Origin of the sequence: Myxococcus sp. CA051A (assembly GCF_013336705.1) — a bacterium.
Classification (GTDB): Bacteria; Myxococcota; Myxococcia; order Myxococcales; family Myxococcaceae; genus Myxococcus; species Myxococcus llanfairpwllgwyngyllgogerychwyrndrobwllllantysiliogogogochensis.
On the sequence record NZ_JABUMS010000005.1, the window covers coordinates 57,672 to 115,342 of the forward strand.

Genomic DNA, 57,671 nt, shown 5'->3' on the forward strand with positions numbered 1-57,671 from the left:
GAGCGACACCACGGTGTTGCTGGCCCGGGCGCTGGAGACGCAGCAGGTGGCGTTTCTTCCGGGGCAGGCTTTCGGCGTGAGCGGCGGGCGGTCGGCGTCACATGGGCTGCGATTGAACTTCTCGAATTGTGATCCAGCGCGCATCGAGGAGGCCGTGCGTCGGCTGGGCACGGTGCTCCGGGCGGCTTGAGTCTGGCTTTGGACGCGAAGGGAAGGGGGCGCGTGCTTCGGAGGCCCCCTCCCTTCAGTCGCCTACGGCAGCGTGACCTGCCTCGGGTTGTGGACGTCGGCCGAGGTCCCGTCGCCAAGCTGACCCATGAGGTTGTCGCCCCAGGTCCAGACGGTGCCGTCATCGCGGACGGCCAGGGAGTGGCGGTTGCCCGCGGCGATGTGGATGAGGTTGGAGATGCCGGCCACCTGGAGCGCGGTGAGTTGGTCTCCGGAGCTGGCGTCTCCGCGCTGGCCGTGGCTGTTGCTACCCGTGGCCAGGAGCGTTCCGTCCTCGCGCAGGGCCAGGGAATGCTCGCCGCCGCCGGCCAGGGCTCGGATGTGGGTCAGCCCGCTCATCCGATCCGCTATCCGTCCACCTGTGTCCCGTCCGGTGCCGAGCTGTCCCTGCTTGTTCCATCCCCAGGCCCAGGCGGTGCCATCCGTCAGCACGGCGAGCGAGTGGTCCATGCCCGCGGCCACATCGAAGACGTTGGTCAACGCATACACCGGGAAGGGCACGTGGCGGTGGGTGTTCGTTCCATCGCCGAGCTGGCCGACGACGTTGAGGCCCCAGGCCCAAAGGGTGCCGTCATCGCGCAGGGCGAGTGAGTGGTACCCACCCGCGGCGATTCGGGTGACGTGGGTGAGGCCGGGCACCTGAACAGGCACGCTTCGGTCGGTGGTTGTTCCGTCGCCAAGCTGGCCGAAGAGGTTGCTGCCCCAGACCCAGACGGTGCCGTCTTCGCGCAGGGCGAGCGAATGTTTCATGCCCACGGCGATTCGGGTGACGTGGGTGAGGTTGGGTACCTGGATGGCTTTGCGGCTGATGACCGTTGTCTCATCGCCGAGTGTGCCGGAAGCATTGGTGCCCCATGCCCAGAGGGTGCCGTCGCCACGCAGGGCCAGTGAGTGCGTGTCGCCCACGGCGATGGCGACGATGTCGGTGAGTCCGGACACCTGCACCGGGGAGGGGCGCCGGAGGAAGGTCCCATCGCCAATCTGGCCGTTGTCGTTGTCACCCCATGCCCAGACGGTGCCATCCGCGCGCAGGGCCAGTGAGTGGTGGTCGTCCGAGGCGACGTGAAGCACACCTGTCAGCCCGGGGACCTGGGTGGGTGTATGGCGTCGAGGAGGCGCGCCCACGCCGAGGCGCCCGTCTCCGTTGTGGCCCCAGGCCCGCGGGGTGCCGTCAAGAAGGAGCGCGAGAGAGTGCTCCTTGCTGGCGGAGACGGAAACGGCGCCGGTCAACTCCGGCACCTGGACGGGCGTGTGGCGGTCCACTGCCGTTCCGTCTCCCAGTTGACCGTAATAGTTTTCCCCCCACGCCCAGACCGTCCCGTCGTCACGCGTGGCCAGGGAGTGGCTGGTTCCCACTTCGAGGGTCGTCACACCTCTCAACCCGGTGACTTCCACGGGCTCGTTCCGGGAGATCTCCGTCCCATCTCCCAGGGCGCCTTTGTAATTGAAGCCCCATGCCCAGACGCTGCCGTTGGTGAGCAGGGCCATGGACCGGCCCAGGCCGCCGGAGAGGGCAACGACCGGCCCCAACCCCGCGATTCGCACGGGCGTGGAGCGGTCCGTGGTTGTTCCATCGCCGAGCTGGCCCAAGGCGTTGAAGCCCCACGCCCAGGCGGTACCGTCCGCGCGCACCGCCAGGGATTGCGAGGCTTTGCCGACGGCGACGCGGGTGACTCGATTCAGCCCCGATACCGGCACGGGCGACCTTCGGGTCGTGGTCGTTCCGTCGCCAAGCTGGCCGAAAGAGTTGCTACCCCATGTCCGGAGGGTGCCGTCCTCGCGGAGCGCGATGGAGTGATAGCTCCCCGCGGCGATGCTGATGACCCGGGTCAGCCCGAGCAGCTGTGTGGGCGTGGAACGGTCCGTGGTCGTTCCATCGCCGAGCTGGCCGCGGACGTTGTAGCCCCAGGCCCAGACAGTGCCGTCCTCGCGCAGGGCCAGCGAGTGGGACTCTCCCGCGGCCACGGCGGTGATGTTCGTCAATCCGGCCACCTGGACAGGGGTGTCGCGGTCGAGGGCGGTCCCATCGCCAAGCTGGCCGAAAGCGTTGCTACCCCATGCCCAGACGGTGCCATCCGCGCGCAAGGTCAGCGAGTGGCGAGCGCCCCCGGAGACCATGGGGCCCGTGCAGGGGTGGGCTGACAGCAGGAACGTCTGGGTGGTGGAGAGGTCGTCATCATCCGTCACGGTGGCGGTGACGGAGATGCGAGTCCCCGCGGGCAGACAGGGGGGCGCGGTCCACTTCACCTCGCTGATGTTGACTGTGTCAGTCTGAGTCCCGAGCGAGCCCGTGCTGGCCGTCCACGTATAGGTGAGCTGGGGCGTCTTGTCGTCCCGCGTGATGACTCGGAGGGAGACCACCTCTCCAGGCCTGGTGTTGACGGCGGACTGGGTGGTTTCGATAAGCGTGGGCGGCTCGAGAGGAGGGCCAGCATCGGGTGGGCCCGCGTCTGGGGCGCAGCTCGCGGGGGTTGTCGTACAATCGTCGGTGGGCTCCGGGTTGGAGGAGCAGCCGGCGCCGAGGGTCAGCAACGCCGAGGCCAGCAGGAGTGGGAGGGCGAAACGACTGTGTCGCTGCATGGGCATTTCAATCCTTGCGAAGATTCGAGGGACTGAAGGGCTGCGGACGGTGTTCGGCACGCGGGCGCTGGCAATCGCAGCCTACTTCATGCCGGGTTCACATGAAGTGAACGAGGGGCCGACTCCGGGCCACCTGTGCACCCAGCGTGCCCCGCCTGCTCCCACGAAGAGGAGTCACTCGAGAATGCAGGGGTGTGCACGCCCATGTATGCCCAATGACGCACGTGTATAGGGGGCTGCACAGCTGGCCCTCCGCACCACACGCGGGTCCTTGGCGGGGTCGTGATGTCTGTGATGCCTTCTGTCGCGATCAGGTCGGGCTCGCGAGCCGGCGCGAACCGCTGAGGCGGTACGCCGGCTCGGGGGGTCGCAGCGAGCCGCCTACGGGTGGGGCTGGGACGTCGGAGCAGGGGCGGCGGGCTTGTTCTCCGCGCCTTCGATCTTCAACTGCTCGAGGGCGTCTTCCTTCACCTCGATCTTCGCCTGGGCCTTCAGTCCGTCGATGAAGCCCTCCATCGCCTTGGAGCGGCGCTCGCCCGTCAGGCGCGCCTCGATGCGCGGCTTCGCCTGCTCGAAGGTCTGGTTCATCCCGACCTGCCGGCTCTGGAACTTCACCAGGTGGAATCCTTTGTCGGTCTCCACGACCTGGCCAATCTCAGACGACGACTTCAGACCGAACGCCGCATCCGCCAGCGCGGCGCCCCAGGCCTGGGTCAGCTCCTCCCGGCTGCGGAAGCCCAGGTCGCCCCCGGCGGCCTTGGTGGCGGAATCCTGGGACTGCTGTGTGGCCGCCATTTCGAAGGCGCTCTTGATGGGGCCGGCTTCCTTTGTCTTCAGGTCCGCGAGCAGCTTCACCACGGTGGTGCGCGCCTGCGTGCGCTTCGCGGCGTCAGCCGGCGGCGCCTCCAGGAAGATGTGGCTCACCCGGACGCGCTCGGGCTTCACGAACTCGGAGGTGTGCTCGTCGAAGTACTTGCGCAGCTCCGGCTCGGAAATCGTCCCGGCGGCGGCCTCCTGCTGCTTTCGCAGCAGCTTCTGCACCATCACCTTCTCCAGCGTCGCCTTGATCTCCGGGTCCTTTTCCAGCCCCTGCTTGCGAGCTTCCTGCACCAGCAGCTCGAAGCGGATGAGGTTGTCCAGGAACTCCTTCTTCTTCTCCAGTGTGGCGTAGCGGCTGCGCACGAACAGTGGCTGCTCGTCCAGCTTCGCCTTCACCTCCTGGGTCGACAGGGAGCGGCCATTGACGACCGCGACCGCGGGGCCCGTGTCCTTGGCGCTCTGTTCCGCTGGGGGGGCGCTGCCACCGCCACAGGCGGAGAGGGCGAGGACGGCGACGATGGCGGACAGGACTCGGGTTCGGACGGAGGGCGTGTGCATGGGCGGACTCGGCCAGCGTATATCCAACAGGGCGGGAGGTGCGAACCCCGTTGTTCCGAGTGAGCATCCAAGCGCGCCCATGCCCTGAAGGCCCCGTGTGCCAGCCAGGCGCGGCTCTCCCTGGTGTGATGACGGCCACCCCGGTGGAACGTCCTGCCCGCAGTCACGGCTCCTTGGGTTGTTGTGGCGAGCAGGCGCGAGCAAATGCCCGCTCGGGGGTCCACTGGCAGGGGCTCAGGAACCCACCCAGACTGACCACCAGACTCACGATGCCCAGGGCAATCCAGAGGAGGAGGACGCGTTGGGTCGCGAGGCGTGACAACGGCAGGGGGATGAACATCCGGGGTCCTCTCCTCTCGCGAACAGGGTGTGTCCGGTAGGAGAGCAGGGTGGAGGGAGTCACCCGGGCAGGTCCATCCCAGGAATCTGGGGTCTTCGAGGGGGAGGCCGGTCAGTGCGTGGGGCCGGGGAGAACTCAAGGAGACACGGAACGTGCGGGCGGCCCTGGGCGTCTTGTGGGGGCTCGGGCGAGACTCCTCGCCCATCCCCTCCGTCTGGAGAATTGAATGGGACTCGCCGAACGCAAGGCCGCGAAGCAGTTCGAGGAGACGCACTACCCGAAGATAAAGAAGGACCTCGAGGCCGCCGCGCGCTTCGAGGTGCCCATCGAGGTCGACTGGGCCAGTCTCACGGCGGAGGGTTATGCGGACCTCTACGCGGAGGCGTGGCCCCAGGTTTACTTCAGGCCGCTCATCGGTGCGTTGGCGGCCCTGGGCCAGGACGACCTGGGCCGGGAGTTCCTGCGAGGCGCGCTCAAGCGCATCGTCATCCGCAATTCGTCGAGCAACTCCTCGTCGTCCAGCATCGCCACGTTTCAGGACGGGGTGCTCACGTTGGACCACGAGCCCGTCACGAATGTGGACCAGGTGGAGGACCGCAAGGAGTCCATCCGGAGGACAATAGAGGCCGCCCCGGAGCTGCCGAACCCGTACACGGGTGACTCCCTGCGTGCCTTTCTGGATGCGGATGCCAAGGGGCTGGACGCCGTGCTCCAGGTGTTGCTGCGCATCAGCGGGCGGCAGCGTTCGGGGATTCCCCTGCTGCTGCCCCGCGCGACGTTGTCCCTGCGCAGTGGCCGCGCCGTCACTGGCATCGTCCGAGAGATGCTGGAGGACCGTCGCGAGGGCCGCGCCATCCTGCTCCTCATCCCCCGCGAGAGCGGCTACCCCCAAGAGGACGCGGTCATCATCCCCGTGGGCACCATCGAGACCGTCACGGTCCACGATGTCGCGTCGTTCGGTGAGCTGAAGCGCGATGCCGTGCCTGTTCCTTCACTGCTCGAGCTTCGTCGTCAGCTCGGCGCGCTGGAATCACGCTTTCGAGCCGTCACGGAGTCACCGCTGACGCTGGCGCTGGCCCCGGGAGTCAATCCCGCGAGCGCCGAGGAGCTGCGCGCGCTCGGCTTCCTCGTGGCGCGTGTACATGAGGTGCTGGAGTCCCTCCAGAAGGACGATATCGGCCGCACCGCGCTGAGGGAGAAGGTGAAGCGCATCCAGTTGCGTACGGACCTTCACGCCGCCGTCACCGTCTCGAGTGGGACGCTGGAACTGGTGGCGGGCCTGCGTCCCGTGAGCTGGCAGACGCGCGAAGAGCTGGAGCAGACGCTCCAGGCCGCGCTGTAGCGCCCACGTCACGAGCGATGCTTCCGCCTCCCCATCGCGGACCCCGCTGTAGGGCCCCGCGCATGGGTGAGGCAATTGCCGCGGAGTGAGAGTCCCCTGGGGCGGTAACGCGGAGTTTCCGTCCTGGGCATGCCGTTAATTGGACGGCGTTGCGAGCTGACCGGCCCGAGGAGGTCACGACACGCGCCCTCGCACCGTCACGCCTGGGCAATCCTGCGCGTATCGAGGAGGAAATGCGCAAGCCTGACACGGTGCTGCGGGCGATTGAGTCATCTGGCCCAACGTCTCGCCATGGGCGGTGCTCTGTCACCTCACTAGCGCATGTAATGCTTGTTTATCTGAATTTGTTTCTTTGCCATGATTTCAGGGTCCTCATCCCATCTCTGTCGATGACATCCCGCGTCGGCGGTTCGAAGAGACTGTGGCCTGGGTTTGATCGGCTTCCCAGAGCAGGCAGCCTCGGGCTCTTCACCTGACGTACGACCCGAAAGCTCTCCTGGATGGAGGCTGACAGCCGGCAGTCGTTGCTGCTGCCAATGAGTGCAGTGGCAACTAAAAAGTGCCCTTGAATCCAGTATTCAACATGGCGCATGGTGAGCGCCTCGAAGTGCAGATCACCCGGTTTGACGCGCAGAGGGGGAGTAATCCTCAAATGAAGATTGGGAGCGGAAGCGCCGCGCTGGTCGCGTGGGTGCTCTGGTGTGGCTGCACGAAGCCCGCGCCGGAGACCCCGGCTGGGGTGGCGTCCTCGGATGGCGGCCGGGTGGTAGGTCGCTATGACGGTGGGGTCATCACGGAGGCGGAGCTCATCGAGGAGTCCGCCAGGCTGCCATCACCCTTGAGAGAGCAGTTCGAACGACCCGCCGGCCAGCGCGAGTTCGTGCGGTCAATGATTGACAAACGCCTGTTGGCCCAGGAGGGCCTGGCTCGAGGACTCCACCAGCAGGCGGATATCCAGAAACAGGTCCGGGCACTGGAGGAGCGGCTGGTCATCCAGGAGTTGCTTGCCGCCGAGGAGAAGGCGTCAGGGCGGCCTGGCGAGGCCGATCTGCGCGAGTACTACGAGCAGCATCGGGCGGATTTCACTCAGCCGGAGCGCTTGCGACTCTCGCGGGTGCACGTCTCCGTTCAAACAGGGGCGACGGCGGCGCAGCGGGCGCAGGCGAAGCAGCGGGCGGAGCGGCTGGCGCAGCGGCTCAAGGCAGGAGAGGCCCTGGCGCAGGTGGCGGCGGAGGGGGATGGGTCGGAGCGCGGGCAGGGGGGAGAGCTTGGCTGGGTGGCGCGTGGAGACCTTCCGGACCGCGAACTGGAAGCGGCGGCCTTTGGGTTGAAGAAGGCCGGAGACACGAGTGGAGTCGTGGCTGAGGCACGCGGGTATTCGGTGCTGCGGTTGCTGGAGCGCAAGGATTCGAGGGTCCCCGCGTTCGAAGAGGTGCGGGCGGAAGTGGAAGGCCGCGCGCTACCGCAGTGGAAGAGGAAGGTCCTCGAAAGTTTGCTGGCCCGGCTGCGTGAAACGGGCTCGGTGGGAATCGACGTACCGGGAACGCCCTGAGGGCGGAGTCGGGAGGGGTCGTGCAACTCAGTGGCTTGAATGGCGCGTGCGCCGTGGCTGGAGTCGTGTGCTCGAGGGGCGGCGCTGTTCCAGGGGAGGCGCTTGGACAACGCCCGGGCGCGCGGCTCATTCCCGTGCTGCTCCTCGTGGTGGCACTGCCACTCGTCGCATGTCGCGATGAAGGCGTGGTGGCCGAGGTTGGGAAGCGGAAGGTGCTGAAAGAGGACGTCACGGCCTTCATCGCGGCGCGCAGCTCGCGGGAGCGGCCGACATCCATTGAGGCACTGGACGTGTTGGTGGGGCGGAGCCTGCTCGCGGAGGAAGCCCGTCGCGCGGGGCTGGACCAGCATCCGGCGGTCCAGTCACGGCTGAGGGCAGCCGAGCGCGAGCTGTTGGCCCAAGCGCTCCTGGACCAGCGACTGGCGGAGGCGACCTCGGGCGCGAAGTTGCGCGAGCGCTACGATGCGTCTCGCGAGGCTCTGGGTCGGCGCGAGGTCCATGTCCGGCAGATCCTGATCCGTCTCTCCCCTGGCGCCGATGATCAGACGCGGGCCCAGGCGCAGTCACGCATGAACGCGCTGTTCGCGCGGCTGATGGGTGGCGAGCCGTTCGAGAAGGTCGCGCGCGAGGGCTCGGAGGAGCCGATCAGCGCGGCGCGTGGTGGTGACCTGGGGCCGGTGCTGGAAGGGCAGGTCGACGACGTGTTCTTCACGGAATCCGCGCGGCTCACCAAGGGGGAGCGCTCGCGTCCGTTCGCGACGCCCTACGGCTTGCATCTGGTGGAGGCGGTGGATGGGGTGAAGACCGTGGTGCCGACCTTCGAGGAGGCGCGCGGGAAGTTGGAGGCAGAGGCTCGTCGCGAGGCACAGGCGGGGGTGATGAAGGTGCTGCGTGAGCAGATCCCCGTGAAGACCTACCCGGAGCGGCTCGAGACGGGGGCATCCGTTGGTGGTGGGGCAGGACAGCAGGACCCGGGGTCGCATCCATGAGTCGTCAGAGGAGTGTGCTCCCTTGAGTCGCTGTCCCGAATGGCGTCGCTCCCTCAGGGGGTTGGTCGTGGATGCAACTGGATGTCGAGGGGTTGAGGGATGCGGAGGGGAGTCATGAGAATCTGGCTGAGACAGCTCCTCGCGCTCATGGTGGTCGCGACCCTCGCGGGTTGTCGGACGAAGTCGGAACCGCAAGAGCAGGCATCGAAGGCTCCGGGTGCGTCGCTGGGCGCGTCACGCGCGCGGCTCCCCGTGGAGGACCTCGCGCCTGCCTGCAATGGCGTGTTGCCCGAGACGGTCAATACGGCCTGGCGGCTGGGAGGGCTTTCGGTGGCTGGAGGCGCCACGCTCACCGAGACCTTCGCAGCCTCGAATGACGCGGACGCGCTCCTCGTCATCCAGAACGGCGATGGGCGGGGGGCGGGCGAGGCTCAGTCCGCGACCGTATCGCTCAATGGTGTGGCGGCGGGAGGACTCTCCACCGGCCAGAGGTTGAGCGTCTCCCGCGTCACGCTCTCCGCGACCAATCAGCTTTCTGTCGAGGCGCAGGGGACTGGGCGGGTTCGTGTCTCCGTCGCGGAACTCGGCACGCTTCCCTGCGTGATGGCCGATACGGGCTATCTCCAGCCGGGGCACTCGCCGGCTCCCGCGGCGTTCGACTTCGAGCCCAAGGGAGAGGGCACCCTTGGCGTGCTGCTGGTGGACATGATGGGAGCGACCCCCGATGCCCAGGTCCTCCTGAACGGGGTCGATGTCCTGTTGGGAGTCGCTTCGGCGCAGCGCCGTGCCTATGCCACGGCCATTCCGCTGAATGCCACCAACCACCTGGAAGTCCTGGTGCAGGGGGGAGCGGATTCAAACGTGCGTGTCGCGATCTTCGACGCGGACACACTGCCCACCAGCCTTTCCATCACCGAGCCGGAGGCCGGCTCCTACTTCACCAGCTCCCCGATTGTTGTCGCGGGCAAGTACGGGCGGGACGGGAAGTCGCTGACGATCAACGGCGTCCCGGCCTGGCTCGTGGGGTCCGACGGCTTCAACTCGCAAGTGCCGCTCGTGGATGGAGTGAACTCTGTCACTGCGGTCATGGCGGACTCTTGCGGCAACGTCTCCCGGATGTGTCGAGCCGTCGTGCTGGATCTCAATGCTCCGGTCATCACGGTCAGTGGAGTGTCCGAAGGTGATGTGACCCAAGGTCCGGTCACCGTGGGATGGGGTGCCGTGAGTCCCTACGTGGTCACCACCGTGGCGACGCTCAACGGCACCCCCATCCAGAACAACACGACGGTGTCGGCGGAAGGTGAGTACGACCTGCTCGTTACCGCCGAGGATCCCGAAGGCCGGGTGGCGATGAAGCGGGTTCGCTTCACCCTCTTGCTGAGAGCGCCGCTCATCGAGGTGACGGGCGTCTCCGAAGGGGAGTTCGCGCCGGGCTGGGTGACGCCGTCCATCCAGGTCACCAGCCCCTATCTCGAGGTGCTCAACATCACAGTGAATGGCGTGGGACACGAGAACAACACGCCCGTCACCCAGGAGGGGACACACACGCTCTACATCGTGGCCAAGGACCGCGCTGGCAACTATGGCCTCGCCTCGGTGACCTTCACCATCGACTGGACCTATCCGGTGGTGACGTTGTCGGGCGTCGTCGATGGCGCCTTCGTCAACGCGCCTGTCGTGGTGAGCTACACGGCCACGGACAGCCACATGGCTCCGGATGGAGTCGAAGCCCTTCTGGACGGTCAGCCCTATCTCGGCGGAGACACCATCTCCGCCGAGGGGATTCACACCGTGAAGGTCGTCGCGCGAGACAAGGCGAACAACCGCACCACTTCGAGTGTGTCCTTTACCCTGGACTCCACGCCGCCGCTTCTCACGGTCTCAGGAGTTCCGGAAGAGAGCCCGGTGGCCCAGGTTGTCACGCCCACTTTCAGCGCGACCGACACGAATCCAGGGGGCTTGAGTGCGACGCTGAACGGCGTGCCGTTCGTTTCAGGCACGGAGGTCGCCGACGATGGCTCCTACCTGCTGGAAGTCCAGGCGGAGGACCGTGCTGGAAACACGACGAGCACGGTCAAGCACTTCGTCATCGATCGTACGCCGCCTCTTGTCTCCGTGACGGGTGTCCAGGAGGGGGAGTTGCGCAGGACTCCGACGACGATCTCCTGGACGGTGGAGGATGCGCATCCCGGGACGGTCAGCGCCACGTTGGGCGGGGCACCGTTCACGAGCGGGAGCACGGTCTCCGCCGAAGGGGCGCATCTTCTCGTCATCACGGCCACGGACAGCGTCGGAAATGTCCGTGAAGAGCGGCGACACTTCACCATTGATGTGACGGCCGCGGACGTGACCATTCGCAAGCCCATGGCCGGCCTCGTGACACGTGAGGCCCAGGTGGAGGTGGAGGTCGAGGTGGTGGATGCCAACCCGGTCGACCATGTGGAGGTGGGTGGGGAGCTGTTGAGCAAGGGCGCCGACGGTCGGTGGCGGCGAGGGGTCTCCGTCCTCGAAGGTTCAAACCTGCTTGTCGTCACGGTCGTGGACGCGGCGGGGAACACCTCCACGCGAAGTGTGTCGGTCGTGCGGGATTCCACGAGCCCGGTGCTGACCGTGGTGGAGCCCGAAGACGGGGCCCGCATCCCAGGTCTCACCGTGACAGTGCGGGGCGTCGTCACGGATGCGACAACCGTGGCTCTCACGCTGAATGGGACTCCGGCGGTTTTGGGCGCCGATGGCGCGTTCAGCATCGAGCGAACGCTGGTTCCGGGGGCGACTTCGCTGGAACTCCGCGCGAAAGATGCGGCTGGCAACGAAACCGTACGGACATTGAATGTCCGGGCGAACGCGACGCAACCGACGCTGACACTCAGTGAGCCGCAGGACGGCCTCGTGACGGAGGCCAGCTCTGTGATGGTGCGTGGCACCGCCTTGTCGGCGGACAGCTCGGACTCCGTCACGGTGACAGTCGATGGTGTTCTCGTGGACGTCGATGCCTCGGGGCATTTCTCGCGAGCCATCACCCTGGCCGTGGGGGAGACCCACGCCATTGCAGTGGTGGCCCGCGACGGCTACGGCCTGACGAGGGAAGTCTCGCGAACCATCCGTCGGACGCAGGACGTCGACGGGGGCATGCCAGACGGTGGCGCGGAGCAGGACGGAGGTACTCCGTCCCAGGATGCGGGCACCCCCACTCCGGACGCTGGGGCTCCTTCACAAGACGCGGGTACGCCCCCGCGGGACGCGGGCTCATCGGATGGGAGTGACGCGGGGACCGGATCGACTCCGGATGCTGGAGCAAACGAGGGGCCAGCCCCGGTGCTGGTGGTGGAGGCGCCGCTGGAAGGTGGTGTGTATGGCGGCGCCCACTTCGTCGTCAGCGGACGCATCGAGGGTGGAACGCTTCCGTTGAGAGTCACTGTGCATGGCGTGAACATGGCGGTGAACGGTCGTGAGTTCACGGGCGCGCTGTCGCTCGCGGAAGGGGAATACTCTCTCCAGTTCCGGGTGACGGATGCGCGAGGACGGACGCACGCTCAGACGCGGGCCGTGGTGGTCGACCACAGCCCACCGCAACTCACGCTCACACCGCCGACTCCGCCGCAGAGCTGGGATCGCATTTCACAATCGCCCTACCTGTTGACGGGGACCGTGGGAGATCTCCACCTGTCGGAAGTGCAGGTGGATGGAGTTCCAGCGCGGGTGGTCGCGGGCACGTTCAGTGCTTACGTGACTCTGCCTCCCCAGGAGCCCACTCAGGTAGTCGTCATGGCCCGCGACGTGGCGGGCAATCGCACCCAACGGACCGTCACGCTCACGCTGCGTGGCAGTGCCCCCCAGGTCACCATCCTCGAGCCCTTGGATGGCTTCGAAGCCACGAAGCCCGAGGTGACGGTCCGTGTACGCGTCATCAGCGCCGCCCCATTGCGGAGTCTTCGGATTGGCACGGAGTCGATCGAGGTATCTCCGGCGCGAGAGGAGTACACCGCGAAGGCCCACTTGAGTCTGGGTGGAAACGTCATTCGCGTCATCGCGGAGGACGCGCAGGTCTCCGAGGGGGATCCGGGAGGCATGGTGGGCGCGGACAGTGTCACCGTGCGTTACCGCGATGCGAATCAGGAGCCTCTCGCCGTAACGGGTGTCTCGCCACGGGCCGGTGAGCAAGGCGTGGAGCCGGACTCTCTGGTGAGTGTGTCCTTCAACAAGCCGATCCGGAGCACTGCGCTGGCGGACCGCTTCACGGTCAAGGTGACCGGCGAGGGAGCGGCGCTGCCTGGTGGCTACTCGGTGGCTCCTGGTGGGCAGACAGTGTCCTTCATCGCGAGGGATCCGCTGCCGGAGGGGGCTCGTCTGACGGTGCTGGTGAAGGACCTCGAGGCGGTGACAGCTCCGGGAATGGGCGGTGGGGAGTTCTCCAGTGAGTTCACGGTGCGCCGGCCCCTGACACGGGTACGCGGGTACGTGGTGGACTCGGACTACAGGCCGTTGCCGGGAGTGAAGGTGTCGGTGGATGGCTCGGCGCTTTCAACCGTGAGTGGGCCGGATGGGAACTGGACGCTCTTCACGCCGCGCGGCGGCGAAATGGTGCTTCGCTATGAGGGGGGCCTGACGTCCGAGGGACAGGCGTTCCCCACGGTGCGCCGTCGCCTGTTCGTCAACGCGGAAGGTGACACGTTGGATGCGCCGCTGGCGCTCACGGCCGTGGATACGGCATCCGCCCAGGGGGTGGATGCGCTGCGCCGCATGGAGTTGGACTTCGCCGGGCGTCACCCGGGCTTGCGCGTCGATGTGCAGGCGGATGGCCTCTTCTTCGAGGATGGGACGACGCACGGGCTCGTCACCGCGACGGAGATTCAACCCTATGCGCTGCCTCTGCCCATGGAAGGGCGCGCGGGGCTCGGCGCGCTGTGGCAGGTGGGCCCGGCGGGCCTGCGACTCCAGAAGTCGGTCTCCGTGACATTCCCCAATCGCTCAAATCTGCCCGCGGGTCGGTTGGTGATGGTCCTTGGGCATGACCCTCAGCGCCACCAACTCAAGCGCGTGGGCTTCGCACGGGTGAGTTCGGATGAGACCGTGCTGTCGCCCGTGAGTCCCCTGGGGCTCACGTCGCTGGAGTTCCTGGGCTACGTGCCGCTGGATGAGACCCAACATGCGGCGGTTGCCACGGCATTGGGGCTGGGAACCAGTGACGGAGGGGCGGGGGCGCCGACGGATGGGGGAAGCGGGCTTCAGGGTTTGCGCCAGCGCGTTCGCCCGTCGCCTTCATCGGAGCCGCTGTGGAGGAAGTTCCTGTCGAACTTCGCGGTGACGGAGGCGCACGCCCAGTTGGGTGGCGGGCTGACGCAGGCCGCATACAATGCCTTCGACACTCTCGCGCGGCAAGCCGTGCCGGGAGCCGTGACGGGCTCTGTGCGTGCGCCGCTGGAGCGACAGCTCGAACTGGATGTGAGCAAGCCGATCATCCCCAAGCAGGGCATGCCCGCGGTGGAACGGATCGTCACGTTGCCCTATACGCTGGCGCTCGATTTCCGGTCCCGCTTCGTGTCGGCGGATCCGTACGACGTGGCGAATCCCGAGACGGTTCTCGTGAAGCTGATGGCGGAGGGGCCTCACGGCCCTCTGCCGGAGCCAGCTCCTGGGGCCTGGCAGTCGCAGGGGGTGGGTGAGGCCGCGGTGGTGCAGGACCTGGCCCTCCCCGAAGGCAGGACGGAGCTGACCCTGTCCGCGCTGTCGAAGTCCACGCATCGCTTCCTGAAGCTCGAGGCGGAGCTGGTTCCGGAGCCAGGAGACGGTGGTCCTACTCGGGCGAAGCTGCGGATTCGCACGGTGCAGGACACCTTCAGCGAGCTGGGAGACGAAGCCGTCCACAGCCCGATTCGCTTCAAGAACCTTCGGGTGACAGTGACCGGCCCTGGAGGGGGCTCGGTCGGGATGACAGGAGCGTCGGGCGGGTATGGCATCCCCGTGACGGGGCTGACGGGCGGGGAGATGGGAATTGCCTGCACCGAGGTGCCCACGGGCCCCAGGCTCGTGGAGCGGGTGGGGGAGGATGGCGTGGTCCACTACACGCCCACGCTCAACCAGTTCCCCATCTGCTCCCAGACCTTCCAGGTGAGCCCCGGGAGCACCACGCGCGCGGACATCCAGGTGGATGTACGGATGCTCCATGGCGCGCTGACCTTCGTGAATCGGCGAGGTGAGCCACTCGCGCTGAACTGTGAAGAGGACGTTCACAGCGAGAAGGCGCAGACTCCGGGGGAGTTCGCGGATATCGCGCTGCGAGACGTGAAGTCGACGGAGGTGCACTTCTTCCGGGAGGACGACCTGGAGCACCCCATCGCCACGTTCGCGGCGGGGACGCCCAATGGCACCGTGTGCTCTCAGGGGACGTATCAACTGGGAGATCCGCACGGGTATTACACGCGAGTGCGGACGGGCCCCGCGGCACGAATCCGTCAGGTGGCGCGCGAGCGGTGTCGAGAGTTGGAGCGGGAGCGGGGGGCGTCCGACGGTGGCGGCCTGAGTGACGCGGACCAGGGTTATTACGATGGGAACTGCCGCGACAACCGGACGAATCACCTTCGGCTGAGCCCGGGGGATCGCCTGGTGGTCTTCGCGGTGAATCACGCAACGGGCTACTCGGGGATGACGCGCGTCACGGTGCCTGCCGTGAATCGAGCTGAGCGCACCTCGACGGGCGCATGCCAGGCGGACGACGACGCGGGTGGGCCGCTCCAGGTGACGGAGCTCGGCGAGACGATGACGCTGTCGCGGTGCACCCAGGCGGAGCTGGGGATTCCCGCGGACCTCCAGCTGTTTCCTCCGGAGCTCGACATCCGCGTCTCCCGGCGCATGACGCCAGAGGGCGTTCAGGTCGCGGCGCGGCCCAGTCTCGTCCGCCATGGAGGGGCAGGGACGACCAAGGACGATTTCCTCCAACTCGACACACACTGGCGCGTCCGACAGCTGCCAGAAGTGGCGCTCGACGGAGGCGTTGGCGGTGACGCCGGGACCCCCTCTCAGGGGGATGGGGGCGCGGACGAGGCGTCGTGTCTGGCCGTGGGCTTTCTGCCGGATGGTGGCATTTGCGAGCCGGGGAGGCTGAAGGACCTGGGAGTGCCAGGAGAGGAGCTGGAGCAGTTTTGCTCCGAGCTGCCGGCGTCTTCGCCCCAGCGTCTGCTCGGTCGGTGTGACACGGGGACGCCTCGTGTGGTGGATGTCCCTCCTGGCGTGCCGTCGCTGGCCGGTCGGGTGGTGAGGGTGACGGGGACGGCCGAGGAGCAGCCGGTGGTGGTGACGTTCCCTGTGCGTCCGGGTCGCCACACGGCGTCCGTCCAGACTCCGCTGACGTATGTGGACGGGCAGGGGGCGCTGGCGACCCTGGGCGCTCTGCCCATGGCGAACTACTACCTGCACGTCGTCGGGCATCCGATGCTCGAGCGGGACCGGAACGATGACGGCTTCCTCCAGTTCGACGAGGTGAATGCACCACCGCCGAATTTCTGTGAGCCGGGGGAGTGCACGAACAGGGACGGTGAGCCGGAGGCGCCCGGCGATACCGGAGCGAATCCGGAGTCACTGCCCAAGTGGGCGCTGGGCCTGAAGAACGTCTACCGGCACCGCGAGGTGAATGGCTCGGCGCTGGAGCGGTACGACCGTGCGCGTGAGCATGAGTTCCGCGTGTTGGAACTAGGCGCCGCCACGGTCATCGCCGAGGGTGGCGAGCATGTGAGGCCAGATGGGGGCGTGGGTGGGGTCGACGCGGGGCGCGTGCTCACGGGAACGCGGCCGGAGGCCACGGATGACGATGTGGCCTACCAGTTCCTCCTCAACGGCTTGCAAGAACCGGAGGCAGGGAGAGCGGACACGCTGAGTGGCCAGTACCGCCTGCGCCTGGGGACGGATGACTTCGGCATCGAATGCCCGGTGGAATTCAACCCCGAGCAGAAGACGCTCAGCGGTACCTGCGACGGGGAATACCTCCCGGAGGTGCTGTCGGCGGCGGACATCCTGTACTTCGAGCTGTACCTCAGCGGCAACGCGGACAACGTGCTGTATCGCTTCAACTTCCATGGCATCTCGCCGCGGACGGACTTCGTCACGGCGGGTAGCGAGGACACGCAGGCACGCTCACTGGCGCGGTCGACGCCCGCGACTCCATCACCCGTGGGGGCGACGGAACGCCCCATCTCCGTCAAGGCCATGGCTCAGTTCGCCATTGAGCCGGATGTGCTGACGGAAGGAACGATTCGTCTCTGCGAAGGGACGGAGTGCAACAAGGACACCCTGCTCAAGGCAGCTGAGCTGAGGTACGTCCGTGATGAGACGACTGGGAATGGGCAGTACCAGGTGGTGCGATATCTCGATGAGGCAGACGCGGATATTGCCCAGCCTCTCATCATCCAGCCGAAGCCCGGTGCGAATGGCGCGGGACGCTTCGCGCTGCCGCTCGCGAATCACCTGGGACGCATGGAGAATATGGGCGCCCAAGGGCGCGAAGTGTTCCTGACCATCGAGCCGAAGGCGGGCCCTTCGGGGCCGGTCAGGCCGGTGAAGCAAGTGCTGGGCGAGCCCGTGGGTCGCTATGCCTTCGTGAACGCCAGGGCCGCGGGGCAGACCGTGGTTCAGGGCGTCAACCTCGCGGGAGGTCATCTCAGCGTCACGCATGAGGACTTCTCGGTGCCGCAGCTCACGGAGACCGTGTCGTTCTCCCGGACCTTCAACAACCAGAACAACGAGGTGTCGGCGCTGGGCGTGGGGTGGTCGCACAGCTACGAGGGCTTCGTCATGGAGGAAGAACTCGGTCGCTACGTCGTCGTGCTGAATGGCCAGTCGTATGACTTCCCATCCTGTACGACGGTGGACCCGGCGTTCTCCTCGGCGAGCAACTGCAAGACCGACAAGTCCCATGGCGGAAGCCTGACGGTCGACCTGGAGGGGGCGGAGTTCAGGACCGAGACGGGAATGGTGTATCGATTCAAGACCGAGTCGGCCCTGGCCACGGGGATTCCCGACCAGCGGCGATGGGTCCTGACGGAGTTCTCCGATGGGCAGGGGAAGGACTCTCCCAAGCAGGGCTGGACGACGCTGTCTTACGTGCCCGGCTCGGATCTCGTGGCTCGTGTCTCTCGTGCTCCAGGCCATGTCACGCTGGCCTTCGAGTACAAGGACGTCGATGGGAGGGAGTACGCGGAGAAGCTGCGGTTGCTCGCGCGTTCTCGGAGCCTGAAGCTGTTGTCCGCGGTGGGGCTCTACCCGAACTCGAGCATTCCCGCGGGCGCGGGGCAGTCAGTCAACCCGGCATCAGCGGTCCACCGGGTCGAGTTCGAGCATGACTCCTGGGGCAATCTGCTGAAGGCCGTGCGGCGGACGGGCCAGCCTCGTCAGGCCTGGGCGTATGAGTACGCACCAGTCCCCACTACGGCCACCGGGTACACTCGCTGGCGGCTGGTCAATGAGTTGCGCGCGTCCCACTACCGCGTCACCCAGGACACGGTGCCGCCTGGGACAGGAGACCTGGAGTATTTCGACCAGTGGGTTGCCAACTACGAGAGCAAGGGCACGTCAAAGACCTACGAGCACGTCCACCCGGGTGAAATCATCGACTCGGCGGTCAGCACGGGGAGCGGTCCAAGGCCTTACCAGTACGCCTATCCTGGGACGGGACAGCGTCGGGTGAAGCGTCCCGATGGTGTGGACGTGGTGTTCGCGCTGACGGAGTACGGCAGTTCCAAGAGCGTGAAGGTTGGCACTCTTCCCGAGCAGAAGACGCAGTGGCGAGAGGACGGGCAGATCTCGCCGTCGCTCGTGACGCTGTCGAATCAGTCTGAACTCAAATACGACATCGACGCCTCGCATCGATTGCTGTCGCTGGAGCTCCAGAAGGCGCCGCCCATTGCCGAAGGGTTCCGTGGCACGACGGGGGTAGGGACTGGATCAACGCTGGTTCGACAGACGTTCACCCATGCCGTGAACAAGCAGTTCGGTATTCCCGATCAACGCATTACGCCCGCGCAGACGGGAACTCAGTCCGTCATCACCCGAGTCACGGCTGCAGGTGAGATTGAAGGCGTCTCCGTCTTGAACAGTGACGGTACGACTGCACTGAACTCAGGGGTGCGCTCCTTCCGGTCGGATGGTTCGGGTGTCCTGACCTCGGAGACGGATGCGCTCAATCAGCAGATTACCTACGGTGAGCCGAATGACTTGGGGCTCCCGCAGGTCATCACGCTGACCCATCCGCAAGCGGGCGCGCTGGGCCTGGCGACCCTGACCCGGCAGGTGACGTATGACGGTTTTGGCCGGGTGGTGGGGCTGAAGGAGAACGAAACAGGGGCCGAGGAGGCGTGGCAGTACGACAGCCTGGGACGGGTGACGCGGCATTTCATCAAGGCGCAGCCGTCACAGGAATGGACATACACGTATACGCAGGCGAACCGGCGTGTGACGGTTCAGGAGCGGCTCAATGGCTCTGAACCTCTCAGGACCGTGGATACATGGGAGGTGGTTGGAGGCGACGAGGCGAGCCGCGGCGTCTATGTAGAGGACCGCACGCCCTATGGGCCCCCCGGACAGGAGAAGGTGGCGGTCCGGAAGCGCCACATCCAGAACGGTCGGGTGGTGGCGACGACCGACGGAGTGGGAGTGGAGCGCTCCTACGAGTACGACGCGTCCGGGCGACTGACGGGAGTTCACATCGTGGGTGCTGGCACGACCGCTGGGCCTTCGGATGCCTACGAGTCGCGCTACCAGGACTTCGACTCCAACGGGAATGCACGCGCGGTATTGGACCAGAACGGGCTGCTGACGCGGGTGGGTTACGACTTCCTTGGTCGCGCCATGTACTGGGACTACACCGGTGCCGAGACGGTGAGCGGCGAGCGCTCCTCGGAAGAGTGGGGTCGTAACTTCGGTGGTGACGTGCTGTACCGGGCATTTGGGAACAGTGCCTCGAGCCACATCCTCGACATGGTCCCAGATGCACTGGGGCGTGTTCGCGCCACGAAGACCAACCTCTCGGGAAGCGCAATCACGAGCGTCGACTCTTCGGCGGAGTATGACGGCCTTGGGCGGGTGGTACGGCAGCGGGACCTCGTCATGGGGGCGGATGAGTGGTTCGAATACCAAGACGCGCTGGGGCGCCTGACGCGTTACTCCCGGACGATTGAGTCTGGGGAGGGGCCACTTGAACTCGTGGAAGAGCGTCGGTACGAGGATGCGACGCACGCCACGACGGGGCTCCGGAAGGTCTCGGTGACTCGCACCATCGAGATGGCGGAGGGGCCGCCGCGCACCGAGCAGACCGAGGAGTTCCGTGACGTCACGGGCAGGCTGATGGAAGAGGTCCGCACGGTCTCTGGCCTGCGGGCTTCGTGGAAGTACACGTACAACGCTCGAGGGCAGGTGCAGTCCATCATTGCCCCGACAGAAGGTACTGGAACGGAGACCACGACCTTTCAGTACGACTCGGCGGGAAATCTGTACCGCATGAGCGCGCCGGGGGATGCGAACAACCCGGCCGCCGTTACGGAGACTTTCGTGGACGCCGAAGGGCGTGTTGTCCGTCAGAAGGGACCGCACCCCGATGCGGACTGGCAGTACACGTATGATGCGTTCGGGCAACTCAAGACCAAGGAGTTGGTCGCCACGACGGCGAACCCCGTGGGAGCGCTGTGGACGTTTGGCTATGGGCTGACGAACAAGCCTGGGGCTGATGGAACGGTGCCGAACATCGCCGTCGAGGAGACGGACCCGCTCGGATACAAGACGTATCGCTTCTTCAATGCTCGCTATCAGCTCCTCAAGGAGGTCCGGGAGGACAAGCGGGCTGTTGCAGGTGGTGGAACGAGCACGAACGGGAACACTGTCACCACGACCTACGCGTATGTGGGTGACTGGCTCCAGAAACAAATCACGACGGAAAAGACCGATGGTGCGGCCGGTTCGCCGTCTGTGCTGACCGTGGAGCACAAGAAATTCGACGACCGTGGGCGCTCACTGGAGAGCCGTGAACATTGGCAGCGAGGCACTGACTCATACGAGTACGTGACGAAGTCTCCGTGGGCGGGGCGTACCGTCTCTGTCACTCAGACGGGGACCGTCAGCACCTCGCCGACAGTGTTGCTGCCCTCTCGACAGTTTGATTCAGCCACCAACAGCCTTGGGCAGACAGTGTCCCGCTCTCAGGGAGGCCTGACGGACTCATGGGAATATGATGCTGTAGGTCTGATGATGAAGACGCAGCCGGCAGGGCAGCCTGCGACGTCTTATTCATATGACCAGGGACTGCTCGTTGATATTGCCTATGGGACGGGGGGGCTGACCGAACATACCCGGATGGCATATCGACTGGATGGTCGCCTCAAGAGCGTGACTGATCCCGCCAATCGCGTGCGTTCGCTTTCTTATGGCCCGCGCGGTCTGGTGACTCGAGAGGTCTTCGGCAGGGAAGGCGAGTTCGCGGAGACGAAGTACGCCTATGACGCCGGTGGTTTCGTGTCGCGCGTCTGGAAGGACCCCGACAGTACCGCGGACTACTGGCAGTATCAGTACGGCCCACTGGGTGAGTTGGTGAGTGTGACGCCGCCAGGGCTCAGCGCGTTCTCATATGGCTATGATGGGTTGCGGCGACTGACGAGCATCAATCGTCCTCCTGGCGGGGTGCCGTCGGAGTCGTTCGAGTATGACTACCAGGGGCGGTCCACGAGGCGGGTGCGCGGCACCTCGGATTGGACGACGTCGTGGGTGAATGGCGTCGAGCGGGCGACCAGTCCGAGCAATGCAGAAGGGGCGGGCGGTGGAGATCGCGATCTTGTCGAAACACTGAAGGACGGCCGTGGTCGACCGGTCTGGAAGACGTTCAACCCGGGGCCGTCTTCCGCACCTCAGCAAGACATCACGCGCTTGACGTTTGCCTATGACGCGTTTGACGAACTCGTTCAGGCAAATGAAGTGCGGAGCAGCGGGAGTGTTCTGAATAGCTTTCGTTATGACTCGCGTGGGAGACTTGACCAGGTTCGACGTGGGAAAGACTCTGCCTTGGATAAAGAGGACATGGTCGAGTACACGTATGTCCTGGGGGCGGATCTGCTCAAGCGGCGCGTGTCTGGGCTGGCGGCAGATGGCCCTCGTCTTGAGCAGGAGTTTGGGTACGACCTGCTGGGGCGCATCAACTCGGTGCTGACGCGGGATGGAGGCCCGCTGGTTCCAAGTCGCACTGTGGAGTGGGAGCCCGGCGGTGGACAGCTAACTCGGGTTGCAGATGCGGCGCTTGTGGAGCGGTGGTGCTACGATGGCCGTGGGTGGCTGGAATCTGTTCGAACTACCACAGCGATTGCGGATGCTGACTGCAATCAGTCCCCGGCTGATCCAAAGATAGGCTTCCGCTACACGTACGACTCACGAGGGAATAGACTTCGAGAGGACGTTCAGTATCAAGACTCGCAGGAAGCTGCCGTCAATGAGTTCACTGACTATGGTTATGACAAGGCGGATCGACTCACTGGTGTGAGGTATCCAGGAGGAGTTGCCGAACTCTACAGTCTCGCTGCGGATGGTACGCGGCTTGGTCTGCGCCATGTTTTGAACCACTCTGGGTCTTTGGGTGTTGATGGCTATGACCTGGTTTCTCACGCTGAGAAAAGACTTGTTTACTCGTTCGACGGTGCCGGTGGGCTGAAGTCCATCGACGACATGGCGCTTCCGACAGAGGCAAGACGCCATGCGACATATTTCACGGATGGCTCTGGGCGAGTTCGACGAGTTGAGCTGTCCGCCGTTAGCCGGACAGATTACAATTGGGATGCTGGCGACAGGTTGGTTCAAGTCCGGACTCAAGAACTCGGAACGCAGGAGACAGGGACGAACACTACGATTCGACATGGCTACGGATTTGATGGGCTGCGGCGGTCCAAAGATGCCGCGAATGGAGATGCGCGCTATGTGTGGGTTGGGGACGGCTTGGTCGAGGAAGAATCCGTCGGTGGGCCGCGCTTGCATCAGGAGTCTCTCGCAGGGCGAACAATCTCCATAGCCGGAGAACGAGTTTTTCATGATGGACTAGGGAGTGTAACGGGGCGGATCAAGGCAGATGGAACAGATGTATATGTCAGGTTCGATGCGTGGGGGGGGTATCGAGATGGAACGACTCCTGAGCAGTCACAGCCAAGTGTTGGGTATACTGGCCATTCATGGGACCGCGAGACGCGGCTCACATATGCTCAGCAGCGTTGGTATGATTCGTCAGTGGGGAGATTTGTTTCAGAGGACCCCGTCAAGGCTGCGCAGTCGCTCAGTAATCCCATGGGAATGCAGCCGTGGTCGTATGCCGACGGAAATCCAATTAGGTGGACAGATCCTGATGGCAGACGTGCCGGAACAGTAGAGGAAATGCTGGAGATTCGCAGGTGGGAAGAGTCGCTTAGGGTTGTGGAGAAGAGATATAGCGGCCGTTCGCCAATTTTCCAGTTGCTGCAGAAGTTGCCGCCACGCCGTGGTGAGGCCTTGGCAATCGAAGTGCTTCGCGACAACATTGCGGGTCGAAACCAGGCAATTGAGCGAGCGGCGGATGGAGAGAGTGTTCTGTCTGGCTCGTACCTGTTTGGTCAAACAGAGATAGCGGTGTCAAATGGCGTTTCGCTTTCGCTGCCGACCCATCCGCAGTATCTGACGGCCAAAGAGTCATACGCCAGTCGAAAGGGAGCTGATGGGGCTGCTCTCTCGTTCAGTCCCCTCTCGACGGTCTATTATGGTGCTGCAGCGGTATTGGGTGGGACTGAAGAGCAGATTAGTGGTGCTATTCAAGCAGGGGGGCATGCTTGGGAGATTGCTGTTGGTACTCATTCGGCGCTTGGGCATCGACTGGGTGTTGACGGAGTGAGGGCCGATCTGCGCGGAAGCCGGCCGGAGGTGATGCGTGGTTCTGCCCTTGGTTCTCCTGGGTTGGTAGTAAAGGGTATGAGGCCGCCTGCGCCGCAACTGAATGATCGGCCAAGGCTTGAGATAATTAGTACTGGTATCGGAGTTTTGCGAGGACCAAGAGGGGTTCAGCCTGATTGGCCAGGCAAGACGAGTAAATTCGATATCTTGTTTCCTGGAAATAATAAACACATGATGCTGACTGAGTTGCTTGCTGGAGGCGTAGTCTCAATGGCCGTTGAGGCAGGAGATAAATCCCCAATGCGTGGCTCTGTGATGTGGGCCAGAATGTTGGACCACTATGGGGAAAATATCAGGGCCGTTAGCGGAAAGTGGACATTCGGAACCAACTTGGCTCAGTTTAACGAAAGGACAGGTTGTGGGTGGCCGCCGGAAGTGGCGGCACGGCATACCTGGACGGGATGGAAGGCGTCCGAGCTCGGATATCACAACGTCAAGTTTGTTGTTCTGGAGGGGACTCCGGGGAAGTATGTGAATGTTGAGGTTTTGTATTCACCGATGCCGGAGAGTGCCTATGCGCCTCCGATTGCGTTTAGTTGGAGTGGGTGTGAATAAAGAGATTGTCGATGAGATGCGTAGAATGGCTGCTGTCGGTGTGCGGGTTGGGGGGCTTGTTCGATTTGTCTGCGCGTCGGTTGCTCCTGCGGAATGTGGCCGGGTTTATGTTGTTGGGTGTTTTGTGGATGCGTTCGGGTTGAGAATAGCTGAGGCGATGGTGATAGGCGGGTGGTCGTACTTTGAGGGAGGTCATTGGACTGAGGAGGAGATTGAGGCCAGGGTAGGACCGCTTATTGAAAAGAATCGGCCATTTTGGGGTGGAGAGAAGTAGTTATTGCGTTGGTTTTTTGGTATCGGTCGTGTCGTGTCGTGTCGTGTTGTTGGTGTCTGCTTTTGCTTGTGGTCTTGGTTGGGGCGTTTGCGGCGTTTTGAGGATTTCAGGATGGTGCCGCTCTTGGTTCTGGTGCGTCTCTCGGATGGAGCGGATCTGGCCTAGGGTGTGGCGGCGTTGGGGCGGAAGGGTCGGTTCGCTCTGTTGTCTGTGTTTGGTTGGGGTTGTGGGTGGTGTCGTTTGGAACGTCCCTTTTGGGACGTAGGTGGGAGGGGCAGTGATTCGGTTCGGGTGGAACGGTGTTCGCGCTGTGCTTGCGATTGTGTGCTTGGGCTTCGCCTTGGTGGCCAGCGCACAATCACCCGTGGTGACGGGGGCCTATCCCATTGCCCCGTTGCGCCCTGGTGCGACCAGCGTCGAGATTGGCTTCGACATCGAACATCAGGTGTCGCAGGTCCTTGTCTCCGTCGAAGGAACCTCCGCGACTCACGGTGCCTTCGTCACCCTGTCGAACCTGCGAATCGACCGTGACTTCGCTGGCGCCTTGCCGTTTCACGTCCTCGTCCCGCTGAAGGCTCCGTTTCCTGAGGACGGTGCGCTGAAGGTCACCGCGACTCCCGTAGGCCCTGATTCGATTCCGGGCGCCGCGTTCACCACCACCTATGACGCCAAGGCCAGCCCCCCGGGCTTCGGGACGACGCCCGTGACGGTGCGCACCGACTTGACCGCAGGCGGGATTGTGCTCGAGGTCACCTACACGGGACAGGTGGCCTCCGCCGAACTGTCCATGATGGGGGCCTCCGCGCTCGTGCTTCGCACTGCGTTCGGCGATCTGAGTGAAGCGGAGGCCCAGGCCTTCGTTACCTCCCGCCGCCTCATGGGTCGTCCTCGCGCCAGCGCACCGGGCCGCATCCAGTTCTTTGTTCCCACCGTCGACGGCAAGGTTCCCCCTGACGGCGTCGTCATCGCCGACGTGGCCCTGCAGGACCCCTTTGGCCGCACTGTCCATACCTCTGCTGTCGAGTTCACCAACTCCGCTTCGTTCGACCCGCTTGTCTCCATCTCCGTGCAGCCCGACTCACTCATGATGGATCAGGTCGGCCGCCGCGAGCAGCTCAAGGTCTTCGGCAACTTCGCCGTCGCCGGAGATGTTGACCTGTCCGGCGGTCGGCATGGTGTCCTCTATTCGTCGAGCAATCCCGCCATTGTCGCGGTTACGCAGACGGGTGAGGTCATCGCGCTGGGGCAGGGTGAGGCCACCATCAAGGTCACCTATGCGGAGCGCACGGAGGAAGTGCCCGTCATTGTCACTGACCCCTCGCGCATCGTCGAGACACGCATCGCTCCGAGCACGGTGACCCTGGAGCACGTTGGCGCGACCCTCCAGCTCAAGCTCGAAGGGCTCCTGGATGACCCTGTCTCCGGTCGAGTCGTCGACCTGTCTCCCTCCACCCTGAACACGGTCTGGAGTTCGAGCAAGTCAGCCACTGTCTCTGTCTCCGCCGACGGCAAGCTGACCTCTCGCGGTGTCGGCTCGGTCACCATCACCGCGACTCACACTACCGCGGAGAATGTTGTGTGGATCGAGGAGGCTCGGGTCGAGGCTCTCGATGGGGCTCCTCAGGTCCACCTCGCCGGTCCCACCTCCATCGCCGCCGGTGCGAATTTCGAGGTCCGTGCCACTGCCTCCGATGACGTCTCGGTCAAGCACGTCACCTTCCTGCTCAACGGCGTCCCCACCGCCGACGATGACTCCGCCCCCTACACCCTGAGCATTCAGGCACCGCCCGTCGCAGGCTCCATTCTGCGCCTGGCGGCCATCGCCGTGGACTCGAGCGGCAAGTCCTCCTCCCAGTCCACGCTCGACGTCAAGGTCATCCCGGCTGATGGTCCCAGCGCGATGAAGGTCGTCTATGAGCTGCCTGCCTCAGGCGCGAGCCTCATCGAGGGCATTCCGCACACCCTCCGCGTCACCAGTGGCGACTGGACTTCGGGATCCCTCTCGTCTCTCGATTTCCAGGCCGTGCGCTTCACCGTTGACGGCGCTCCGGTGGGTGTTGCCCAGACGCCTCGGGTGGAACTGCGTCCCGTCCCCAATACCAAGCCACAGCAGATCGCCGCCGTTCCACTTTGGGAGGTCCATTACATCCCCCCTCCCGGCAGCCAGGGCACCTCGGCCGCCATCCAGGCCGTCGCAGTGGACCGTCATGGTGCCACGGCCGCAGGAGCCTCGCTCCTGGTTCGAATCGTCGGGAACGCACCGCCGCTCGTCACTCGCCGCAGCCCCCAGGGTGACACCGTCGAGGTGACCGAGAAGGTCCCCTTGTCCGTCGAAGGCGCGGTCGGCGACGACGCGCTCTTCTTCGGCGTCCAGGTGGCGTTGCTCGTGGATGGCAATGCCGTCGCCACCACTCGGTTGGATCAGGGAGGGCAGGGTGGTACGGCTCGGGGGGCCCAGGACTTCAAGCTCACCTGGACGCCGCCTCCCGGCAGCGCGGGCAAGCGCTCTCGCGTCGAAATCCAAGCCATCGACCATGCGGGACTGGAGCGACGCGTGGGCTTTGAGGCCGTCATCAAGGCCGACGGCCCTCCCTCCGTATCCATCCTGACCCCTGTCGAGAACGCCTCCTTCATGGGGGGCACGGCCATCGTGCTCACCGCCGCGGCCACGGACGACAGCGGAGACCCGCCGCAGGTGACCTGGAAGGTCAACGGTCAGGCCGTGGGCCAGTCCTCCACGCCACCGTACCGGACGCTCTACACCACCCCGGTGATCACCGAGACCTCCCCGCCTTCCGCCAGCAGTCTGGCGGTGACTGCCGTCGCACGGGACGCCCAGGGGCATGTTCAGGAGAGTGGCGCCATCCGGGTATCGCTCATCAAGGATGCATCCCCGCCCACCGTCTCCATCCTGACCCCGAGCCACCACTCGCAGGTACCCAACTCCCAGGGACTGCTCGTCACCGTCGCGGGCGTCGACAACGTCGACGTCGTGAAAGTGGAGGTCTTCCTCGATGACGAACAGACCGCCTTCTTCACGGACGTGTCGCCGGGAAAAAGCGCGGGCGTCGCTGGCTCGTTCATCAGCCATGTCGTCGTCCCTCCTGAGAAGTTCTTCCAGGGACAGCTCGCCAAGGAACAGCTCACGTTGACCGCCCGCGTGGTCGATGCGGCGAACAATCGCAAGGAGACGAGCCACACCGTCTTTCTCAAGGCGGACCGTGCACCAACCCTGGAGTTTGTCAGTCCGAGCACCGGCACCACCGTCACGGCGGCCACCCGCATCCCCATCGTCCTTCACGCAGAGGACGACGTGGCGGTCTCCCGCGTCGACCTGTTCGAGATGCGGGGCGGAACTGCCCACGCCATTGGTTCGGCGACGCTGCCACCCTACCGGTTCGACTTGTTGCTGCCGACGACTCCTGGCCCCTTCATCTTGAAGGCCAAGGCGTTCGACAGCGCCGGAGTGGAGAACACCAGGGATGTCACCCTCACCCTGAATGTCGCCGCGGATGACGAGCCTCCGATGGTGGCCTTCCGCAGCCCCTCCGAGGGCAGCAGGGTCTTCGCCGGTGCCAGTCGCAGTGTGGACATCGTGGTGGTCGCGACCGACAACGTCCGAGTCCAACACGCGCTGCTCTACCTGGGCGACCCCACTGTGCCCAAGGGAACCACGGCTCCGGAGTCGCTGGTGGGCTCGGGGCCCGTGTCCGGCACTCAGGAAGGGCTGTACCAGGTCTTCAAGTGGAAGCTGGATGTGCCCGCTGCATTCGCGGACAAGATGCTGAACCTGCGCGCCGTGGCGGTGGACGATGGAAACCGGACGGCGGAGCGCACCCTCGTGCTCCAGGCGGTGAAGAACACCGCGCCCATCGTCTCCCTGATGACGCCCGCTCCGCGTTCTCCGGTGAAGGAGGGCCAGGACGTCACCGTCACCTTCACCGTCGCCGACGACGAGGGTGTTGCGAGCGTCGCGCCTCGCTCGGGCGGTGTCACCCGGGAGCCGTTCATCGGTCCCATCGATGCCACGGTCCAGCAGAAGCTCGTGGTGCGGGCACCCATCGTCAACGCATCCACGCCCGCCTCGGAGCGGTCCGTAGGTGTCGCCGTCAGGGACGTGAGCCCCGTGCCCCAGGTGGGGCATGCGGACGTATCGCTCGACATCCTCGACGACGTCGAGCACCCCACGGCCTTGTTGATGGCGCCGATTCCGACGGCCTCCAACAAGGTCATCCAGGTCCCGTCCAACGGCAGCCTCGGCATGCGGGTCGAGGTCTCCGATGACGTCCGCGTTTCTCGCGTGGCGGTGTTCCTGGACTGTCCGGAGCCTTCGCCTGGAGATCCGGAGCCCGCTTGTCCGGAGTTGCTGCCGCAGGACCCGGGGCAGTCCTTCCTGCTCGTCACGCAAGAGGACTTCGAAGAGGTGCGCGCGCCGAACCCGCAAGGGCCAGGCGACATCCTGGTCAGCCGCCGCTACGTGGGCACGTACTCCGGAACCGTTTCCTTCCGGCCCGCCACTGATGACCGCTTCAAGCCCTCGCCTGTGAGGCACGTCCTCTTCGCGCGCGCGTATGACCCGGCCGGTAACTTCACCAGTACCTCGAAGGTCGAGTTCGAGATCGTCCCTGTCGAGGACAAGCTCCCTCCGGTGGTTCGCGTCTCGCTGGATGGTGTCCCCAATGCACAGTCCTGTGTCTCGGGGGCGAAGGTGAAGCTCGGTGTCCATGCCTCTGATGACAGCGCGGTTCAGTCCGTGTCCGTGCGCTTCGACGGGGGCGCCCCCATCGCGGAGCTCGCGCAGACGCCCTCGACGCTGCCGGCCGCCAGTGTCTCCCTGACGGGAGATTTCGCCCTGCCTGTGTTGACCAGCTCGGAGTCACGCACGGTGAGCTTCGAGGCCACTGCGGTGGACACGAAGAGCCGCCGGACCGTGTCGGCGTACTCGTGCCTGTTGGTTCCGGACTCGGCTCCTGTCGTCCGCTGGGTCGCGCCGACAAGCGGGGACCTGGTCGAGGAGCAACGCTACGGCGGCTCACTGGAACTTCAGGACGACGTGGGGTTGCAGTCCGCCTGGGTGGTGGCCTCCACGTCCGACGTGGAGTCGGTGGCGCCGACCCATTTCACGCTTCGTGCCCCGGCCCTGGACGGGACGGAGTCAGCACCGTTCAACGCCGCCGACTTCGCGTTCTCGCGAGCCTCGCTTTCTTTCGGTGTGCATCCGCTTCCCGACGAGACCAGCGCCTTCACCGTGGCCGGTGAAGAGGGTGCCCTGCGAGTCACGCCGCAGGTGGCCGTGGGCAACGACGGCGCTCATGGCGTCCTCAAGTTGAAGGTCGCGGGGGCGACCCAGGGAGCCCAGGCGCGTGTCACGTATCACCTGCGTCCCAAGGAGAACCTGCCGGTGGAGGACCGCGCGGCGCTGGAGGCCTTCAAGGCGGACTTTCCCTCGGGTGATCTCACTCAGCCACGCATGGTGGCCCTGAGTACCAATGCCGACACCTCGGTGGATATCGGGTTCCCGGCCAGGGTGGTGGACGTCGAGCAAGTCCGAGTGGAGTTGCTCCGGGCCGGGGGGGATACCCACCCCGTGCTCATCTCCGGGCTTGCCGTTCGCTATCAGTCTGGTCAGCCGTATCAGGTCCGCGCCATCGCTGCGGGGCAGCAGGTGGCCGTGGACCCGCTGCGCGTGGACCTCAAGCCAGGGGCGCTGACCTCGCGACAGATCGACTTCCGCATCCCCGAATCCTGGACGTCCTCGGATGCGCGGCTGACCACGGTGGCGGTGGATTCTCGCGGAGCCATGGCGCGTGACACGCGGGGCATGACGGTGGTGCCCGACGCCGTGGCGCCCCAGGTGAGCATTCTTGGGATGGGAGAGGGCGCCTCCGTCGTGGCCGGCCACCCGCATACCGTGCGAGTGCGCGTGTCCGACAACGCGAGCCTCGCGAGGGTCCGCTTGCTGGTGGATGGTGTTCCCCAGGGCGAGCAGCTCCTGGTGGGCACGTCACGGGAAGTCTCGTTCCCCGTGACGCGGGAAGCCCTCGGTGCCGTCGAGTTGTATGCCCAGGCCTGGGACCGCGTCGGCAACCCGTCGGTTTCGCAGCCGTCGTACTTGCAGGTGGTCCAGGACGGGGCGCCCGTGGTCCAACTGGACCGCCTTGAGGCCCTTGGCGAGACGCTGAGCCGCACGGAGCTGGAGGGTGGCTTCGTCAGCCTGCTTCAGGGCCAGCCCGCGATGCTGTACTTCACCGCCAAGGACGACGTCGGCGTGAAGTCCGTGACCACCGTCTTTGGCTCGGAGGCTCCACGGACGCAGACCTTTGTTCCCGCCGTGGGGAGCAGTTCGCTCTCCGTGTCGTTGATGCCGCCCATGGGGCCGGAGGGCCTTCCCACCGTCCTCTCGATCACGGTCAAGGACACGGCCGACCATGAGCAGAGTGCTCGACTGGTGGTGGAGAGCCGCAGGCCTCGTGCCCCCGAGCTGGCCTTCCTGGAGCCCGCGGCGGATGCCTCGCTCGTGGAAGGCAGCATCCAGCTTCGCCTGGGCGCGCTGTCGGCGGACGATACGCGAGTGACGGGGGTGGAGTTCTTCGTCAACGGCAAGCCCGCGCTCCAACTCGAGGAGCGCAACGGCGTTCCTGTCCCGACGTTCTTCAATGACGAAGGCGACCCGATTGCTTCGGACGTCACCGTGCGCGAAGCGCTCGCCAACCTGCGGGTGGTGCCGGAGGAGATTTCTCGCTACCGCATCTTCCGGGGTCTGTTGTCGCTGCCGGCGGGCTTCGTCCGTTTGGACCCGAACCGCTCGGAGAGCTTCGTCCAGATTCGCGTGGAGGCTCGGGACCTGGAGGGCAATCGGTCCTCCATGGAGCGACGGGTCCGCATCGTCTCAGACTCGCAACTGCCCATCGCGACCATCCTGCGGCCCAGCCTTGGCCGCGACGTCATCGAAGGCACGCCCGTGCTCGTTCAGGTCCAGGCGCACGACAACGCCTTCGTGGACCGGGTGGAGATCTACGCCGGCCCCAGCGCCGAAGCGCTGGAACTCGTGCACGTCGCGGGAGGCTTCTCGACCGAGAACGCGCTGCCGGGCTCGGCCTTCGACGTGTACTCACCCGTGGTGACGTTCCAGCACTCCGTGCCGGAGTTGGCCCGACTCGGAGGCCTGGACAATGTCCCGTACTTCATCGCCACGCGGGCCCGTGATGTCTCCGGGAACTACGGTGAGATGGAGTACCAGCAGATTGATGTAGTGAGGGACCGGGAGCCCGCGCTGTCCATCCTGTCTCCGGCGGATGGCACGCGCGCGGTGGCGATGAACCTGCTCCCCGTGGTGATGTCCGCGGAAGACGACGTCGGTGTGACGTCCGTCTCGCTCTATCTCGACGGTGCCTCACTCCCCGTCGCCACGCTGACCCAGCCTCCGTTCAACTTCCTGGTCCCCGTGCCGGAGACGGAGGGCGGAACGCTTCGCTTGCAGGGCCGGGCCAAGGACAGCTTCGGCCATGACGTCGTCTCCCAGACGGTCATCCTGACGGTGGTGAAGGACCAGTCACCCACGGTGGCCATCGCCCAGCCAGGCAATGAGAGCATCGTCTACGAGGGCCGTGACTTCTCCGTCCTCGTCGCCGCACAGGATGACGTCGAGGTCCGTGGCGTCGAAGTCACCGTGGACGGGGGGCTGAACGGGCCGCTGCACTTCATCAGCACCACCCGACCCTATGCCTTCCGGATTCCGCTACCGCATGGCTCGCGCGGGCATCGGCTTACCATCAACGCGAAGGCTCGCGACTCGGCCAACCAGACGACCCAGGCCCAGCCGGTCTCCGTCACCGTGCAGCCCGATACGACGCCTCCCACGGTGAAGTGGTCCTCCCCGGCCAATGGCTCCGCGATTCGCGAGGGGCTGCGGCTCGACGTAGAGGCTCGCGCTGACGACAACGTGGGGCTCGCGAGCGTGACGTTCGCCGCGCAGGTCGGTGACAGCCCCCCCGTCGAGGTGGCTCGCTTCGCCGCGCCGCCATACCGCTTCTCCTACTCCGTGCCCAAGGCCCTGGTTCCCGCGAGCGGGGCCCCTGTGCCCGTGGTCTTCACCGCCAAGGCGGTCGATCTGAGCAATCTGTCCGCGACCGCCAGCGTGGCGGTGAGCGTGGTGGATGACGAGGCACCCAGTGTGACGCTGGTTGCTCCCAGCAAGCCCGTGGTGGTGCGACAGCCGGCCACCTTCCATGCGGACGCCAGGGACTGGGTCGCCCTCTCTCACGTCACGTTCCTCGTGGGCCCCGCGCCGGATCAACTCGTCGAAGTGGGTCGCCTCTTCGTGGCGCCCTTCGACTACGTCTTCATGGCGGAGGCGTCCCAGGTGGGGCAGCGGTTGTGGATGGCGGCTCGTGCGGTGGATTCGGCCGGGCAGTCGACGCTGTCGGGGGTCGTGGACTTCACCGTGCGGGAGGACCAGAAGCCCACGGTGGAGCTGACGCGCCCCGAAGCCGACAGCGTCGTCTTCGCGGGTGCTCGCATCCGCATGGAGGCCAACGCCGGGGACGCGGACAGTGGCATCGCGTCCGTGTCCTTCTTCGTGGACGGGCGCAAGGTCGCCACGGCCACCGCGGCTGCGGGCATTCCAGGCAGGCCTGGCGCCTATGTCGGAAGCTTCGTCGCTCCGCTGGGCAGCGGGAGCCGGACGTTCGACGTGCAGGCCGTGGCCGTGGACAAGGCCGGACAGGAGACCGCCTCCGCGGTGCGCAAGGTCGGCACGATTCCGGACACGGTGGCGCCGGAGGTGGAGCTCGTCGACCCACCGCATCTCGATATCGTGACGGAAGGTGAACCGCTCCTCATGTCCGCGTTCGCCGAGGACAACGCCGGGATCGACCGGGTGTCATTCACCGCGACGAGGGACCTGCCGGGTGGCGGATCTGTGACCGAAGAACTCGGCTCGACGGCCATGCCCGTTGTGGCCTCATCGGGACGGACTCACTATCGGTACTCCTGGTTGCTGCCGACGCCCATGGCAGGACAACAGCGCACGCTCCAGGCTCGCGCGAGTGACGTGTCAGGGAACTCGAGCGTGTCCCAGGTCATCCGGCTGGAAGGCGGCATGCGCCCCGCGCGACCGCCCTATCAACCGTTCGGCCTCGCGGGTGAGAACATGCGCCTGTCGGCGCTGGCCTTCGATGGCAACACGGTGGGCGTGGTGGGCATCACCGGAGCGCCCTGGGGGGCGCCCGTGTCCCAGGGGGTCGAGTTCTTCCAGGTGTCGGCTGCAGCGCAAGAGCCGATTGCCGGGCTTGTCGCGCACTCACTGGACGGCGTGCCCGTGGCCTCCGCGTTCCATGAGCAGCTGGCGCTCGTCAGCGTTCGTCACACCGCACGGGATGGTGCCGGAGAGCTGGTGCTCTTCGACATCCGGGACGTCGGCAACATCAAGCGCGAGGGCTCCATCGACCTGGCGGGTCCCGAGGTGGGCGGCGTGGCGGCGGCGGGGAAGCTCGGCTTCGTGGCCAATGGCGCGGCGGGCGTCGTGGTGGTGGACCTGGCGAGTCCGGCGTATCCGCAGCGGCTCACGACGCTGGTTGTGACGGGCGGGGCCCGAGACGTGGCGGTCGTCGGTGACCGACTGCTCGTGGCGGCGGGGACGGGAGGACTCCGAATCCACGACCTGACGGACCCTGAGCTGGGGGAGCTGGGCTTCCTCCCTCTTCCAGGCAGCGCGGAGACCGTGTCGGCCGAAGGGACGCGGGTCTTCATCGGGTGCGAGGGCGCATCCGCCTCGCTCGCGGTGGTGGAGATGCGCGGAACGCCACGCGTTCTGTCCTTGCTGTCCCATGCGTCAGCTCGCGCGGACCTGCTGGCCACGGGGCAGCGCTCGGTGGCTGCCCGGGGCAACTTGTCCGTGTCCACGGTGCAGTACATCGACGCGGAGTCTCGTCCCGTGAAGGGGCTGCTCTCGACGTCCATGGTGGATGACCAAGGCGTCGCGACGAAGCTCGTCCACGCCAATGTGCCGGCGGCCCAGGACGTGCTTTTGACGTCGAAGGGGCCGATGACCCTGTTTGGCCACGCTGGCATCGCGGAGTTCACCGTCCCCCGGCTCGTCGTCACCGACGTGACTCCTTCGGATGGCGAGGAGCAGGTCGCGCTTGGTGGAGCGGCGTTGAAGCTGTCCATTGGCTTCTCTCAACCCGTGGATCCCCTGACGGTGACCTCCGCTCGGGTTGCCCTTCGCAAGGGACTGCTGAACAGCGCGCCTGTCGACGTCACCGTGCGCGTGAGCGAGTCGGATGCTCACCGCATCGAGCTCGTCCTGCCTCAACACACGGTGCTGGAGCCTGACACCCAGTACTCCATCACTGTCGAAGAGGGCCTCCGGAGCCAGCCTCCGTTCAGCCAGGCGTTGGAGAAGCGCTTCATGGCGCGCTTCCGCACGGGAACGGCGACGGGAACCGCGCCACGGGTGAGCGGCGTGGTTCCAAGGGCGGGGGCCGTGGATGGCGGCACGCTCGTGAAGATCTCCGGCGAGCACTTCGTGACGGGCGCACGGGTGTACTTCTCGGGCGTCGAGGCAATGGATGTCATCGTCGACACGGACGACGGTGCCTTCGTCATGGCTCGCACGCCCCGGCATGTGGAGGGACCCGCGCGAGTCACGGTGATCAACCCGGACGGTCTCCAGGGGAGCCTGCTGGGTGGTTTCGTGTACATGGACATCCTCCAGGTGAACCTGGCCAGTCCCTCCTCGGGGCCGCTGGTGGGTGGGCAGGAGGTGGAGCTGTCCGGGGCGGGGTTCCAGTTCGGCGCGGAGGTCTATTTCCGAGGGCTGTCCACAGATGCGCCGCAGGGGAGCAAGGCGCCCGTGGCCACGGTGCTCTCGCCGGGCCGAATGAAGGTAGTGACACCGCCCGGGAGCTTCGGGCCCGCTGACGTCATCGTCATCAATCCAGACGGGCAGCGCGCGGTGGCGCAAAGCGCGTACCTGTATTCGAATCTGGCGACGACGAAGCGGATTGCTCGCTACACGCCCGTTGTGGATGGGCCGGAAGGTCGTCCCGCCGATCGGCTGCCCCAGGGGCGACCCGGCCGGGTCGTGCTCGCAGACAACAGGGCCTACCTGCTCTCCGACGCCTTCATCGCGAAAGAGGCCAAGGATATCACCGAGGTGTTGAAGGGCAGCACCCTGGGTGCTCTCTCCGTGGTGGACGTCGCGGTGCCCGCGAGCGCGAGCGTGATGGGCGGCGCGTCCTTTCCTCCGCCGTACAAACCCCAGGCGCTCACCGTGCGCGGGAGCGTTGCCTATGTGGCCGCGGAGGCGGAGGAACTCCCGTACGTGGACATGGCGGGGGAGGGCGGAGCGTCGCTGCTCGTCGTGGACGTGAGTCTTCCGGCGCAGCCTCGGCTCGTGTCAGCGCTGCCCTTTGAAGGCAAGGCGCTGGAGGTCGCCGTGGTGGATGACCTCGCGCTCGTCGCGGCGGGTGAAGGTGGCCTCGCGGTGTTCTCGATCGTGGACCCGCTGCGTCCTTCGCTGCTGGGCGCCCTCCGGTCATTCCTGCTGAAGGGGGCGGTGCGGCCCGTCTCCATCCAGAGCGTGAAGGTGATGGGGCGCTATGGCGTCCTCGATGCATCCTCGGTCAACGTGCGGGCGACACTCGTGGTGGACCTGGCGCGCCCCGGCTTCCCCGTGGTGGGCGAGGCCCCGGCGATGGGAGAACTGGCCCTCTTCGAGGGGACGGGCCTGTCCGCGGTGAATGGCGAGGCGAGCCTCGCATCCCTGGTTCCGCCGACGCTTCCGCGCAAGGTCTCATCCGTGGCCGCGCTGGTCGGGACCCGCTTCTCGATGTCTGGACTGGGTCCTCACATGGGCGTGAGCGCGGGTGGGAGCGTGGTGCAACTCACCGCGAGCTCCGAGCCGTTGGCGCCGCTCCCCGTGGACGCCGTGGACCTCTGGCCAGCGACCGCCCTGGGCGGCATCGCCATGGACCGCGGCGTGGTGGTGGCGGCCCTCCGCGAGGTCTATTCGCCGCCGAATCAGGTCGCTCCAAATGATGGGTTGGCGATCATCGAAGTGCCGTTCCCGATGATTGTCTCGACGCAGCCTCGGGCTCACGAGACGGGGGTGCCCAAGACGGTCAACGTCGTCCTGGACCTCAACATGCCCGTGGCGACTCCGGGACGGCTGGATGTGCGGCTCGTCAAGCTGAACGGCTCAGTCGAGGGTGAGTGGGTGACGGCGACCGTCACGATCCCGCAGGAGCATTCCGACCGCATCGTCATCACGCCCGCCAACCTCCTCGAGACGGGGATGCGCTATCGGGTCGTCGTCACGGGACTGAAGGGCGCCGAGAAGGGCTCCCTCATGCCCGGTCGCTTCGTGATGGAGTTCGAGGCGTCGGACGAGACGGTGTCTCGTCAGCCGGTCGTCGCGGCGCTGTCTCCTCGCGAGGGGCCGGTGGCGGGCGGGACGCTCGTCACGCTGTCGGGGGCGGGCTTCGAAAGTGGGTTGGAGGTCCGCTTCGGCGGTGTTCCCGCCGTGGTCGAGGCCGCCTCTCCGACGGAGCTGAAGGTCCGGACTCCGGCGGCGCAAGCGGCGGGGGCGGTGGCGCTCGAGGTGCGCAATCCGTCGGGCGGAACACTGATTCGCACCGGCGCCTTCATCTACATGCAGCCGCTGCGGTTGCTCTCCCTCACCCCGGGTCGAGGGCCTTCGTCAGGCGGCTCAAAGGTGGTGCTGACGGGCCAGGGCTTCACGACCGCGGGGCTGACGCAGGTCCTGTTCGATGGAGCTCCAGCCCTGCGCGTTCGCACGCTGGGGATGGAGCGCATCGAAGCCTTCACGCCCAACGGGCTCCGCGGCGCGGTGGACGTGACGGTGGTTCATCCGAACGGCGCGCGAGACACGTTGCAGGATGCGTACATCTTCGATCAGCCCACCGACTCCTCGGTCGCCTTCAAGGGGGGAATTCGCGACATGGTGGCCATCGGTGACCATGTCTACATGGTGGGCGCGGAGGGTCTTCGGGTCGTCGACCTCTCCGGCCTCTATCTCCTGGGGAGGCTCGCGGGAACACCCATCCCGCCCGAGCGACGCAACGAACTCATCGACGAGGACGGCGACCAGGTGGATGACCGCATCGTCGGAGCGTGGAGTTACGCCGGGGGCGAACTGCTCTCCCTCTCCTACACGTCGGAATGGAATGACCGGCTCTTCGTGGGCGCGGGCGTGTTCTCCAATCACGGTGCGTACGTCAATGGGCAGGTGCTCGAACTGGATATCTCCCGGCCCGCGGAGCCCCAGGAAGTGACCGTGACGTCCTCCGGAGCGGGGGGCGTGTTCGGTCTGGATGCTCGTGGGGATCGCCTGCTGGCCGCCGCTGGATCGGCGGGTCTGCGTGGCTTCGACATCACCCACAGCCCCTTCCTCATGAACCTGCTGCCGTCACCCCTGGGGTCGGAAGGCAGTGGCCCCGATGTCTCTGCCCTGGCGGTGGAAGACGGGCTCGCGGTCGTGGGCTCCGGGCGTTGGACTCCTGGCCACCGCTTCACCGGGGGGCGTCTGCACACGGTTCGCGTGGACCGTGCTCCGTCGCACCAGGATTTCCTGTCGCTCGACGTGCAACGGGTCCGCTTGCGTCAGGATCACTGGGCGGTGGTGGCCGCCGGCAACGAGGGCCTGGTGCTGGTCGACGTGTCCCAGCCCGGTGACATCCAGCGAGGGCCCTCGCTCGGCACCGACGTGCTCAAGGGCTTCGCGTCCGATGTCCGACTGGTGGGAGATCTCGCGTACGTGGCCGTTGGGGCCGCGGGCGTGGCCGTGGTGGACCTGAGTGACGTGCTGAACCCCCGGCTGTCGCACCACGTCGCGGGGGCCAGCGGAGGATCCGCCGAGCGGGTGGCCGTGGCGGGTGGCCGCGTGGTCAGCGCTCGCGACCGGGGCGCGCATGGTTGGTCCCTGGAGTTCGGCCCGGCGGCCGAGCTGACGCTGGTCTCCGCGAGTGTGAAGGCTGGCGAGGTTGTTCCTCGGGATCTGTCGTCACTGTTGCTCACCTTTTCCTCGACGGTGACTGCCCAGAGCGCTCGTGTAGCGGTGTCGCTGACCGTGAACGGCGAGGAGTGGTTGCGCACGGCATCGCCACTCGTGGACCTGGAAGCAGGGAGCGAGGCGGAGCCTGTCAGCACGGTCCTCATTCGCTTGCGCCCGGAATCTCCGCTTCCGCAGGGAGCCAGCGTGCGACTGTCGGTCTCGACGGCGCTGCTGACCCCGGATGCGCGTCATCTGTTGTCACCCTTCGAGGTGGGCTTCGAGGCGGCCCACGCCCACGGCCTTCGGCCCGTGCTCGGTCAAGTGGTCCCCCGTGTTGCCTCCACGGAGGGAGATGCCTTCGTTCAGATTCTCGGCGAGAACTTCGCGGAGAAGACCACTGTCCTCATCGGTGGAGTTCCCGCCGAAGTGCAGCCGTCGTTGCCTCATGACCCGACGCGACTGGTGGTCAACGTCCCGCCGGGTCTCCCCGGGCTCGCCGATGTGGTGGTCCTCAACGGCGAACTGGATTCCCAGGGGCAGCTCGTGCCGGGCTCCGGCTCGGGCTTGTGGGACCGGCGCGCGGGTGCCTTCCTCTACAAGGCTCCCCTGTATCTGGCCAAGGCGACGCCTCGGTTCCTCAACCCCAAGGGCAACAGCCAGATGCGAATCACGGGTGACGGCTTCCTGCCAGCCTGGGCCTATGGCGCCCTGGGCGCGCCCAGGGTCTTCGTCGGCGGGCTTGAGTCTGTGTCCGTTTCAGTCGTGTCGACCACCGAGTTGAGTGTGACGGCGCCTCCGGGCTCGTTCGATGCGCTCGAGCGCTATGCGAAGGTCAAGGTCGTGTCGTCGCTGCCTCAAAACTCGGGCGAGGGCACCAGCGCGGTGTTCGACGAGGAGCACGCTCTCGACCAGGCTGTGACGTATGGCCTGGAGCGCGGCGGCGTCGTGGATTCGTTGCCACCTCCGCCCACCCCGGGAGAGGTCGCGGTCCATTCGTTCATGCCGAAGTCACTCGCCGTGGCGTCGGACAACCCCTTGATGCTCTACGCCTCAGCGGGTGCGTCCGTTAGCGGCAACCGCCTGCCGACGGACTACTCGGGGGTATACAACCCGTCGGGCCGCTTCCTCGACGCGTTCGTCGTGGGGAGCTTCGATGTCCAGCGCGCAGGTGCGCCCACGGCTTCGCTGGAAGCGCGGGCAGAGCCCGACGCTTCTCGAGTGGATGTGCTTCAGGCCATCCTGACGGGCTATCTGCCCGTCGAGACTCCGTGGCCCGAGTTGGATCTCACCCCGGACTCGCTCGACGTGGCGACGCGCGGTGGGCAAGTGCTCGTCGCGAACGGCGCGTCGGGCCTGGCCGTGACGCGCTCGACGGGCACGTCCATGGAGGTGCTGGGGCGCGCGAGTTTCGGGACGTGGGGAGAGCCACAGCTCGCCACACGCCTGCTCCCCACCCAGGTCGGCGGCTGGGTGGCCTTCAACGGCATGACACCCAACCCTCCGCCAGGGGCTGGCCTGTGCATCCTCTCCGAGCCCGCCGTCGGCACGTCCGGCGTGCTGAGGCTGATGGATACGCGCTATCCGGCGGACCCGTTGCTCGTGGGAAGCATTCCCCTGCAGGACGAGCCGTATGGCATGGCAGTGGGGGATGGCCGGCTCTACGTGGTCACTGGCAACCATGAGGGCGTGCACTACTGCAACAACCCGCAGGGAACCTTCCCTCCGCCGCCCGAGTACTCCCTGGGCGGTGGTGCCCGGGGTGGACAGCGCACGACGTATCACGGCGCGGGCGCGGTGCCCCGAGGCGCCCTGGAGATCTACGCCTCCGCGCATCCGGGGGCGGCGCGGGTGAAGCGGCTGGAGTACCCAGCCACCTTCACCGACGTGGTGGTCGTGGGTGACACGGCCATCGTCGCGGCCGCGGAGCTCGGGGTGCTCTTCTTCGATGTCTCCGATCCGGCGACCGCAGAGGAACTTACCGGCCTGCGCATCCCATTCGACGAAGAACTGTCCAATACACCCGGCGAGCCGCAGCGACTGCGGCTCCTGGGGGACATGCTTTTCGTGGCCTCGAATCGAGGCGGTGTGGTGTTGGTGGATGTCGCGAACCCACGCTCGCCACAGCTCATCAGTGGCGGCAACACCGAGGTGGCCTTCGACACGGCGGTGGCCGGTGACCGCCTGGTGTTGGCGGGAGGTGACCGGCTGACGGAGTTCGTCGTTCCCTTCTCGTTCATCACCGGCGTGGTGCCCACACGCGGGTCCATCATCTCTCCCGATGGGCCGGAGTTGCTCGTCCGGATCAACCGTCCCATCCACGCTCCGAGCATCCACCCGGGCACGGTCCAGCTCGTAGGCTCCGACGGGCTTCCGGCGGTTGGCGCGGACGGGCAACCCGTGGGCGTCACGCTGACGACGGAGAACGACCTCGACACGCGCCTTCATGGCGTGAAGGTTCAGGTGCAGGGCACGCTGAAGCCGGAGACGTCGTACGTGCTGCGGCTGACGACTGGTGTGACAGATCAGTCTGGCGGGCGCCTGCTGTTGCCTTTCGCCGCGACGTTCAAAACGGGCAAGGCGAACAGCCGTCGGCCGTTGGTCGCCGACCTCGAGCCGCGGAGCCTTCCGCGTGCCACGGGTGGAAGCCTGACCCTCCTGGGGACGGGGTTCACGGGCACGGAGCGGGTCATCTTCACGGGCAGCGGGCAGGACGCGCGCGTGGTGGACTGCTCGGTCGGTGGAAGTGGCTGTGTCATGGCGGGCCAGGGGACGACTCTGACTCTCACCGCACCCGCCGCGGAACGGCCCGGCGCGGTGGACGTGAAGGTCATCCACCCGGGAGGGCCTTCGTCGGAGCTGCACTCCGCGCTGTTCTATCTGGAGACCGCGTCCGAGGCTCAGGCGACCCTGTCTCCAGACCATGGCCCCGTGGCGGGAGACACGCGGGTCACGATGGTGCTCGACCGCGATGCGCTGATGCCGGGGATGACGGTCCGAGTGGCGGGTGAACCGGCCGTGGACGTCGACATCGTCGACCTCCGCACGGTGCGCTTCACGGTGCCACGCGCCGACGAGGCCGGGCTGGCCACCGTCAAGCTGGTCGACGCCTCGCAGGGACAGGCAGGGGCTGACGGGTGGCCGCTCGCGACCTTTGCCTATGACATGCCATTCCGCATGAACCTGGACCTGCCGGGTTATCCACCGAAGCAGGTGTCAGAGCTGAAGCGGGTGAGTGACACGTTGTTTGTTGGCGTAAGCGGGCCGTCCCATTCGGTGGGGCTGGACATCTTCGACATGACCCTCGAGGAGCGTCCCCTCCGCAAGGGAGGCGTGGCGACGGAGCAGGCGGTGCTGGGGCTGGATGTCAGCGGGAACCTCGCGGTGCTCGCCGAGGGGGCGGGCATCTCCGTGGTGGACGTGTCGGACCTGACGCGTCCGTACTTCGTGGGCCGGGCCACCACGGGTGGTCTCGCCACGGGGGTTCGAATCGAGGGAACGCTGGCCTATGTCAGCGTGACGCAGCCGGGAGCGGCCAGCGGGCAGCTCCAGGTCTTCGACCTCGCCACCGCGCAACCGGTGTTCATTCGCGCCGTGCCGCTCTATCCGGAGGACGGCCTCGCGCTCGACCTGGGGGTGGATCGCTTCTACGTCCTCACGTCGAACATCCGTGACGGAGCCGCCAACGGGTTGCGGCTCGCCATCCATGATCGTGAGGGCGCACGCAAGGGCGGGGTGGTGATCGACGCGGGCCTGCCTCTGGACGCGTTGATGCGCGCGCGCATCGCGGTTCGCTCGGGCCGGGCCTATGTCACCGTGGGGGCGCGTCTCTACGTCTTCGACGTATCGCCGCAGCACGAGGCGGAGCCCGTGAAGCTCCAGGCCACGGCACTCGTGGCCGAGGGCACGGGCTTGACGTGGTACGGCGGCAGTCTGCTGGTGGCCACGCGCGACGCGAGCGAGACGATTGTCGAGGTCTCGCCCGCGGAGTTGCTCGCGGTGGGCCACTTCCCCGCGCAGGGGGCGGTGGCGGCCGTGGATTCGCGAATCCACATCGACTTCAACATGCACGTCGATGAAAGCTCGCTCCAGGTCGCGCGCTTCGCGGTGAAGGCGTTCTCGGAGGCCTATCCGCCCCCTACGGGTCGCACCGTGAGTGGCGCGAGCGAGGTCATCTTCTCTGGCACGCGAGGTTCGTATCTCCTCTTCACGCCGGATTCGAGCTTCGCGCCAGGAGAGCGGATTGAGGTCTCCCTCGCCGCCGATAGCATCAAGTCGCTGCTGTTGGAGTCGGGGGTGACGCGCTCCCTGGCGAGCCCTGTCGCCTTCGGGTTCCAGGTGGACGCAGGGGGTCGCCCACAGCCCGTCATCTCCAACGTGGTGCCCGCCAGCGGGCTGTTGACCGAGACGACGACGATTCGCATCGAGGGGACGGGGTTCGGTGGCACCGGACTTTTCGTCTCCATCGGAGGGGTGCACATCACTGGAGCGGGCAATGTCGCGTGGACCGGCGGTGCGCTGGAGGCGCTCACCGTGAAGGTTCCGCCCGCTTCGGTCGCGGGGCCGGCGGCGGTGCAGGTCGGCTATTCCGAGGGCCCGGTCGCCACGCGACTCGGAGGCTTCCTCTATCGCGATCCGCTCAAGCTGGGTGCGCCCACGCCCGACCATGCCAGTCAGTCGGGAGGCGTCGAGGTGGCCTTCACGGGGGCGGGCTTCATGCCGGGGATGGACGTCCTCTTCGGTGGCACCCCCTCGCTCGATGTCCGGGTTCACTCCTCCGCGCGCGTCACTGCCGTGGCACCGCCGCACGCGCCAGGACTCGTGGAGGTCAGAGCCAATCTCCAGACGCCGACCCATTCAGGGGGCACACGATCGCATCCCGCCGTCAGCCCACGGCCCTTCCTGTATGGCGCGGGTGCGGTCGCGCGCCTCGAGACACCTCCGCTGCGCCACGTCCTCGTGGACCGGGGCATCGTGTATGCGTCCATCGGGGGCGAGGTCGAGGTGACGGGCCCTCAGGGCGTTGCCGTGGCAGGCGGTGGTGAGCGCGCACAGGCACAGGGCGGGTTGTTCATCGCGGATCCCTCGGAGCCGACGGCCGTCCGGCAGGTGGCTCGCCTCATGTTCTCGGACAGCTCGAGGTCGGGGGCGTATCAGCTCGTGAAGGTGGGCTCGTTGCTCTACGTCGCCGCGGGGACGGGCGGCCTGAAGGTCGTGGACGTGACGCGGCCTTCCACGCCTTCGCTGATGCACACGTTGGCTGGCACCGGAACAACCGTGGGTGTCGCGGTGGGGGGCGAGATGCTCTTCGTTGCGGACTCCTCGGGCATTCGGGCCTACCGCACGACGGAGGCCGATCAGCCTCGGCTGACCCATCAGCGGCTCATCCCAGGAGGGGTGACGGCGCTTGCTCTGCATGGTGACTATCTGCTCGCCGCGGCCGAAGGCGCTGATGGAGCGCGGCTGCTCGTGCTGGATGCGCGCCGGGGAGATCTGGCGAAGGTGAGCGAGTTGCCGTTGCTGGGACCCGCGAGTCACATCACGACCGAGGGTGCTCGCGCCTTCGTTTCGCTCGGGGAAAAGGCCCGGGTGGCCATCGTCGACCTGTCGACTCCCTCGCAGCCTTCGCTTGCGGGGGCATTGTTGCTCGAGGATGTGATGAACAGCGGGCGGGTGTCCGCGGAGCAGACACGAGTGGCCGCCGGAATCGCCTATGTCGCGGCGGGCGGAGGCAAGGTGCAGCGCTTCCGAGTGCCCCTGGCAGGCTCTCCGACAAAGCTCTCACATGCGCTGGTCCACGGAGATGCCAGCACGCTGGCGATGATGGACCGCTATCTCCTGGTGGGGACGCTTGTTCTCGACAAGGCAGGTCGGGCGGTGGAACTGCCCATCCAGCCTCCCGAGGATGGCTCGGGAGCACTCGCCGGGACGGTTGCCTCGGTGCAACTGGATCACATCGAGCTGCGAGGCACCATTCCCTCCGAGGGCGAGGTGGTGCCCGTGGGAATCTCGCCGACGGTGCTTCTGTCGGAGCTGCCGAGCGCCGCCACCTTGACGGAGGTCCGCTTGGAGACCCTGGGTGGACAGCCCGTGGCCGGCACTGTCGAGGCTCGCTCCGACGAGGGCGGGGCTCGCGCGGTGTTCGACCCCGCGACGAACCTTCAGGTGGCGGCGCACTACGTCCTCAGGGTGGGCAGTGGACTCGCTGACGTTCAGGGCGGGGTGCTGGGGACGGACGCGGAGGTCCGGTTCCAGACCGCGTCACAGGCCACCGTTGAGGGGCCGACCCTGGCCGAGGTCATGCCCGGCTACGGCCTGACGTCGGGTGGTGAGACGCTGGAACTCTTCGGTACTGGCTTCAGGGCGGGCTGCAAGGTTCGTATCGGTGGCCAGCTCGCGGGGGCCACGGCGGCGGGGAGCTGCGCGGTGTCCGATGATGGAACGCGAATCACCGTCACCGCGCCGCCCGGAGTCGTTGGCGCGGCCTCGGTTGAAGTCGTCAACGCGGACGGCCTTTCCGTGTCCCGACTTGGGGCGTATCGCTACCTGGTGGCGCCGAAGATTACGAACGTGGTGCCGAGCTTCGCGGAGACGATGAGCCGCGAGCAGATTCGCATCCACGGTGAGGGGTTCTACGCGGGCTCTCGCGTGACGTTCTCTGGCATCCCCGCCCGTGCCACCTCGGTGGACGTCTCGGGCACCCTGACGGCGACGCTGCCCGATGGGATCGTGGGACCGGTCGATGTGCGAGTCGAAACGCCGACATCGGGGGGCTCCGTGTCGAGCCAGCTCCCGGGTGGGTTTACCTTCACGCTGGCCCGACGCGAGGAACTGGGGGGCGGAGGCCCGGCGAGCGCGCTCGTGGGGAGCACCCTGCTTCAGGCTCGCGCGAACGAGTTGGTCGCCATCGACCTGTCGACTTCGGGCAACAAGCTGGAACTGGGACGTGTCCCGGGTGTGAGTGCCTCCACTGCGCTGGTGGTCGCCGGAAGCCACGCCGTGTTGTTGGGTGAGCGCGAAGTGGTGCGCTACGCGCTGGGGAGCTGTGGCAGTGGGCCTGGCGTGGGTTGCAGCCCCGTGGAGGTCGACCGCGTGCCGCTGGTGGCGGGACAGTCGCTGTCCTCGGTGGCGGCGGCGCCGGACGCGACGACGGTCGCGGTGTCGGGTGGCGGTGAGCTGGTGGTGCTGGCGACGCTGCGAGACGCAGGGCAGACGCGAGAGCGGCTCGTGGTGGTGGCACAGCACTCCGTGGCACCGGCGCGTATCGCCGGGATGGGCGTCGTGGGCTCCTCGCTCGTGCTCTTGCTGGAGGAACAGCAGGTATCGCGGATCGAACTCAGGAGCTTGGACGATGGAGCGCTGCATCTCCTGAGTGAGGTGCAGGGGCTCTCGGGTACGGCACACGACCTGGTGGTGGATGGCAGTCGGGTCGCCGTGGCGACGGGCGCGTCCGCGCATCTCCTGGAGGTGATGGACCCGACGGCGCCGCGGCGTCTTGGCTCATGGACCGCTCAGGGAGGGCTGGGAACGCAGCCACGCTCCCTGGCGCTGGCCGGGCCCTGGCTGCTGGCAGTGGGCACCGAGCGTGCCTCCTGGGTTGACACCACGGCGTCAGCTCCTTTCGTGGAGCGGACCTTCTTCGCGCACGCAGCAGTCGCTTCGCCGAAGGCCCTGCTCGGAGATGGCATTGCACTGGTGAGCAGGTCGTCGGGCACCCAGCTCTTCGACACGTTGCCGTACCCGACGGTGTGGCGCACGTCGCCGCGTCCGGGCGAGGAGCTGCCGCTCGGGGCTCCGCTGACGGTGTCCTTCGCGAGCGAGCTGCCGCTGACCGTGGCCTCGGGCTCGACGCTCGAACTCCTGGACGGGGAGACCGTCGTCCCGGCGTCGTCCGTGTCGCGCTCGGGGTCGACCCTGCGCTTCCTGCCGCAGGGCGAGCTGACCCCGGGCCGTGTCTACGCGGCGCGTGTCGGGCTCAAGCCCACGTCCTTCATGGGCGGCAATCTGCGTAGCACCTGGAACTTCGATCTGCGCGGTGGGGCACTGGCTCCAGGTGTTTCCGTCAGCGAACTCGTCCCAGACCATGGTCCGGTCGCGGGTGGCACCCTCGTGACGTTGTCGGGAACGGGCTTCGCTCCGGGAACGCAGGTGTACTTCGGTGCGGCGCTCGCCACGGATGACCCGACGCACGAGGCTACGTCCTCGGAGCTGCGGGTCCTGACTCCGCCCACGGCGCATGCGGGCCCTGTCCGCGTGCGCGTTGTGAATGGCGAGGGGAGCGCGGATGTGCCGGGAGGCTTCGTCTACACCGCGCCGGTCGCCGTCTCGGAGGTCGTTCCGTCGAAGGTCGACTTCGGGGGCCAGTGGGTGTCGTTGATGGGCACTGGCTTCACGCGCGGTATCGAGGTCCGCTTCACGGAGAATGGAGCGCCGGCGCGGTTGATGAACTTCGCGACGGGCCGAGTGGATGTGCTGATTCCTCCGGGAGGCGAAGGCTGGGTGCCACTGTTCCTCTCGCAGCCAGGGGCCAGCCTGTCGTTGGCTCAGTCGCTTTACAGAGGAGACCTGCGGCCGCCGACTCAGCAGCCGATGTATGCGCCAGCGGGCGCCGTCGCCAGCGACGAGAAGGTGTTCAGCGCGACGTTCGACGAACCCGTGCGCCTGGGGACAGGGACGGAGGCGCCCACCACGGCAGTCTTGACGGACCTTGCGACAGGGCTCGCCATGCCTGGAACCGTGAGCGTTTCCGGCGCGAGTGTGTTGTTCACGCGACCGCCAGGGTCCGCGGACCTTCCTTCGGTCCGCACCTACAGGCTGACGCTCTCGAACATCTATGACCTCGCGGGCAATCTGAGACCCACGCCGACACCCCATGACTTCACGACGGAGGACACCGTGGACCCCACGGTGTCGCTGGCCTTCGTGGGACGGAACGAGCCCGTGGGCAATGCGGTGCTCGGTGTCGGGACCGAGTACGTCTTCGTCGTGAAGGCGACGGACGACAGCAACCGTCTGGCGAAGGTCGAGCTCCTCGTGGACGGAGTGCCACTGTCGGTCTCGAATGCCGCGACGCACGAGTTCCGTCACGTGTGGCGGACCGTTCCCTCGGGGGGAACCTCCAGCCTGTTGGCCAGGGTGACGGATGGCGGCGGCAACGTTGGCACGTCTGGGGCGACCGTGAACCTGACCAGCGACCGGTTGCCGTCGGTCCGCTTCACGCAGCCGGGACAGGCGAGTGTCAGCCTCAAGGAAGGCGCGTCGCTGACCCTGCAGGTGCGCGCGGACGATGCCGAGGAACTTCGGGCCATCGAGCTGAGCCTGGACGGCGTGCCGCTCCGGCGCGTTGCCATCGTCGCGAAGACGCAGGAGTCGATGGATGAGACGATCTCGTTGCCCCTGACTGGTGACGTGTCGGAGATCCACGAACTTGTCGCCGTGGCGGTCGATTCACGGGGCCAGACGTCGCCTCCGGCGCTGTTGCAGGTGACGGTCGAGCGCGACGTCACCCGTCCGACGGTTGCGTGGCGGATGCCAGCGCAGGGCGCGAGGATTTCCTCGGGGGCGGCGATGGACCTCCGAGTCTCCGTCTCCGACGATACCCGTATCGTCACCACCATCTTCCAGCAGCGTGTGGGCGCCGGGACGCTGAAGGAGCTTGCTTCCTTCCAGGGGCTCCCCGAGCCGTTGCGGTGGGTAGCTCCCACGGTTCACGAGGACACCCAGGTCAAGCTCCGAGTCATCGCGCGGGACGGTCGTGGCAATGAAGGCGAAGCCTTGCTCGACGTCACGGTTGTTCCGGCAGCCCCGGGCGCCGCGAAGCCCTACGTCTCCTTGCTCGGGCCAACGAGGGACCAGGACCCTCTGGTCGAGGGAAGGACCGTGGAGGTCGTTGTCGATGTGGTCTCACCGGCGGGAGTGGAATCGGTCACGTTGGGGGTCGACACCCAGCGCGTGACGCTGACGCATGCTCCCTGGCGCCATGTGTTCAAGCTCCCGCTTCTCGTGGGAGAACAGCCGTACCGGATCCATGTTCATGCAATCGCGACGGACGTGAACGGGCTGCAAAGCGAACCGCTCGCGCAGTCCTTCTGGCTCGTGAACGATGGGGAGTTGCCGACTCCCGAGATTCAAGTCTCGACGAGGCCGGTGGGCCCGGTCTGGCTGGGTGGCTCCACTCTCCGGGTGGACGACATGGACGCCGCGCTGACGTCCGCCGCTTCGTTGCGGGTGGCGGGTGCCACCATCCTCGCGATGCAGGAGGGGAGCTTCCGGTTGCCGTTGGGCGAAGAGGCCGCGCCGGTGATCGCCACGGTGGGGGCGTTGGAGACGGGCTCGCGGCGGTTCGTGGCGACGAAGCAGGGGACACTGGCGGTCTTCGCGCGCGGTGCGGAAAGCGTGAAGCTGGAGGTTGGAGCTCCGGTGGTCGGTGTGGCGGCGCGAAGCGACGCCTGGGCCGTGCTGCGTGATGACCTCGCGGGAGAGAGCATCGTCGAACTTCGCGCTCGTGGCAGCTTCGAGGTCCTGGGGACGCGGAAGCTGAAGGGACGCGCGGTCGGATTGGCCTTCGTGGAGGACCGGCTCGCGGTGGTGTTGGAGCGAATGGGCTCGGGCGTCCTTGAACTGTTGTCCCTGCCTGACCTGGTCACGACGACGGTGTCGCTGCGGCGGCCTCCGACGGCGGTGGCCTCCTCGCGAGGTGCCTGGCTTCTGGTGGGCACGGATGAGGGGCTGGAGGTGCGGACGGCGGCGGGTGCGCTCATGGGGCGGCTCTCAGGGAACTCTGTCACGGCGCTCGCGGCGAATGCGGAGCGGGGCTGGGTGCTGGAGGCGGGGCGATTGAAGTCCGTGGACCTCTCGGTTCCCCATGCCCCCCAGGATCGGCTATCGGAGTCCATCGAAGGGGCGTCCTTCGTCGTGGCCGTGGCACCCGACCGGGCATGCGTGGTCGGGGCTCGCACCGGAGCGGGCTTTGTTCGCTGCTACGAGGACGCAGACGGTGCCATCACGCGCCTGGGGACCACGGACGCTCTGTTCGAGGGGCCCCCGCATTCCGCATCGGTCTTGGGGCCGTGGCTTGTCCTGGGCACGGCGCAGGGGCTTCTCGTCCATGACATAAGGTCAGCGCCTCGGGCGGCCATGGACTATCCGTTCAGCGTTGGTGCGTTCCCAGGGCTCGAGGGCATGGCAGCCGCTGGGGCCGCGGACCTCTACGCGGCGAATGCTCGCGGAGTGTCACGCTTGCCGCTGGGCCGTGGTCCGGGAGTCCCCGTGGTGGCGTTGGTGGCGCCGGAGACGGGTGTGAAGGGGGCTCGGGTGGCGCTGACTACGACGGTGAACGATGGGGTGGACGCCTTCCAGTCCTATGTGGCGGAGCTGAAGGTGAACGGTCGGACCGTGGAGGTTCTCGACGGGCAGGTCCCTGATGCGGTGGATCTGCCCCTGACGGGAGCCACGGCGCGCCTTGAACTGTGGGTGCATGACCAGGCCGGCAACTCCGTCAAGGCGGAGGACACCGTCAACCTGACGGAGCCCACCTCAGGCCCTGAGTTCATTTCGCTCCAGGCCCGGCCTTCCGTGCTGGAGGGCGCGCGCCTGGAAGTGGTGCCCGTGTTCGTCGACCCGGCGCGGGTGAAGTTCGTCACGGTGGCGCTGCGAGACGGAGCCACGGTGCTGAACTCCGTCACCGTGAGCGCTCCGTCGTTGAAGGCGGTGCTGTCCGTGCCCGTGCTCGGTGTCACCGAGGAGTATGGTCGCGCGGTGACGCTGGAGGCCGTCGCTTCCGACGGAACCCATCAGGCCATCTCCGTGCCTGTCGTCGTGCGCATCCTGCCGAACAGTCTGCCTTCGGGGCACCCGTTCTCGTTGCAGGCCCTGCCGGCGCAGGTCGTGGAGGGGCAGTCCCTCGCGGTATCGGCGCATTTCCCGGGCGGGATGGCTCCGATCTTCCCGTACACGTTGCGGTTCTCCGTCGGACCGACGGAGGAGACCGCCGTTGAGCAGCGCGTTCTTGTTTCGCCGGAGACGGTTACGACGCTCAGGATGCCCTGGCTGCCGGAGGGGGTGCCGAGCACCCCCATGCGAATCTTTGCCCGGCTGATCGATGATGAAGGACGTGAGTCGGCGGCCTGGATGCAGGTCACGGTGGCGGCGGACTCGACGTTCCCGAACATCACCCGGTTCGACGTGGAGCCGACTGGCGAGGTGGTGGCGGCCGGATCCACCGTCGCCGCGACGCTGGAGGTGAGCGATGACTCGCACCTGGTGGCGGAGCTGGGCCTGCGCGTGAAGCTGGGCGACACCATCGTCGCGACAGGGGGCGGTTCCGTGAGCTACACGGTTCCGGCGCAGACGCCTGCTGGCACCCTGCTGAGAGTCGAGGCCTGGGCGAAGGATGCTCGGGGCCACCTGAAGGAAGTCTTCCAGCAGCGAGAGGTGACCGCGCCCGTCATGGGCCATGAGGCCATCGTCCATGGGGGGCTCTTCGAGGGAGCGCGTGATGTCGCGGTGCTGGGGGATCTGGTTGCTGTCGCGACCGGGACGGGAGTCTCGCTGGGGCGGCTGGTCCACTCCGGGCCCGATGCCTTCGTCACACCACTGGGGTCGGCGCGAGTCGAAGGGACTCCCCGGGAGCTGGCCGTCCTGGGGCAGCACTTGCTCGTGGCGGTGGAGCAGGGGGGCGTCTTTGCCCTGGATGTCTCCAGGCCCGAGCTGCCGCGAGTCGTGGGGTGGTCCGATACGAGTGACGTCACGTCGCTCAAGGCGGGGAGTCGAGCCTTCGCGGTGAGGGGTGGCGAACGGCTATTCGAGTTGGATCTGTCGAGTCCCGCGGTGCCTGGCTTCGTCTATTACGTCGACAGGCCTGTCATGGTGGGTGCCGCGCCGTTGCTGGCGGTCACCGGTGAGCGGATGTTCCATGCCTTGGGCTCGCGGCTCTACGCCACCCAGGTCAGCGTGACGCCTCCGGCTGATTACATCGCCGCGCTCTCCGCTCAGTTCACGGGAACGCCTCTCGTCGTGGACGTGGAGGGTGGCACTGTCGTGGTAGGGACGGACATCGGCATTCAGGTCGCCGCTCTCGAGACCTCGAGCCTCACCGCGCAAGGAAGCGTGGTGCTGGGCGTCGGGGCCCGTGCCCTGGCGGTGGCCCAGGGGCGGGCCTATGTGGTGGGGACTGACGGCATCCTGCGCGTGGTTGACGTCCGCGAGCCTCATGCACCCCGCGTGGTGGGGCGTGAACCTCTCGCTGCCCATGCGCTCCGCGTCTCAGGGGGGCTGTTGTTGGCCGCCACGGACGCTGGGCTCGTACTGAAATCGTTGGTGGATATCGCAGACGTGGCGACCGTGGCTACGCCGGGAGCGTGGGCAACGACGGACGCTGTCGTGGGCCTCGCGCCCGCCCGCCGTGGTGTCATCGTGGCCGCCGGCCTGGGTGGTGCATCGTTGGTGGACGTGGGCCTGCCGTACCGACCGGTGCGGCAGCAATCCGTGTCGACCCGGACGGCGATGCGTCAGGTGGAGCAACTGGGCGCGGACACCTTCCTTCTGGATGGCAGTTCGCTATCGGTGCTGACGCAGCGGACCCTGGATGGCCTGTACGCCGTGGATAGTCTCCGGGATTCGCGACTGGCGACGCTCGGTGGGGTGGACCGGTTCCAAGTCAGGCCAGGTCGGCTGTGGTCGGTGGGGGCGGGCGTCGTTTCGACAGCGGCGCTTCCCGGGGTACTGACTGTCAAGCAGTTGGACCTGCAGGGGCCCGCGCTGGATGTGGCCGGAGACGCGCGTCGGGCGTTCGTGGCTCGTGGGGGCGCTGGATTGACGGTGGTCGAGGTGGACCCGACGGGCGAGCTGTTCCGACGCGCGAGCGTGACGACCGAAGCCATCCACGCCGTGGCGCTGGAAGGTGAGTTCATGCTCGCCGGTGGCACCGCTGGTTTCCGCGTCTACACCCTGAACAGCGCGGGGGCGCTGGTGTCGCGAGGACAAGCGGGAACTCAGTCGCCCGTTCGTCGCCTCCGGATGGCGGGACGTCTGGCGGTCGTCACGACCGAACAGGATGTGCAGCTCTGGAACATCGAGCCGGCCTCGCCCGTATTGCTGGCGCGGTACGCCGCGCCGGATGCCAGGGACGCGGTGGTCGCGGGCGAGAGCGTGGTGGTGGCGCAAGGCAACGATGGGCTGCGTGTCTTTGACTCTCCCGCAATCCTTCCGGCGCCCATCGCGGAGCTGATGGGGCCCGCGGGGCCGCTTGTCACGGCGCCTGGCGAGTTCGTGACGTTCGAGGCGAGGACCTCTGGCGCGATGGTGGACGACGCTGAACTCCTGGTGAACGGCCAGCATTGGGCCCGGATCGAGCCCGGGCTCTCAACCGTAGGACAGTGGCGGATGCCGTCGTCTTCCGTTCAGGGAACGGAGTGGACGCTGCAGGTTCGCGCCCGTGGAGTCGGTGGAGTGACTGGCGTCTCCGAGCGCCGGGTTGTCCGCGCCGGAGTGTCTCCCTTCGAGGAGCCGCTCGCGTTGGCAATCGACCGCCCCGGGGATGACACCGGATATCATTCGGGAGAGCCCATCATGGTCTCAGCGAGGATCTGGGGCGGACATCCTCCGTATACGGTGAGCACGAGCGTGAATGACCTCTTCCTGGGGATGCTCACGTCGACCCCAGGTTCAGGAGGTCGGTACGAAGGTTCGATGCGTATGCCGCCGCAGTTGCAGGGTGGGGCGACCCTGCACATCGAAGTCATGGACAGCTCGGGTCAGTCACTGCGTAAGTCGAGGGTCATCCAGGCGGAGGCCACAACAGGCGTTCCCGGTGAGTTGCAGGGGCTGCCGGAGCGCTTGTTCGTGTCACCCGTGAAGAATCGCATCCATCTGTCCGCCGTGGATGATGGACCGAACGTTCTCCGGCTTTACGTTGACGGGGTCGTCGTGGCGAGCAGCTACCAGCGATGGGGTGGCAGCGAGAACGAGCTGGACTACGAGTTGGAACTTCCGACGAAGCTGCCGGGCGACACAGTGTGGCTGCGGGTCGTTGTCGAGGACACTCTGGGACAGAAGCTGGATACGGGGGAGCTGAGGTATGTCCTCAAGCCCCTTGTGGCCATCCCGACCATCGACGACTTCTATGCTCAGAGCGGCATCATGGAGGGAACCGCGACCTCCATTCATGTCGAGGCTTCCGATGTCGATGGAGACCTGGAGGGTGTGAGTGTCTGGGCCATCTTCGGAGCGACCTACATTGATCGCCTGCGAATCGAAGGCGGCTCAGCTCCTGCGCACATCATTCAGGTTCAAGGAGGCGTGCTCGACGCGTCGTTCATCGTGCCCCTCCTCTCCGACCCTCGAATGGCGGGTCAGAACACACTGGTGCTGATGGCAGTGGGAACGGACCTGGCAGGCCATGAGGTGCGGCGGTACATCCAAGTCGATGTAAACGAGGATGGGCCGCCAAGCATCTTCATCAATCCCAGGGGGTGGCCCCTCTCCCTGGCCGCAGGATATCCTATTGAATTCATCGCCCACGGGGAGGACATCTCTGGAATGGCTGGGATGACGATGGTCGCGACCCTGCCAGACGGGACCTCTGTCGAGGGGACCGTGACCTGTCCGTCTCCGACCACGTGCGAGGGGACGGTGGGTCCGCTGGTGCTCACGGAAGGAGACCTTGTCGTGAGTGTCCTGGCGACAGAGGTGGGCGGCAGGATTGCGACGCAGACGATGTCCTATCCGGTCGCGGCCAATGCACCGCCCAGAGTCGAGCTTCAGGTGGGGCCGAGCTATGGCGTCGTAGGGACCTCCATGCGAGTCGATGCCAAGGCATTTGACGAGAAGGCGCTCGCGTCGATGAACATCCTGGCCAACGGGGTCTCCTTCGCGGGCGCGGGTCCTCAGGAAGTGCAGTGGTTCGGGCTCTCCTTGACTGGATCGTACATTCCCACCGAGGTGGGCTCCGTGACGTTCTTGGCGACGGCGATGGACTTCCCGGGATTGGTTGGTAGTTCGTCCACCGTGGAATTGCCTGTGTTCCCTGCTGGGGCGGGAGCGTCCTGTAGTGCGGCGGTTGTCATGCCCATGGGGTCGTACTTCTATCCGACGGGTGTGCAGGTGAATCCGTACTTCACGCACCCCTGCTTCGGTGCATCCTTCTGGGGTTTGGGGTCGTGGCATTCGCTTCCATTCGATGGGCCTGTCGAGAGTCTCAGTCTGGAGTCCACGAACCGCCTGCCAGAACTGTTCGTCCAGGACATGACTGGGATTGAGGGATGCACCCCTGTTTCCGGTACGGTGACCTGTCGTTACTCTTCAGCAAGCTATGGACTCAGGACGGGGCCGCTTTCGAAGGACGCGAAAATCTTCATTCCCCAGATGCCCTTCAACCAGGGGATCAGGATCAGCGCTGCGGAACTGGGGACGGGGGCATTGTGTGTTCCGTCTTCGGAGTCGTTCACGTGCGCCCGTGGCACCTGCCAGTCCGTGGGCACGCCAGAATCGCCGGAGTATCGCTGCCAGAGCAGGCAGTGCGATGACGGCGTGAGCAATGGGGATGGGGATGACGTCGCGGACTATCCGAACGACCCGGGCTGTGACTCACCGGAAGATGATGATGAGACAGACCAGGGGCCTCCGCCTGAGTGCTCCGACAACGTGGACAACGATGAGGACGGGCGCAAGGACTGGCCCGAGGATCTTGGCTGCGGGAGCGCCGCAGGGGAGTCTGAAAACGGGATGGGAGAGACCTGTTCCGAGCCGATTGAGCTGTTGACCGCCATGGAGGAGAGCGCGACCCAGGCCGTGCTCACGTTCGACTTCGGAGTTGCATCGAACGATGAGTCGTTGGTCTGCTTGCCACCGGGCTCTGCACTGGGTGACCGCGTCATTGGCATACTCATGCCTGGACCGGGCTCCATTTCCCTCTCGGGCGATGCGCAGGTCCTTGGATTGTCATTGCGGAACGCTTGTGCCAACTCGACTCGGGACGCGACATGTCGAGCGCGGCAGGCTGGCGAAACCAGCGCTGTCTCCACGGGCTTGTGGGTGGACCAGCGTGGGCCGGTCTACGCCGTGGTCGAGGGCACGGGTGTGGGCCAGGTTGAAATCAGTGGATTCTTGGACATGGATTCAACCTGCGACCCTTCGCAGCCGTGGTTCCCGTGTAGCGATGGGCAGGGGTGTTTCCCTCGGGTGGACCCGGGTGGAGGCGTGTCCTCTTCGGAGTTCCAGTGTCGGGCTCCCCGATGCAACGACTTCGAAGATGGCGATGGGGATGGTCGGAACGACTTCCCTTATGACCCAGGATGCGTGGACCCGTCCGACGACGACGAGACGGATCCCGTTCCGGTGCCGGCCTGTGGTGACTCATTGGACAACGAGCCTGAGGGATTCAAGGACGGCCAGATCGACTTTGGCCAGTCGGGGGGCCCGATGGAGGACCCGTCGTGCATGAGCGCGGCGGATGACGACGAGTTCTACTGCGGTGAGGTGATCTCCACCGCGAACCTGCCACTGTCCTCGCTGGTCGTTCAGGGACGACTGCTCAAGTCAGGCAAGTACGTGAGAACCTGCGTGTCGCTGTCCGCCGCGCATGCCAACGCCTATGACTTTATTGCCCCCGTGCCAGGGGCCTACCGGTTCCGGGTCGAAAGCGCGGCCACTGCATACCTTTCCCTGCGGAAAGGAACGTGCAGAGGGGAGAGCTTCGAGTCGTGTCAATCCACGGCGGAGGGAGGAGCCGCCGAGTATGTGCTGTCCCTCGCCGCCCACGAACATGTCGTGGTCATCATCGATAGCAGGGAGGCCGCTGACTTCTCATTGAGGGTCGACATGCCCTTCTCTTGCGGCAATGGCGTCGATGACGACGGCGACGGACGCATCGACTACCCCAATGAGCCCGGGTGTGAGTCCCCGATGGATGCGGATGAGCAGGACCCTTCTGCGCCTCCGGTTTGTTCCGATACTGTCGACAATGATGGAGATGGGCGTGTCGACTACCCCGCCGATCCGAAGTGTGGGTCGGCGTCGGGAACGACGGAGCGTGTGAGTTGCCAGGGGGTCGAAGGCATCGTGCTGACCGACCCGTTGCCCATCTGGACGACAGCGAACACGTCAGGTGTGAGCCGCATCGACCACGATGCCTGTGGCTATGGATCGACGGGGCCAGAGAAGGTGTATTTCTGGGTGGCGCCTCAAGCGGGCACGTACCGGATTGATACGGAGGACTCCAGCATCGGGACAGTGCTCGCGGTCTACCCGGCGTCGTGCCGTCCCGAACAGGCCATGGTCTGTGACGGGACTCCTGCGAACAGCGACTACCCGACGCAGGTTGAGGTTGACCTATCGGAGGGCGAAGCCATCAACATCGTCGTGGATGGCCTGTCCTCGGAGGACGAGGGAAGCATCCGCCTCAGCATTCGCCGACTGTAAGGCTGGCTGTCGTGTGGAGAAAGCTGGCGTCCTGCATGTCGGCTCGCAGGACGCCAGCCGTGGGGTGTCTCCAATGGAGCAGTCGATGGGGTCTCGGCGATTCTTCTATTTCCTTCCTCGCGGCGGCGAGCCGCTGGCACTTCGTGATGCTGTGCGTGCATTGACGGCTGCGGGGATGGTGTTTGGCCCCATGGCGTTTGTCGGGTCGATGGGTGGAGATGGTGTCCTGAGGTCACCACGTGAACTTCGGCCTGGTGGTTCCAGGGGCGCGGTCTCTCTGGAGTCGTTGATGCTGGCGAAAGAGGAGTACGTCGAAGTTGAATGGTGAGACATTCTGCTGTTGATGACGTGTGTGTTCTGCTTGGGCAGCCTGATGTGTGTGGCCGCTTGGAAAAGAAACACTGATGGGACGAAGTCCGTCAGTCGGGAAGCCTTGTATGGTGGTGACCACCCGGACCTGCGCGTCGAGCAGACCTATGGCGCGGATGGTCGGCTCACTCCCAGCACGGAGACGTACGCCCTGACGTTCGGTACCACAGACGACCTTACGCGCCGGGCACTCGTCATCGCGTCGACGAGGGACAAGGCCCATGCGCGGGCCGCGAGCGTGAACAACGCCCCATCACGATCAACCGCACCCCCGCGGACCTGGGCTGTACCTCGACTCGGGCCGCACTGCCCCGTTGTCCGGCACTGTGATCGTGGGATGCTGGCCGTCGAAGCAGGGCCCGCTGAGGGGCGGCGCCGCTTCCACAGGACCTGGGCAGGTCGGACCAACCGGAGGGCTTCAGCGTCGCAGCGCCACAGGGACGCCACGCCGGCGCGTCAGCCACTGTCCGCCACACGGTGCTGCGAGCGGAACCCCTTGGGAAATCAAGGGGTTCCGCTATGACCCCGACAGGAATCGAACCTGTGGCCTGCGGTTTAGGAAACCGCCGCTCTATCCAACTGAGCTACGAGGTCGGACGGCTAAAGCTGCGGAACTACTTGTACTTTCTGATGAAGGGCCGCCACCTTCGGCGAGTCCTTCACCCCGGTACGTAAGCAGTACGTAACCGGCTAGCGCGTT

General features: G+C 66.2%; 9 protein-coding genes and 1 tRNA gene (1 of these 10 only partly in view). 6 read left to right on the forward strand and 4 right to left on the reverse strand.

Going from position 1 to position 57,671, the window contains the following annotated elements:
- Nucleotides 1–190: the end of a PLP-dependent aminotransferase family protein gene (locus HUA74_RS16690; RefSeq protein WP_141644534.1), read on the forward strand. 1,016 nt of this gene lie to the left of the window's left edge; only the last 190 of its 1,206 coding nucleotides appear in the window; the start codon falls outside the window, past its left edge; its stop codon occupies nt 188–190.
- Between the two features lie 62 nt (nt 191–252).
- Here the strand turns inward: HUA74_RS16690 and HUA74_RS16695 are convergent, their stop codons facing one another.
- From HUA74_RS16695 to HUA74_RS16705, 3 genes are all read right to left on the reverse strand, one after another.
- Complete coding sequence (locus tag HUA74_RS16695; RefSeq protein WP_371817248.1) at nt 253–2,589, reverse strand: RCC1 repeat-containing protein; 2,337 nt, start codon at nt 2,587–2,589, stop codon at nt 253–255.
- Between the two features lie 600 nt (nt 2,590–3,189).
- Entirely contained in the window at nt 3,190–4,185 is a 996-nt protein-coding gene (locus tag HUA74_RS16700; protein WP_174455311.1) for a peptidyl-prolyl cis-trans isomerase, read from the reverse strand.
- 163 nt (nt 4,186–4,348) lie between these two features.
- Entirely contained in the window at nt 4,349–4,525 is a 177-nt protein-coding gene (locus HUA74_RS16705; protein ID WP_174455312.1) for a hypothetical protein, read from the reverse strand.
- 226 nt (nt 4,526–4,751) lie between these two features.
- Here HUA74_RS16705 and HUA74_RS16710 point away from each other — a divergent pair, with 226 nt between their 5' ends.
- From HUA74_RS16710 to HUA74_RS16735, 5 genes are all read left to right on the forward strand, one after another.
- Nucleotides 4,752–5,867: a hypothetical protein gene (locus HUA74_RS16710; protein ID WP_174455313.1), complete on the forward strand. Its 1,116-nt coding sequence runs from the start codon at nt 4,752–4,754 to the stop codon at nt 5,865–5,867.
- A 652-nt stretch (nt 5,868–6,519) separates the two neighbouring features.
- Entirely contained in the window at nt 6,520–7,419 is a 900-nt protein-coding gene (locus HUA74_RS16715; RefSeq protein WP_174455314.1) for a peptidyl-prolyl cis-trans isomerase, read from the forward strand.
- Between the two features lie 20 nt (nt 7,420–7,439).
- Complete coding sequence (locus HUA74_RS46825; RefSeq protein ID WP_174455315.1) at nt 7,440–8,408, forward strand: peptidylprolyl isomerase; 969 nt, start codon at nt 7,440–7,442, stop codon at nt 8,406–8,408.
- A 114-nt stretch (nt 8,409–8,522) separates the two neighbouring features.
- Nucleotides 8,523–23,897 carry an RHS repeat-associated core domain-containing protein gene (locus tag HUA74_RS16730; RefSeq protein WP_217443478.1) on the forward strand — a complete coding sequence of 5,125 codons (15,375 nt, stop codon included), beginning with the start codon at nt 8,523–8,525 and terminating at the stop codon, nt 23,895–23,897.
- Between the two features lie 602 nt (nt 23,898–24,499).
- Entirely contained in the window at nt 24,500–56,602 is a 32,103-nt protein-coding gene (locus HUA74_RS16735; protein ID WP_174455318.1) for an Ig-like domain-containing protein, read from the forward strand.
- Nucleotides 56,603–57,491: 889 nt separating this feature from the next.
- Here the strand turns inward: HUA74_RS16735 and HUA74_RS16740 are convergent.
- Nucleotides 57,492–57,565 (reverse strand) — tRNA-Arg (locus tag HUA74_RS16740).
- Nucleotides 57,566–57,671 lie beyond the last annotated feature (106 nt).

What these genes read in the sequence shown, in the direction of transcription:
- HUA74_RS16715 (WP_174455314.1), top strand. Translation starts at nt 6,520, where the DNA reads ATGAAGATTGGGAGCGGAAGCGCCGCGCTGGTCGCGTGGGTGCTCTGG.
- HUA74_RS16700 (WP_174455311.1), bottom strand. Translation starts at nt 4,185, where the DNA reads ATGCACACGCCCTCCGTCCGAACCCGAGTCCTGTCCGCCATCGTCGCC.
- HUA74_RS16705 (WP_174455312.1), bottom strand. Translation starts at nt 4,525, where the DNA reads ATGTTCATCCCCCTGCCGTTGTCACGCCTCGCGACCCAACGCGTCCTC.
- HUA74_RS16730 (WP_217443478.1), top strand. Translation starts at nt 8,523, where the DNA reads ATGAGAATCTGGCTGAGACAGCTCCTCGCGCTCATGGTGGTCGCGACC.
- HUA74_RS16710 (WP_174455313.1), top strand. Translation starts at nt 4,752, where the DNA reads ATGGGACTCGCCGAACGCAAGGCCGCGAAGCAGTTCGAGGAGACGCAC.